Genomic DNA, 57,671 nt, shown 5'->3' on the forward strand with positions numbered 1-57,671 from the left:
ATATTGGTCTATCTTCCGGTATACAGTCCGGAATTGAATCTGATCGAAATCCTTTGGAAACAGGCCAAGTATTACAGACGCCGCTTTATTACTTGGAGTAAAGAAACACTGGAAGCAGAAATCGCTGCCTTGTTAGATGGCTATGGCAACTTATTTGAAATAAGTTTTTCTTAGTTACTTACCAGGTGGTAGTGGTTACTCATTACTGAGTAGGCACAAATATCAATGCAATAGATACTGCTGAGTTGTTTGATTTTCGCTTCAATCCACTCGCGACGGTGTTCAAAAGACGTTTCTGTTGCTTCATCGTAACTACAGAGAAAGGTGCGCCCGCACACAACGTGAAACACAGTGGTAGTAGTGCGTTGATTGTAGACATATTTGTTGTTTTCTGGCGGTGGTCATGAGTCAATCCTTGTTGGTGGAATAATGACCATAGTTCATATGCCAGACTTTAAAAGGGGCTGTGGATCAGATTGGGATTGGTGTTGCGATGCAGTGAAATTAACAGAATTGATGGTTTCTTAAGTATGCCTGTCCTATAAGAGCGTGCGTCGTACACAACGTGAAACACAATGGTAATAGGGCGTTGATTCCAGACATATCTGTTGTTTTCTCGCTGTGGTCATGACTAACTCCTGGCTTATTGAATAATAACCATAACTTATATGTTGGGCCTGAAAAGGGGCAGGGAATCAGATTGGGATAAGCATTGCGGTACGGTGAAATTAACAGAATTGATGGTTTCTTAAGTGTGCCTGTCCTATATACCCTGCAGTAAAAAAATCATGTTGTACATGCGAGGCATTATTGCGCTGGCACTCTAAGTCTCTAGGCTTTGTTTCTCCCTTGGAATTCATACCAGTTGCTGAAAGTATAGGATTGATCAATGACTTAGGTATATTTGTTCTTGAAGAGTCACTTAAAACATATTTAGAATTAGCACAGAACAACATAAAGTTGGATTACGTTGCAGTTAATATTTCACCAATACAGCTTTTAGATGGGTTGTTTGTATTTAAACTCAAAGCATTACTTTCAAAGTACCAATTTAACTCTAAAAACTTAAAGTTAGAACTTACTGAAAGTGCATTTAATCATGAGTTTAGTAGTGTTGTTGAATCTATTAAAGAAATAAAGACTCTTGGGGTGAAAATTGCCATTGATGATTTTGGAACGGGAGAGTCATCGTTGTTGCGATTAAAACAGTTTAAGACTGATTGCTTAAAGATAGACAAGAGTTTTGTATCTGAGATGCTCAGTGATCATCAATCAATGAATATAGTGAGCACTATTATTGGCTTAGCTAATAATATGGATATGTTTACGGTGGCGGAAGGAGTTGAGAATCAAGAACAAGCTATTTCGTTAATCAAGAATGGTGCAGATTTCTTACAAGGCTATTACTACTCTAAACCTATTCCTAAGCAAGAATTGATTGAATTCTTTATTTCAAAAAATACGACGCGTAATGACATCTCTTTGCAGAAAGTAATTGATAGTTCGAGAGTTACTGGATGGTAACTAGGAGGAGAAATAGGACAGGCATATTTAACAGATGCTGTTACTTTTCTAGCCTATAATAGTCTTAATATGATGTTCTTTAGTGGCTGTTTCGCTGTTAGAGGCAGAGGGTATCCTTCTTGAAGCAGAATGAAGGGGGAATCTTTGATTTTCTAAAGCGAATTACGAGGTGAGCCTGTAACCCTGTGCCCGAGAACGGTTGAAAGTTACCGTTGCAATTTGAATGGATCGCGATGAGCCAATGAGCAACGCACGTTGTCGTTCAAACTGTGTACAGGCTTTTATCCAATCTTGCTGTTCGATACTTAAACGTTGAAGAATTGGCGGTGTGTTGGATTCAATATATCCCGTTTTACCTTCACGAAGCTGTCGACCCGTCCAGTCAACAAGTTCTATGTAATCCATCAATCGCATTGGGATCCCTTTGATGATGGTGTTGCTGGGGTTGCCAATGAAAGGGTGAAGAGAAGGGGCGGTTAGCTTCTCATCTTTCAGATCCTGTAACCTTGCTTTTATCGACGTATATTCGGAGCTTTCCGGCGTTTTAGCAATGCCAGCACGGATAGGATTTAAATCAACATAGGCCATTGCAGCAGCCAGCGCTTGTTCATCCAGTAATGCCTGGCACCTAAAGCGGCTTTCCCAGAAATGTCCTGTACATTTATCTTCTTTATTTGCCCTAGTGGCAATATCTAAATTGAGTTCTCGCATAAACCAACTGAGGTTGGCGAGACGAGAACGCCAGTCGTCGATGATGGCTTTGCAGGCGTTGAATTCGGTGTCGCTTTTAGTATCACCAGTCAGCAACCGCTGGATCAGAACCGGTTTGTTATGAAGGGTACACCAGYGTTCAATGACTTCCTGATCTGTTAACGCTTGTGCTTTCTCTTTATCAATATGCACTACCAGGTGGTAGTGGTTACTCATTACTGAGTAGGCACAAATATCAATGCAATAGATACTGCTGAGTTGTTTGATCTTCGCTTCAATCCACTCGCGACGGTGTTCAAAAGACGTTTCTGTTGCTTCATCGTAGCCACAGAGAAAGGTGCGCCGCACACAGCGTGAAACACAGTGGTAATAGGGCGTTGATTCAAGGCAAATCTGTTGTTTTCTGGCGGTGGTCATGAGTTGCTCCTAGCTGGTTGAATAATGACCATAGCGTATGTGTTGGGATTGAAAAGGAGCAGAGGATCAGATTGGGATTGGTGTTGCTATGGAGTGAAACTAACAGGATTGATGGTTTCTTAAGTATGCCTGTCCTATCAGTCGTTAGATGGTTTCTTAAGTATGCCTGTCCTATCAGTCGATCAGTCGCTCCTATCAGTCGTTGCTTTTTTTGCAGAGAACATCTTCGGTAGTGAAACCCATTCTGGTGAAGATGTCGCTATTTTCTCCCAAGGTCCGAAAGCTCACCTGTTCCAGGGAGCCGTTGAGAAAACTATATTTTCCATGTAATGAATGAAGCCTTGGACTCACTCAATAACGTTAAGAACCATTCTATTGGAGGGCCCCGAAACGGGCACCCTTATTGTTCACCTTCACTAGGACCAATTTACGGCATTAATCTTTGCAAGCTGTCAAAGCAGATATCGGATTGATAATCAACGCCTTTAAGGCCAAAACCATTTAGCTGCATGAAGTCTGATTTATAGCCCTGATAATCACCGAGCTGGGTAAAATTATCATGGGTTATTTGGGTCATGAGGGTATCGACCTCCTGCTGCACATCATCACTTAGCTCCCAGTCATCAATGCGGATCAGGCGCTGAGGATCAACCGGCACAGTATGCTCTGCGCCGTATAACCGCTCAGCAAACAGTCGCTGCATCTGTTCGATACAGCCTTCATGCAAGCCTTTTTCTTTCATCACTTTAAACAGTGCCAGGATGTAAGGTGAGAATGCAGGAATAAAGACGCTGGCTTTGGTGACCAGAGCTTTACATACCGAGACATGGGCACTGCCGCCAATGGTTGCCAGTTTGTCATTCAGTGTATGGCTGGTGGTATGTAAGTGCATTTTGGCTCGTCCCAGTGTTCCCTGATGGTAGATAGGGTAGGTACTTTTTGCACCGATATAGGAATAAGCCACGGTCTTACACCCTTCGGCAAGCACACCAGCCTCAGATAAAATGTCAATCCAGCTGGCCCAGTCTTCACCGCCCATGACTTTCTCTGTCGCTTTAATTTCTTCTTCGAGAGCCGATTCGATGGTCATTTGTTCCATCGTATCTGTTTCAAGATTGATCGTTGGCCCTGTAACGGATTCGCCGATGGCTTTAATGGAAGATCGCCACATTTCACCTGTTTCAGGGTCTGGACGTACGCCCGTTGCCAGGCTGTAGACCACTAAATCAAGCTGGCCACCGAATTCGGTTTGGATGTAATCAATCACTTGTTGTCGGGTTTGTGGCGAAAACGCATCAGCAACAAAATTTTTACCAATCAGGCCCGCTTTTTCTGCTTCTTGACGGAAGAAGATATTGTTATACCAGCCGGCACTGCCCACGCCTTTTTCGCTGGGGCCTCGCTCGAATGAGACACCAATGGTATCTGCGCTTGCACCGCCAAAGGCAAGTGCGATACGCGAGGCTAAACCAAAACCGGATGATGCGCCTAAGATCAGGACTTTCTTCGGCCCGTTAGCTATGGGGGCGGCCGATTTTACGTAGTTAATTTGATTGCGAACAACTTGCTGGCAGCCTAATGGATGGGCAGAGCGTGCAACGACCCCTTTAATAACAGGTGTAATAATCAATGAAATATCCTTAAATGCTACCAGCGGTAATGATCAGGCTTATTGGAATTGATTAGAATTAAATCAATTTTCGTGATGATTTGTTTTGATGCCAGATAAAGAAAGCCCAACTATACCCAAACCACCTCAAGATACAGAGTTCAGTGCATCTTGAGGTGGCTTGGCTATATACCAGCACTACCTCAAACCAGGTCACGTTTGATGCGCAGGTTCCAGTTTTGTGAATAGACTCTTTTATCGCCTTCATAGGCATCCAGCTCTGCGTCCAGATAGAAATAGGACTCATCGCAGTGCAGCAGGGTACGAGTAGTGGTTTCCACCGACCAGTTTCCGCGCTTGAATCCCCATTGCCAGCGCGTTTTACCTTGTGGAGATTGAAAGTCATCGCCTTGGTAGGAGTACCACTCTTCGGTTTTGCGATTGACAACCAGATTGATATCGTCAAGCCGGTAGCTGCCATTGTCATTGATAACTTCCAGGGTGGAGATGTCCTTGTCCAGCTCTCGGATCACCCGCCAGTTGTGATGACCTTCTTTGATTTGCTTTTTTGTGCCGGAGGCTGCGGCTTGTACTGGTGGGAAAGAAATGGCCTCTTGCCGCGGGGCACGTACGGGTAATAGCAAGCGGCTGTTACCGGTATAGATCTTCAATTGGGCCGATTCCTGCGAAGGCCAGGCCAGCGGGAAATAGGAGGAAGAGATGGCGACACGGATCCGGTGCCCTTTGGGGAAGGTCTGTGCTACATCATTTAACTGTACTTGCACTCGATAGCACTTGTCCGGCTTGAGCGGTGTCGGTTTTTCATGGCTGTCGCGATGGGTCAGGTTCAGCAGGCCGTAGGTTACCCGGGTGCTCTTGTTATCCGGGTGCACGTCGGATAATCGTACAGCCACCATCGCCACGGGTTTATTGGACGAAATCTCCAGTTCGATCACCGGGGCCCCGAGTATCTCAAAGGCTTCTTCGAACGGATCAGTGGTGAATAATAAGGCCCCCCCTTCTTCCTCGCGCTGATCATGGGGCAGATCCGGCGTCGCGCTATATGAGCACCACTTGCCTGCAAACAGGCCGTTGCTCAATGGCGACTGCAGCGATAAGGCGCACTCTTCCACCTCGGCGTTCTCGTCAACCAGACGATATCTAGCCAGTTTGAAGGTCTGGGTGCTGATATTGGCCGAGGGCCAGCCGGGTTCAGAGATCCAGCGGCCATAGCGCTGATGGTAAAAGGTTGACGGCGGCATACTGTCGAGCATCCATGCCCGCAGCATGGGTTCATCCATAATGTTGGTCTCTATCCCCTTTAGCCACTTGTCCCACCAGCGCAGACATTCCTGCAGAAAACCAATGGCCGGGCCGGGCACACCAATGTGCGGGTATTTGTGGCTCCAGGGGCCAATCAAGCCCATGCGTGGACCTTGTAAATTACTCAGTAGTCGGAAAACCGCGTTGCTGTAGCCATCGGCCCAGCCGCTCACAGCCATGACTGGTGTTTGCACGCGGGAAAAGTCTTCGCATATCGAGCCGTGTTGCCAGTATTTATCACGACGCTGATGCTTGAGCCAGGTATCCAGCCACAGGCCGCTGCCCTTCAGGCGCTCAAACCACATCTCGCGCCATTTATCCCCGACGATCTCCGGATCCGGCGGCAGGGAATTGTAGGCGAACATGGTCGAGGCCCAGGAAAGATTATCCCCCAGCAAACAGCCTCCCATATAGTGCACATCGTCTGCATAGCGGTCATCGGTGGAGCAGACGCTGACAACGGCTTTGAGCTGTGGCGGCTGCATAGCGGCGATCTGCAGCCCGTTGAAGCCGCCCCAGGAGATACCGATCATACCGACGTTACCGTCGCACCAGGGCTGTTGTGCCAGCCACTCGATAATGGTCACCCCGTCGTCAAGCTCCTGTTGCAGGTATTCGTCGGTCAGCACCCCTTCCGAGTCGCCGCTGCCACGGATATCGACACGGATACAGGCGTAGCCGTGCCCGGCGAAATAGGGGTGAAAGGTTTCATCACGCAGACGCACACCATCGCGTTTACGGTAGGGGATATATTCGAAGATCGCCGGTACCGGACTGGCTTCGGCATTCTCGGGCATCCAGATCCGTGCGGCCAGACGGGTGCCGTCGCTCATTGGGATCCAGGTGTGTTCGAGGTGTCGGATCCGGTGCGGAAAGGTTTCGACGATCTCCATAGTTCCCCCTCTGGTATATTTCGTGTTTGTTATTTCGCCGCTGAGATAAGTGGCGCAAGCTCCAGCGGCAAGATCTGCTGAACGGTACGGTATTTCTCAAGCAGCTCCTTCTGAGTGTCGCCACCGAGAAAGATGTCGGCGATCTCATAACTGTAGCTGTCCTGGGATTTTAGCTCAGACAACCGCATTCCCTGATGAATATGCAGCAGGATCTCTGCATCAGGGATCTGGCGTCTGACGCCCTGCAACTCTTGGTCTGTCGGCACTCGTTTAACCATAGCATCTTCATATACTCGCCACATGAACTTTGCCCCGTAGTGGTATGGTCCCTGACGGTGCGGGAATTCGGGCTGTTTCCCCAAAGCCAGATCAAGCATTACCTGATGATGGGACGCACCATCGACGTGGAGGAATAAGGGGCAATGCGATTTCGATATGCGGGCATTGATCTCCAGTAGCCAGATATTGTCATTTTCCGTGTCCCAGTAAAATTCAATATCGAACGGGCCGTTATCGAAACCGATATGGCTAAGGAATCGTTGAGTGACTGCGATCATCTTGTTCTGGATCTGCTCTGGGATCAATGAAGGGTACTGATAACGTGAAAAGCTGGAGTGATGCTCCCCTTCGCGGATCGAATCGACAGCACCGTAGACACAGACGTCACCGTTATAGACATAGCCTTCCAGCGTGCACTGCTGGCCTTCGGAGATGATCTCCTCGGCGATGCAGTGATACCCGTCGATTGCAGCGACATCATCGGGCAGATCCGCAAACTGCAACAGATAGTTGAACGGTTTGGCAAACCGGAAGATATTTTTGCGTATTACCTGGATGGCATGCGCGAGTTCGTCATCATTACGCACCATGAAACCGAGACTTGATGAAGCCGCTTTTACGGGTTTGAGCCAGTATGGATAATCAAGGGTGATCTGCCGGCGCGGATCATCCTCGAAAGGATCTACATCACAGAAATCGGGTATGTATTGCGGGATCACCCGGTGTTGTTCCAGCCTGCTCCAGTATTTGTGCTCACATTTAAGCACCGCTTCGAAGCTCGGAGAGGGCAGGCCGAAAGGCTGACGCAACAAGGGAAGCATGGTGCTGACAGGAAAGTCCCAGTAGCCGACAATGGCATCAATGGTGCCGGGAAAGTTATTTAACTGCTTAAGGGCGCCTTCGTACAGCGCCTTGACCGGTAACACGGGCTCTGCTTTCATATCGCGGTGGTGATACAGCTCATGAAAGCGATATGCCTGTGCCCCCTCCATCGACCGCATCAGTGCAAGGTTGAATTCATCGGCTCCAAAGACAAAAATATTTTTCATTGCACGACTCCCTGTGTTCTTTCATTCACATCTTCATTCGATTGACACTAACATCGAAGACCCGGTCTTATGACTGCCCCTGTGGTTATTATCCCGATTGGTATAACCAGTCAGCTTGTCTGAAAGTTTAGTCTGTGACTGGCGTTTGTTCTTATAAAAAAAATCCCCAACCAATATTGGTCGGGGATTTTTAAAGGTTTGTTAGTTTTATCGCTGATAAGAGTTAAAGTCAGCCCTGCCAGCGCTTGAATATCAGTGAGGTGTTGATCCCACCAAAGGCAAAGTTATTGCTCATAATATACTGACAATCTAACTCGCGGCCTTGCCCGGTAATGTAGTCGAGGTCGCCGCAGCGTTCATCAATGTGGTCCAGATTCAGGGTAGGGGTAAACCAGCCGCTGTTCATCATCTCCAAACTTAACCACGCCTCAATGGCACCACAGGCACCTAAGGTATGACCGAAGTAGCTCTTTAGCGAGCTGATCGGCGCTTTGTTGCCGAAGATGTTGGCCGTGGCATTACTTTCAGCAATATCGCCTTTCTCCGTTGCGGTACCGTGGGCTGAAATATAGTCGATGGCATCAGCCGACAGGCCGGCATCTTTCAGTGCCATTTCCATGCATATCTGCATTGTTTCCATTTGAGGCTGGGTGACGTGGGTAGCATCACAGTTGCTGGCAAAGCCGACAAGCTCTGCATAAATTTTCGCCCCGCGGGCAACGGCATGTTCGTACTCTTCCAGTACTAATGTACCTGCACCTTCACCGATCACCAGGCCATCACGTTCAGTATCGAAAGGACGGGGAGTTGACTTCGGCGCGTCGTTTTTCAAGCTGGTCGCAAACAGCGTATCAAAGACCGCTGATTCTGTCGGGCATAGCTCTTCTGCCCCGCCGGCAACCATTACGGTCTGGTAGCCATGTTTAATGGCTTCATAAGCATAACCAATTGCCTGGCTGCCAGATGTACAGGCACTGCTGGTCGGGATCACCCGGCCACGCAAACCGAAGAACAGACCGACATTCACCGCAGTGGTGTGCGGCATCATCTGTACATAAGTGGTCGCGGTAATCGCTTTGGTGGTCTTTTCATTTAGCATCACACCAAAGGCACCGATTGCCGCGGTACTGCCCGTTGATGAACCGTAAGCAATACCGGTCTGGCCGTTGGTCAGCACGTCGTTATCGATCAAGCCGCTTTGGAGCAGGGCATTTTCAGTTGCAATAGTGGAAAGCTTGGAAACCCGGCCCATTGAGCGGATCTTTTTACGGGTGTAATGCTTGGGCAAAGTGAAGTCTGCGATGGGGGCCGCCAGCTTGGTATTTAAACCGTCATACTGCTCATAGTCAGTCATGTACACTGTGGCATTTTCACATGCACGGAGTTTAGGCTCAACGCTTGTCCAGTCATTACCGAAGGCGGTAACACCAGACATACCTGTAACAACAACGCGACGGGTCATACAAGACCTCCGTTTACAGAAATAACTTGGCGGGTGACATAAGCGGCAATATCAGACATCAGATAACTGACCAGCCCTGCCACTTCTTCGGGCTCCCCCATACGGCGAAGCGGCACCAGTGGTAACGCTTGTTCTTTTACGTGCTCCTCGACCATGCCGGTATCAATCAGCCCCGGTGCGACACAGTTAACGGTGATTTTGCGTTTTGCCAGTTCAAGAGCCAGTGATTTGCTTGCGCCGATAACACCGGCTTTGGCAGCACTATAGTTGGTTTGACCGCGGTTACCCATAATGCCTGACGCTGATGCGATGGTGATAATACGGCCACCTTTGCGTTTTTGTACCATCGGCATGACACACGGGTGAAGTACGTTATAGAAGCTGTCGAGGTTAGTGCTGATCACGCCATCCCACTCTTCTTCTGTCATGGCAGGGAAGGCGGTATCTCGGGTTATCCCCGCATTGTTGATCACGCCATAATAGGCGCCATGTTCGGCAATATCGGCTTCCAGCCGTTCTCGGCTCTGGGTGCGATCACAGATATCAAATTGAATTAGACGACCGGAACCCCCGGCTTGTTCAATATCGGCCAATGTGGTTTCTGCGCCTGATTTATCACTCATATAATGGACGGCAATAATAAAGCCATCTTTAGCAAGCTGAGTTGCAATAGCACGTCCGATGCCTTTGCTCGCACCTGTAACTAATACGTGTCGGTTCATGAGTGGTTCCTATTGTTTTGAAAACTGCCTAACAATTGATCTAATTTTTCTTGGGGTGGTACGAAGGCATTCAGCTGACTGGACGCCAGTTCTTTGCCCTGGCATTCAATACGGCAGCTAAATACCGCCATGCCATTGCTTTCCATTATGCGCTCGGCATAAATGTCGAGTACATCGCCTTCCTTAAACGCGCTGCAGTTAGTTTGGTAGCGGCGGCAGCCAAGTAAAAAACCTATGGGTGAGGCTTCACCTTGTCGCCAGGCATGATAGCCAGACCAGCCGGCAACAGACTGCGCCATAAATTCAATGCCGACATAACCCGGAATGGTTCGGCTATCTGGATTGAAGAAAATACAGCGATCACTGATGGTGACCTGGCAGTGAACATGCTCTTCACCGACGTCGATAAGCTCGTCAACTAACACCATAGGCGTATCGTGTGGAAGCAGTTGATGAAGGTGAGGAATACTAGTCATGGACATACCCAAAGATCAGGCTGATGTTATTGCCACCAAAGGCAAAAGAATTACTTAAAACCGCCTGTTTCGTCAGTTTTGTTTTGGGTTGAACCAGATTTACCGTCGCTAAGTTATCGGCGATCTGACCATCATTGATCTGCGCGGGCAGGTTGATATTGTAGCGCAGAATATGCCAGCAAATGGCGGCTTCTACCGCACTGGCAGCCCCCAGGGTGTGGCCTGTGAAAGGTTTGGTTGAACTGACGGGTGTTTGCGGGCCGAATACCCGGTGAATGGCTTTGGCCTCCATTTCATCATTAAGCGGCGTTGCGGTGCCATGGGCATTAACATAACCGATATCTTGCGGCGTTAACCCGGCATCAGCTAATGCTTTTCGCATTGCTTCTTCTGCCCCGTTTCCTTCCGGATGTGGGGCTGAAATATGGTGGGCATCGGAACTGTCACCAGCACCTAATAATGCAATTGGCGTGTCACTATTACCGATTTGTTGTGGTTTATCAGCATTAAGTGGTTGTAGCTCAGCTGAAAGAGACAGCAGCATGAAGGCTGCCGCTTCGCCAATGTTGATGCCATCGCGGTTTTTACTAAAAGGATTGCACAAGGTGCTGGAAAGCGCCTCTAAACCATGAAATCCGTTTAATGTCAGACGACATAAAGAATCAGCACCGCCGACGATCACGGCATCTACAATACCGGCTTGAAGTAGCCGTTTGGCTGACAAAAACACCCGGCCGCTGGAAGAGCAAGCGGTAGAAAGGGTATAAACCGGCCCTGTGAGGTCAAAGTAGTCGGCAATAAACTCGCTCGGATTACCAACTTCCTGTTGGTAATAATGAAAATCTTCAGGAAAGTTACCATTTTCATTTTTGGCAGTGAGTGCTCGCTCGCCATCAGCAATACCTGAGGTACTGGTACCGACAATAACGGCAATACGTTCATGGCCATATTGGGCAATGGCTTGCTCGATAGGCTCGGCAATTTGCAGCAATGCCGATAATGCCAGGCGGTTATTATACGTATCCTGCTGTTTGCAGCGTGAAGGAATGGCGGGCAGTTCACTGACCACTTTTCCCACAACCGTATCTGTTCCGTCATTGAGCCACCCCGATATAGGGATCATGTCAGGTGACCGCCCCTGTTGCAGACGAGCATGTATTTCCTCGGCATAAAGGCCTAACGCGGAGTTAAAACCACACCCGTGGATATATACCGGACTAGGTTCATGTTTCGAGAGTCTGTTGGTTTTTGATATTTTTATAGTCATCGCGAATTATCGAACTTATTTTAATGGGCCGTAATTTAACGTTTTAATAGTAATGGTGTATCCCAACTGATAATGGGTAAACACGATGTCACCAGCGAGATGCGGTGTTGCTTTATATTCAACATCAGCGACAACATTACCTTTATCATCAATAAGCTGGCGATGCTGTGACATTTCTATCAATTGCCAGCCGATGCTTTGCAATGGACTGTGCCAGGCGTCTACCGGCCACAGGGTGAGCATCAGATTGAACAGTACTTGCTCCGGTTGCGGCAGCGTTTCGCCAAGCCCCGGCAGTACGCTGGCTTCAATGGTCTGATTTTCATAAGTCAGGCTGAGAATACGTGAGCCCCAGGATGAAAAACCGGCAAGCGCAATTTTTTGCTGATCGACTTGCAGCTGTACGGGGAGCTGGTGGCTCTGTTCGGCCCACTGCGCAGTAATGAGCTGGCTGGCTGCCAGTGTTTGTCCAAGGGCTGCGGGGGCTGGCAAGGTAACATAAGTATCAGGGGCAATATTGACCTGATTTGCTTGGGGCTCAGGCTTGCTGGCACAACCACTGACAACCGTCAGCAAAACGCCCAGAGCGCAGGCTTTTGTTAACTGTACTGGCATTGTTAATCGAGTTGATATTAATAACCGTATATTCTGGGCTGCGAGTCTCATCCATCGACCTCATCTGTGTGGCTAGCGAGCTGTGGCATGGAAAGCGGCGCAAGTAACCAGGCAACCATGATACCTGTTAGCACGGTGATCCCAAAACTGTGGATCGCCTGAGTTGCGCTCAATGCCAGTAAGCCGAAAGAGAGCAGGGTGGTTGCTGCTGACAAGCTGATGGCCAATAGCGTACTTTTTGCCTGGGTTTGCTCGGCAAAAAATACGGTGTAGTCGATACCGATACCTAAGATCAGGATCAAAGCGAGTAGATTGAACAGGTTGAGCGGCATCCCTGTTATAGCGGTAACCGCGATGCCGACACAGCCTGCGATAACGGGGGGAACAATCAGCAATATCCCTTGTTTTAGCCCATAGCGCCATACCAGCAAGGCCAGAATAGCCCCGGTGGCTGCCACTAATAATTCAGTCACCCGTATCCGGTATTCACCAAACAATGAAGAGACTTCATCGGCTTTATCGAGATAACTGAGCGCCGGATGCTGAGCCGCAAATTGCTGTAGCGCTTGCGGGTTGCTAACGCCGCTTAACAGGATAATGGCCGCTTGCTGATTGCTGAGTTTTCCCAGCCACATAAAGCGTAGTGGCGCTGATACCGGTGATGCCAGAAACTCATTAATCGTCAGCGGGCTGAAGTCATGATCTAGTTTCACATTAGTGTTGAGGTTGAGTTGCTGAGTCAGTGCAGCCCCTTGTTGTTGGTAGAGCTGGCGGATCAACCGGAAATTATCTCGCTGTGTCTGTTCTGAAGGTAAGTACTGACTAATGCTCTGATAGCCGTCTAAAACAGCCTGTTCGAGAGAAGTGTTGCTTGCGGTCATCGTATCGAGCTGATCTGTTACCTGGTTTAGCTGTTCTAATAACGCCTGTTCGTCGGTTGCTTTAACTAACAGCATTTGCTGACTATGACTAACGCCGGTGATGGTCTTAATGGTTTCTTCCTGCTGTTTAAGATCGGCAGGAAGAGCCTGTAGCTGGCGAATATCATCGTTATAGCTGGTATGGTAAATACCGACTAATGAGGCGAGTAGCAAGACCGATGGCAGAGCAATACGGACCGCGGGCTTTTGCCACATCGCCAGCCATGTTGTCATTAATGACGTCATTGGCAAGGTGCAAGGCTGACTCGGTTTACGAGCCAGAATCGGGTACCAGCATACCACCGTGGCGTAAGCGGCGGTTAAGCCGAACGCCGAGAATAATGACAGCTGCTGCAAGCCGGGAAACGGCGCAATCAACATACCTAAATAGCCAATCAAACTGGTGATCAGGCCCAGAGTAATGGCAACAAAAATATGCTGCAGGCCTCGCCGCGCATTCCAGTTATTGCCTTCGGCTAACCGGTCGGTCAGGAAGTGGAAAGCATAATCAATGGATACCCCGATCAGGCTGGCACCAAAGACTAAGCTGAACAGATGAACCTTGCCGAAAATCGCTACGGTAAGCACAAAAGCTGCTAACAGCCCGCAGGTAATTGAGAGCAGGGCCAGTACCAGCGGCAGCGGGCTGCGATAGACCACCAATAGCAATACGATAATGCCGAGTAGTGAACCAAAACCAATGGTGCTGATTTCACTCTTGGCGCTTTCTGTACCGTGTGCGGCATAGAAAATCACCCCGGTATGGAGTACATCGACAGCAAACTGCTGGCGAATTTGATCTTCGAGTGCCGCTAATTCGGGAAGTTGCTGTTGTAATGCCAGATTATAGGCCGAGTCGGTCAGATCGGCGGTGATTAAGACATACTCTTTATCTTGATAGCTTGATGTTAAGAACCCGTTAGTCAGCTTAAAACTGCCAGACTGGGCGGTAAGTTGGGCTAAAAAATCACGGAACAGCAGAAAGGGATCGCTTTTCAGCTCGGTGCCTGTGATACCGGAAAAAGGATTGTAAAGTGCTTGGATCACGCGTTGCACTTGTTGTTCTGGGGCACCTTGTAAGCGTGTTTTTTGCTCTGGTGTTAATAACTGAAAGCGCTTCGGAAAGTAAAGCTGCCCCCAGGCTTGTTGCAGGTTTTGACTCAGTTTGCCAGTGACGTCACTGAACATGCCGAGGGTTGATAATTGGGTTGAGAATTGCTCTGCCGCAGTAACGACTTGCGTTTGGTCTTTACTGCCGATAAGAAAGATGACTTTGTTGCTCATGCTATCGGCAACCTGATCGAAAGCTTGTTGTGCTATCGGATCTTGTCGGTTCTCAGGTAGCAGCGCCAGTATATTGGTTTCAATCGGACTTTGGTGGCTGGCTGTTAGCTGGTATCCCAAGACGCCAGCCAGTAGCAGCACAATCAACAGCCAAACGGCGGCAAGTTTAGAATTGGAAGGCACGTTGTTCTTCTGAGGTTAGTTTAGCGGGTACAGTACGTTGGTTAGAAAACGTAATGTCGGTGATATCACCACGAATTTCAGTCAGTGTCAGGTGATTGATATAGTCTTGCCCATTAATGGTGATAGTTTTAAAAACGGCATTCAGTGGGGCAGATTTGGGAGTAAGCACTAACTGCCACTGACTTTCTTTGGTAGTGGTTTTGGTATTGTCGGTAAACACCATGTCGAACTGATCAGTCAGCTGACTGGTATCGCCTTTGAACAGCGAAAGAAACACGTGGCTGAAATAGAATACCATCGGATTTTCACTGGCAGAGACAACCTGTGCAGGTTGATCTGCGAACTGCTGGCTCAATTTATCTTTGGTCAGGATCAGCGAGACCGGAAAAGGCGTTGTCTGTTGCCACAGCAACCCCTGCTTTTCAGTCAGTAGAAACTGGCCTTGTGAAGTCAGCGGCTGGTTGAACATTTCCATCTTGCGGGTTTGTTCAAAGTCACCGCGCACAATGGGCTGGTTAGAGAGCTGTTGCTGCAGCTCAGGCAATGAAATTGCCTGAGCTGAAACACTTGCCATGACGGTGAGACTGAAGCAGATACTGGTACCGAGAGATCGCCCCCATTGTTTGAGCATCGGCTTAGTCTTTATCAGCATGCCAGGCCTCTATTTTATCTGTGAACACTGTCGGTGACACAAAGCACATCTCACCACTGTCGATACCGACAGCGACTTGCATGGTGTGTGCTTTGGTCATGCGCTGCCCGGTTTGTGCATCATAAACCACGTAGTCAACTCGCAGCCGGTTTTCCCACTCTGTCAGAGTAGCAGAAACACGGATTTGGTGATTATACGGGATTGGCTTGACGTACTTTACCCGGGTATCAATGATCGGCCACATATAGCCGGAGTCCATCATCTCCCGGTAACTGTAATCAATCTTTTCCATCAATATTCGACGGGCTTCTTCAAAGAAGCGGAAGTAATTGCCGTGATACACCACGCCCATAGGGTCAGCGTCCTGAAAGGACGTGACCATAGTGACCTCAGCGCTTAAGTGAGTCACATTTTCTGTCATTTATACAGTTCCCAGTGCTGCTGCTGAATTTTTGTAATGAAGCGACGCAAATCACTTTCCAGCGGGCGATCTTCAATAACAGGATCGAAGTCTTGCAATACTGCTTCTGTTATTGCCTTCAGTGCCGGACTGAAGTGGTTTTCATCCAGTTCATTATGGCGTTTACGGATCTCTAACGCCTGCGATGCCGCCAGTAGCGAAGCTGCGGTTACTTGTTCTGTCAGCTGCAATACGCGCAGACAATCGCGAGAAGCGATGGTACCCATGCTGACTTTGTCCTGGTTGTGGCATTCGGTCGAACGGGAGAAGACGCTGGCTGGCATGGTGTGTTTCAGCGCTTCTGCCGTCCACGCCGAGACACCAATCTGAACCGCTTTAAAACCGTGATTAATAGGCTTGCGTTCACCTTCTGCACCGGTGAGATTGAACGGCAGGCCGTTATTAAATTTATAGTCCATTAGCTGAGCCATCTGGCGATCCAGCAGATCGGCGATGTTCGCTACGGCTGTTTTCAGGGTATCCATCGCCATTGCGATGTGGCCGCCGTAGAAATGACCACCGTGCAGTACGCGCTCGTTGTCACCGTCGATAATTGGATTATCGTTAGCGCTGTTGAGTTCATTTTCGATCATCTGACGTAGCCATGGCAGAGTGTCCTGCAGCACACCGATAACGTGCGGGGCGCAGCGCAATGAGTAACGATCTTGCAGGCGGTCACTGTTCCGTGGCGGACGATCAGCCAGTAGATCAGAGCGTAACCAGCTGGCAATTTGTTGCTGGCCCGGATGGGGTTTCACTGCGAAAAGGGCTTCATCGAAATGAAAGTCGTTGCCGTGCATGCCGACAGAGACCATTGCCGTGATTTTGGTTGCTAACTGCGCCAGATATTCTGCCCGTTTATAAGCAATACAGGCTAACGCCGTCATGACGGAAGTACCGTTCATTAATGCAAGGCCTTCTTTGGGCTTCAGCTTGATGGGCTTGATACCCAGCTCGGCGAAGACGTCGGCAGTCGGGCGGATTTCACCTTTATAGATGACTTCACGTTCACCAATTAGTGCAGCAGCAAGATAAGAGAGAGGTGTCAAATCACCACTGGCCCCGACAGAGCCTTCCTGCGGAATGCGTGGTGAGATATCAAGGTTGATCAGGGTAACAATCTGATTAAGCAGACCATGGCTGACGCCGGAAACCCCCTGCGACAGAGAGCACAAACGTGTAGCCAGTACGGCACGGGCTTGCTGGTGGTCAAGGTTTTCACCCAGCCCGCAGCCGTGGAAACGGGTCAGGTGCAGTGGCAGTTCATCAACCAGATTCGGCGGAATGGCAACAGTACAAGAATCACCGTAACCTGTTGTTACACCGTAAATGACGCCCTCTTCTTTGAGCAGACGCTCAAGAAAGGCGACGCCACGATCAATTTTTGCTGTGAATTCAGCCGCACTGTTCATTTCAGCCCGGCTGCCATTGGCAATGGAAAGTACATCTTCAATGGTCAGGCGCTCTGCGCCGAATTTGATTTTTTGTTGGGTCTTATTTGTCATTATGTTTTTCACTTAACTGCCAGAAATTAAAGAAGTTATACCACTGTAGCGGTGCCTTCAGCGTATAGTGTTCGAGACGGCGGGCATACTGGCTAACGACAGTTTTTAGAGCCTCTTCACGTTGCCCTCTTGGTAACTTGACGTGTTCGCAAAAAGGTTCGAAATAGACATCAAAATGCGGCATTTTCTGATTGTCATCGCGCAGACCAAATAACAGGTAAACAGGTGATTTCAACACTGCAGCCAGTATGAATGGCCCTTGTGGAAATGGCGCTGGCTGGCCAAGAAAATCGGCCCATACGACGCGTTGTTCTTTAGTGGCAGAGGTGCGATCGCCAACAATGACAATCCATTCTCCTTGTTCTAACTTTTGTTCAAGCAAAATGGCGGTATCCGGACCCAGCTTGCTGACTTGGATCAGATTGAGATCGGATTCAGGATTGATCGCTTTCATGACCGCGTTAAAACGTCCCGCATGTTCGGTGAACACCAGTGCGTTAATTTTCAAATTTTTATGACGTCGACTCAGTGCCCGGCACAGTTCCAGGTTGCCCAAGTGAGAACCAATGACTACGACGCCGCGATCTTGCTGAACAAGAGCTTCAAAGTGTTCAATGCCATGCAGGGTCAGGTTTTTTTCGGAAAAATCCCCCCGCCACGCGGCTAATTTGTCCAGCATGGTATGACCAAACGAGAGCAGGTGCTGGTAGCTGTTGAGCTTTCCTGGCAATGTGCTCCCTTGTTGCCTGGCGTGGGTGGTTAATTTATCCAGGTATAATTCGGATGCCCCACGTGCGGATTTTCCGGTCAGGTAGTAGTAGGCGATGACTGGTTTTAGCAATAAGTTAAACGCGGCTCGTCCTAGTAGTGAATAGACAGCCAGCAGGGTTTTAATGCCGAGAATGGTGCCCCGCTCTGCATGAGAAGACCAATGTTTCTGCTGGTTTGGCTTACGTTTTAACAGTTTAGGGATACGCGGTAACATGCCGAAGAACAAGCGGGTGTGCATGGCACTGATTTTCACGTTGTCCCATAATGCATCGAAGTGGGAAATGCCCCCTTCGGGATAAATGACTTTTGTGTCAATAAAGCGAATGTCGCAGTCATCCCAGTACATACGAACCATGATTTCAGTATCAAAATCCATCCGTTTACCGATCTTATTGCGCTCCAATACCTTTATCGTGCGACCTATAGGGTAAGCACGGAAGCCACACATGCTGTCTTTGATGGTAAAAGAGAGCGTTTCAATCCAGACCCAGATGTGGGTAGCATAGCGGCCATATAAACGGGACTTAGGGACGGACTCGTCATATACGGGCTGACCCGAAATTAACGCAGTCGGGTGTGTTTCTGCCTCAGCAATCAGTTTAGGTAGTGCGTCTAAATTGTGCTGGCCATCCGCATCAATCTGAATGGCATGGCTGAAGCTTTGCTTAAAGGCCTGGTAAATACCCGTGATGACAGCCCCGCCTTTGCCCTGGTTTTCTGGCAGGGTGATGACACTGACATGCTCGCGCTGCTCTTGTTCGGCAAGAATCGCTTTGGTTTGTGCATCACTGCCATCATCAATAATAATCACCGGCAAGTTGTAACTTGCCAGTGAATCTAATACTGCTGGTACGGTTTTGCCGTGGTTATAACAGGGGATCAGAAAGCAGGGATGGAACGTCGTCATCACTCTGTATCCAATTTGATTCGTCCTGATGAGTGGGGGCCCTTTTCAGACGAGTAAGTGAACTGCAGTTTCTGTTTTTCTTCAGACCAGTTTAAGCTCAGCTCCACAATACTGTCAGGTAAAATCGGGTTCTGAAATTTAATCACTTCCATCCCGGCAAAATTGGGGTGGGCATTTAATAGGGTCTGGCCGTAAAACAACGCCCAGTCAATTTGAGTGACACCCGGCAGTAATGGATGTGACGGAAAATGCCCCTGAAAATCTAAAATATCAGCATCGACCTTCAATGTCAGTACAGCACGGTCATCCGCGATGTGCTGAGCGATAATAGTGGGTTTTCGTTTTGTCATTATAGTACCGGCTTTCTCTTAAATTTCTTTGGATTCTTCTTTGAACAGCAGCTCCAAGTCCCTGCTCAGCCGTTTGCCCTGGGTGTTAAGCGGGATTTCATCAACCGCTCGATAGCGACGGGGGATACCTACAGGCTCCAGCCATAGCCTTAATTCCTGCCGCAACTTCAACCAGAACTTGCCTTTGCCCATGTCTGATACGGTTGCTTTGCCCGACTCGGTCAGGGTTATGACGGCTGCCAGAATTAAGCGATTGGTTTCTTCCAGAGGAAAAACGGCCGCTTCTTCAATCCATTCCAGCTGGCATAAGCGACGTTCGACTTCGGTTAACGAGATCCGCTTTTCTTCAATTTTAACCACTCTGTCAGCTCGACCTTTTAGCATGAACTGATCCCCCGCTAGCAGCTCGCATTGATCGCTGGTTTGATACCAGCTTTGCGGGTCAATAAACGGTGATCGCAGACGCAAACATCCCTCAGCATTTAATGCCATGTCGATAGCGGGAAATAATTGCCATGGGGTTGTTGGTTCCTGTTGCTGACGATAGCCTATACCGCCGGTTTCAGTACTGCCAAAGACTTCAAACGGCAGTTGCTCAAATAACTGCAAACTCTGCTGGGCAGCACTTGGTGATAATGGGCCTCCGGATGAGAAAATGGCGCGATAGCTTGTGGTTTTTTGAACACCAGTCATCCGTTTTAACAGTGCCGGACTACTGATTAAGGTGGTGTTCTGACTGGCATGTATCATGACTTGCTCTGGATAGATCAGGTCAAAGCGTTCAAATAGTCGACCCGCACAGAGCGGCCATAATACCCGGAACAGCAAGCCGTAAATATGTTGGTGCGAAACGGTACTGGCAATGGTTGAGTCTGACAGTAACTCCCCCCAGATTGTATCCAGCTGGGCGATTTCAGCATCCAGCAAATCGAGGGTTTTCTCAATCGCTTTCGGGGTGCCGCTAGAGCCTGAGGTAAACAGGGTTAAACGAATGTCACCAAGAGGTAATGGCGAAAAAAGGGTGGAATTCGTTATCTCTGTCGTTTCTGATATCGGTAGCTTAAACGCAACTTTATCAAAGTTATGCTGAAATACGCCATCATGCAAAATCGCATCGAAATGGGTTGATAGTTCAGCTAACGCGGCAGGTTGATGATTACCGGGTAAAATAATATGACGCTTGGCGTGCGCTGCCGCCACAAAGGCAACGGCAAAATAGTAGCTGTCTTCAAAGCAAATAGCCCAACGCAGGTGCTTGCTGAGTCTCAGTTGCTCAGTCAGTTGGCTGACATCATGATAAAACTGTGACCATGTGACGATATCAGCCTGTGCAATTGCCACTGGCTGAGAGTCAGGCCAGGGAGTGGCCATCAGGTTTGCTAAAGTTTTGGAGGTCATGACTTTTTTTGCACCCATTGGCGAATAAACCATTCCGAGATAAACAGACAGCCTGCCAGAATATAACTGATCAAGCCGTTATACAGTGTCCATACTGCTAATGGCATGAAGCAGGTGATTAACGCAACTGTACCATTGAGTATAAAAAATCCGCACCAGACTTTGGTGACAGTACGGGTGTAACGTACGCCACTTTCAGGCAAGTCAGGTTCCTGTAACCGTGCCAGACGTTCAATCAGGGTTTCTTTCTGCCATAGACTGGAGGCGAACAAACCGAGCATCAGTGTATTGACGATCACCGGATAAAAGGTGAACCAGCCTTCTTGTCGAAACAGGCTGCCAAGTAACGTCAAAACAATCCCGGCCCCACCACTGAGCCAGGCGATGTATTTGAATTCGCGCAGACGAGTTTGGTTTCCTGCGATGATCCGCAGTAAAAACAATACCGCCAGCAATCCGGCTACAGTCCCCAGCCCCCATTGGCTAAGCCCGTAATAAACTGCTGGCGGGTAAGCGAGTAATGCAATCGCTGACAGCGCAGTCAGCAGACGCATTATTCAGCCTTCAGAAGATTAACAACCGCATCGACAATATCGTCGACGGTACGGACAGATTTAAATTCTTCCGGCTTGATTTTTTTACCGGTCTGATTTTGCAGATAAACGACAAGATCAACGGCGTCAATGCTGTCTAAATCAAGTTCTTGATAAAGCTGTGCTTCAGGTTTGATATCGTCGGCATCAACTTCAAATAACTCCACTAATGCATCACGTACGAGTTCAAAAATTTGGTTACGATTTACTTCTGTCATAATGGTTACGCTTTGTTTGCCGTTAGGCTTTGTTTTCTGAGATGTATTTTGCCAGGTTTGCTACGGAAGCAAAGTGTTGACGCGTGTTCGTATCATCTGCATCGATCACAACGTGATAGGTTTTCTTAATCGCTAACCCTAATTCTAATGCATCGATGGAGTCCAGGCCTAAACCGTCACCGAATAGTGGTGCATTGGTTTCGATATCGTCAACCGTGATATCTTCAAGATTCAGTGCTTCAATGATTAAGGTTTTTAATTCAGTCTGTAATTGGTCCACAGTGACCTACCTGTATTTAATGAGTATTTATACCTTCATCAGAAGGCGGAAAAATAACATCCGCAAGGTGGCGATTTAATTGCCTGGCCGCTGATGTTGATGAACTGGTCTCTCGGAGAATAGAAGCAATGTCTATTTTCCCCTTCACTTCTATGCGAAAAAAGGGTTTGCTATCCGGTACTTGATACCATTTCTTCTCTTTGGTTAAAAAACTGGGCTTAACCGTAATATGCACCACGCGTAAATCTGTTTTCGTTCTGACCGCTATTTGTGCAGCACCTCGCTGAAGTTTAGAGGCTTTGCCCGGTGTTGAACGCGTACCTTCCGGAAAAACTAATAATACATTGCCACTTTTAAGCCTTACGCTGCAGTCTTCCAATAAGCTCTCAGGGTCGCGATTCGGAATATAACCTGCTGCTTTTACAATTCCTTTGATAAATGGATTGTGCCATATAGCGGCTTTAACTAAACAATCGCATTGCGGCAAACGCGACGCAATTAACACGTAATCAATCAAACTCGGATGATTGGCGACAATTAAGCAGTTGCGATCTTGTTGCAGCACTTCCTCGCCGATAAATTCGTAGTCAATCGCTCCCCAAAATCGCATCGTCTGGCAAAAAAAAGCGAAAGAGTGACGAATGATTGATTGCACTTTCAATTCTCGCTGAGCCTGATTTTTTACCGATATTGTCATCAGAGGAAAGATGATAAACGTCAGGCAGAGTGCCCCAAGGCCGAAAACCGAAAAACATAAACCGGTTGCAAATACGCGCCAGGTTTTATTAATGCGCTGAGAAAGAGATAAAGATTGGGCCGCCACGAATTAACGCTTCCAATGCCAATGAATTCGCCGCGCAGCTATTGTCCATGTGTTGTGATTGCTCAGTAAATTAGCAATGACATCAAGAGACTGCGGGAGCTGTTCTTCCGGAGACGGTGCTTTTGATAACAGTTGTTTTGACAACGGTTCTTGTGGTGATCCAGCGACAGTCTGCCTTGAGCCTGGTTCCCATGAGAGCTGGTAATTATCGCCACCGGTTAACACCATACCCAGTGCATATCCCTGGTAGTGACCGACATCAAATTGTTGATACGGGATCGGTAGTGGCTCATCAAAATCGACAACCAATACGTTATGATTCGGATATTCGGCTAAATAGGCTGCAGCTTCAATCAGTGCGGAATGCAAGGTGTTTTCACCAGCACCTATCGAGGCGACCGGAATTGCCTTTCGGGTAGCAATGGTAAACAAACCTGCCGCCGTATTGTGGACGGATTGAGAAAACGCGGTAGGGGATGCATCTTCCCCATTGAGGATATCCTGCAGCAGTTTGACCGTACGGGTCAGCTCGCCATGCCGGCTTGAAAAAACAATGTAATCAATATCCTGATCAGGAGTTTGCTGAGTCAGGGAGATTGCCGTTTGCATTGCAAGCTTGCTCAGTGAACTCATACGACGGCGCATCATTGCCGGGATCAGGTTGCTGGGAACCGGCACTCGTGTTTCTGGCCAGATCTGATGATTGTCTGCCCAGGTCGCCCATGCTGCCTGATCGATTAAACCAGGAGAAAGCGCCTGCCAGTTAATGATGTTAAAATGTACACTGTTCATTGGCGGTATTGTATACTTCCTGTCTTCTCGGTTCCATCATTAAAAGTAAAGTATTGCCATCAAATGGTTACGAGAAGACTATATGATTGTTTATTGTTCAGGCAACGACTATTTCGATGCCTAATCATTGAATAAGGACTAATAAATACCTGGCTGTCGCTGCTGTGCTTGTTACGCTAGCGGGTTGTGGTCGAGTGCAACCGATCCTTAATGTAGAGAATACCCCAGTTGCTTTTAATCTTCAAAGTTCTGAAGTAAAACAAGCAATTATAGAGGCAGGCATTGGCCGTGGATGGGTCATGAAGGAAACAACACCGGGTAAAATTCGAGGTGAATATCAGGCGAGATCACATCAAGCAATCATTGATGTTACCTATAATGCGAAAACATACTCGATCGAATACGCTGATTCGGACAACCTTAAGTATGAGGATGGAAAAATTCACCGTAATTACAACCGTTGGATAAATAATCTTGATGTAGATATTAAGAAGAAGCTGGCGATGCTGGCTCAATAAAATCCATTTTTTTACAATAATATTGGTTAGGCTTATTTGTGACTTTATATCAACGCGACCCATTTAATGCACTTGATGCAAAAACGGAAGCTCAAAAACTGGCGTTTGCGCCTATTGTGTTTCATACCGCAAGAACACTGCGTGATTTAGGTATTCTGGCAGCCATCGATGAGGCGGGCCAAGATGGCCTTAATGCGGAGCAAATCGCCGCGCAAACCGAGGTTTCCGAATACGGTGTTAAAGTGCTGTTGGATATGGCCCTGAGCGCACACATTGTCACCTGGAATAAGCCTAACTATGTTTTAGCAAAGCTGGGGCACTACTTGCAACATGATGGTATGACCCAGGCGAATATGGATTTTACCGCGGATGTTTGTTACGCCGCGATGATGCACTTGACCGAAGCGATTAAAGAAGGCACGCCAGCAGGTCTTAAAGAGCTGGGCGATTGGACAACGATTTATGAAGGTTTATCGCAGTTACCGGAAAAAGCCAAAGAGAGCTGGTTCAATTTTGACCATTTCTATTCAGATCGTTCCTTTCCCGTTTTGCTAGAACGAGTCTTTGCCAATAAACCAAAACGTCTTTTTGATATTGGCGGCAATACCGGTAAATGGGCACTGCAGTGTTGTAATCACGACCCTGACGTTGAAGTAACCATCATTGATTTGCCGCAGCAAATTGAAATGGCCCTGAAAAATGCCAAACAACAGGGTTTTGCCGATCGTATCAAAGGCCACCCGGCCAATATGCTGGATGCTTCTCAGTCTTTGCCGAACGGCGCAGATGTGTGGTGGATGAGCCAGTTCCTTGATTGCTTCTCGCCAATGGAAATCCTCAGTATTTTACGTCGTGTTCGTCAGGCAATGTCACCCGATGCTACTGTGTATATTCTGGAACTGTTTTGGGATGCCCAGCGTTATGATGCTGCTGCCTACAGCCTGAATGCGACTTCACTGTATTTTACCTGTTTAGCCAACGGCAACAGCCGTTTCTATCGTAGCGATGATTTCCTTGAAATTGTCGCTGAAGCGGGTTTTGACGTCGCAACTCGCACCGATGATATTGGTTTGGGTCATACGTTACTCGAACTGAAACCCTCTCATTAGTTCTCAGTTTGAGTGCTGTGAAAGCGAGCCACGACGGATGCCGGAGTGGCTTGCTCCAGCCAGCGGACGATTCTCAGCTGAGTTTCAGGAAATGATCGGGTTATTGCGCGAGCATGCCCACAAGATTCCATCCGCCAGAACTCTTTATCACCATTCAGTTGTCGGTAAATGGCTTCACCATATTCGATAGGTACAATGCGATCAGCGACACAATGAATGACCAATGATTTCGTTTCAGGCAAGTGAGTGACAACGGCTTTCGCCGCATAGTCATCACGCATTAGCAGGTGAGCCATCCACGCGTATAGCTTGCTAAACATTCCCTTTTCGAGCACATATTTGGTGACATCGATATAGCTGGTAAATGATGAATCAATGATCATGCCATCGATATATATGGGGTTATCAGCCCAGGCTCGCATAAAAATATTTCCTCCCGTCGAGGTGGCAATGACAAAACTAGGGAGCATCGTATTGTCTCGAAGTTGTTCGATATAGCTGAGTACCGAAATGGCATCCAGGTAGGCGGCTTTATCACTCACATCACCGGTTGAATGGCCAAAGCCTGAATAGTCAAAAACCAGTACGTCATAGCCGTGAGCAGCGAGCCAATCGACTTTTTCTCTGGTTTGCTCCATATGGCCACTATTTCCGTGGAAATGGACAATGATGCCGTTACTGTTATTTCTTGTGGCGGCCGGGATCCACAGATAAGCAATATCGTTGCCTGATAGAGAGTGAAGCCAGCGAACATCCGGGTTCAGTGAACTTGCCTGCGAGGGCGCATAAAAAGCAGTGTTGGCACAGCCTTGAGTCAGTATGAGAATAAAAAGAAGTGAGATAGCTTTGCACATTGTCTTCCCTCCGAAATCTAAAGATATACGGTAAGGGAGTGACGTCGTTCTTATTAGCCATACAAAAAGCGATTACAAGATATTTTTGATGGCTAGTCACCTGAAAAACAAAGTGAAGTTGAAGCGATATATTTGTAGGGTAGTTTGTTCTGTGGGGAGTACGCGTAGGTTGTTCGATCTGGCTCTTTTGTTTACCTTGGGTGGTAAAGCGATTGTGCAATTCACCAGATTGAGTAACTATTAGCGCTTCCACTAAAAAGGTGTGGCAGTACGAAAGATTAAGGTAATAGGCATGTCGAAAAAGTTCTATGTCGTATGGGTGGGTCGGGAAACCGGAGTATTCACGAGCTGGCCGTATACCAAAAAGCAGGTTGATAAGTATCCTCAGGCAAAATACAAATCGTTTCCGACCCAGCAGGAAGCAGAAGCGGCTTATGCTGCAGGTTGGAGCGCTGCGGGTAAAAGCATGGTGAAAAAGCAGGCCAGTGCAGCGGGCAAGACACCGACAACATTGAAAAGCGCCGGTGTGAAATCGCCAGAGCAGGATAATGCATCAACCCAACATTTTGACGTGAAAATATACTGTGATGGTGGCTGCGATCCAAACCCGGGAAAAGCGGGTTCGGGTGTGGCTGTGTATCGTGACGGAAATTTAGCCGAGCTGTGGTACGGACTCTATAACCCTCAGGGAACCAACAACTCAGCAGAGCTGAATGCTTTATATCAATCATTGCTGATAGCAAAAAAGGCGATTGATAATGGCAAAGCGGTTCAAATTCTCTGTGATTCACAATACTCAATTAACTGTATAACGAACTGGGCATTTAGTTGGCAGAAAAAGGGGTGGAAGAGGAAAACGGAAGGGGATATAAAAAACCTGGAAATTATTCAGCAGGCTCATGAACTATATAAAAAAATAAGCAGTGATGTTGTAGTCTCGCATGTGAAGGCCCACATAGGCATTGAAGGTAACGAGCTGGCAGATCGCATGTCAATCTTTGGCATCGACCAGCAAGAAGCCCGTTTCAGCCAGTACTCAGATCCGCCGGATATCCAGAAAATACTCGCGCTTAGAACGGGTTAATTGTTTTAAGGGCTTAAACCAGCCACTTAATCAATAATTCCAAAGAAGGGTTCTGCATTGTTTTCGGGCGTACCAAGTAATAACTGTTACCTGATGCCACGGTTAAAGGATGCGGAGCCACCAATCGACCTGATTCCAAATCGGGTTTAGCCAAGGTCACATCACCAATTGCAATACCAAAACCTTGAATCGCGGCACTGACCGACAAATCTAACGTTGCAAAGTGCTGATTTTGTTCGGCGGTCAATTTAGGGCTTTGTGCTTGCTTTAACCATAACGCCCAGTCACTTTTTTGTGGTGTCGCATGTAACCAAGTGAATTCTTTCATGTTCTCTGTGGTTAATAAGAGATTATCTGCGGGTAATAAAGAAGCCGAGCATACAGGGGTCAAATATTCCTCAAACAGTAGATTTGCCAGCAACGACTTCTCTTGCGGAGTTCGCCCGTAACAGATGGCAGCATCAAAGGGTTCCGTTGAAAAATTCACACTGTGTTTAATCGCAGACGTCAGTTCGACATCGATAGCAGGGTAGGCTTGCTGAAAGGTCATTAGCTTTGGTAATAACCATGGCGTAATACAGCTTGGTGCTTTTAACTTGATCTGTTGCTTGTTGTTCGACACTTGCTCGACGGCGCGGTGAATCTGATTCATCGCTTGTTCGACAAGGGGAAGAAACTCGCTACCTTTATTGGTCAGGATTAACCCTCGAGCATGACGGTGAAACAACCGCACTTTCAGCTGTTCTTCCAGAGAAATGATCTGACGGCTTACTGCCCCTTGCGTCACATTCAATACTTGAGCGGCAGAAGTAAAGTTAAGGTGCTCTGCCGTAATAAGGAATGCCTGGAGTTCTTTCGTTGACGGTAATCGATTTATCATACTTATTTCCGGTAGTTATTGCTGCCTGAGGTATGCGTTTTTCTCATGGCTAGTATGTCGACATTTCGATTCTGATTTCAAGTCAGGTCTGTTTAAATCTAAAGATTAGAACATTGGATGAACTATTTATATTGCGATGTTGCATGAAAATCCGAAATCTAAAGATATTGAAGGCTGTTTATTCGTGTGAGGAGTTGAAGGAATGAAATCATTGGCGTCAAAGTTGGTACCAAAGACAGTAGAAAAACTCATACCATATCAATCTGCACGACGCATTGGTGGCAATGGTCATCTGTGGTTGAATGCTAATGAACTTGAGAGCAGTTGCCAATACGGAGATGAGTCTGAAGGGTGTAACGATACTTATAACCGTTACCCGGATTTTTTACCCCATGATATTGCTAAAGAGTACCAATCCTATTGTGAGCAAGCATCAGGTGCATTAAGTTGTGAAACTGTGGCAGTACGTGGCGCTGATGAAGCGATTGATTTATTAATCCGTACTTTTTGCCAACCTGGAAATGACCAGGTAATGGTCTGTCCGCCTACTTATGGCATGTATGAATTCTGTGCCGATGCTTTTTCTGTTAATACATTAAAAGTGCCGTTATTAGCTAACTTCCAACTCGATATTGCCGCGATCAAACCGCAACTTGCAAATACAAGTCTGTTATTTTTATGCTCACCCAATAATCCAACGGGTAATACAATCCATCATCACGATATTGTTGAATTGCTTGAAGCGACCAAAGAGTCAACGTTGGTGGTCGTCGACGAGGCATATATTGAGTTCGCACCCGAAACGAGCGTGCTGCACTTGATGGCGAAGTATCCACATCTGATCGTGATCCGCACTTTGTCAAAAGCATTCGGGTTAGCCTCGATTCGTTGTGGCTTTTTAATGGCAGATGAAAGTGTAATGGCTTATGTGGCTCGACTAATTGCGCCGTATCCGATTGCTGATCCAACGGCTGAAATCGCGCTAAAAGCTCTCGCGTCAGAAGGCCTGAGAAAAATGCGCAGTCAAACCGATGAGCTAGTTACGATCCGTGAATGGTTTATCAGCGAATTAAAATCGTTACCAATTGTTGATGTGGTTTTTTCATCGGCAACCAATTTCGTGCTGATTCGATTTAATCCATCAACCAGTGTTTACGATTACTTGCTGACTAAGGGTATTGTTACCCGAAATCAAGCGCATGAATCGATGCTCGAACACTGTGTAAGAATTTCTATCGGTTCAAAGAGCAGTATGCTTGAAACTTTAAATGCGTTAAAACTATATCAATAGGAAGAGGGATCTTATGATGAAAAAACTAATGAGTGTCGGAATTATTTTGGCGTCAGCGTTATTTACCACAGCGCAAGCCGCTGATGAAAAAGTAGTGCGTCTAGCGTCAGATTTTACTTATCCACCGTTTAACTATAAAGACGCATCAGGCACACCAAAGGGATTTGATATTGAGATTGCTGACGCACTATGTGCGGAAGCGAAGCTAAAGTGCGAATGGATTTCACAGAATTGGGATGGCTTAATTCCAGCACTGTTATCACGTAAAGCCGATGTCATTATGGCATCAATGCGTATTACGGAAGAACGTAAAAAACGTGTATTGTTTACCGATAAATATTACCAAACGCCTGCGCGATTTGTTACGGGCAAAGGATCAGGTATTACCATTGATAACACCGGGCTAGAAGGCAAAACTATTGGTGTTCAGCTTGGCACAATTCACGATCGTTATGTCACTGACATATATGGCGATGTGGCGAAAATTCGTCGTTATACCGGTCAAGATGAAGTGTATCTTGATCTCGAAAGTGGTCGTCTTGACGCTGTTTTTGGTAATTCCGATCAGCTTGTCTTAGCATTCTTAGAAAAAGAACGCGGTAAAGACTTTGAATTAGCTGGCGAACCAGTAACAGACAAAGCCTACATTGGTGAAGGTACGGCATTAGCATTGCGCTTACAAGATAAGAAATTGGCTGATAAATTTAACCAAGCGATCAAAACCATTCGTGAGAACGGTACTTACGATAAAATTGCTGCAGGTTACTTTAGTTTCGACATTTATGGTGAATAACTTTTTTTAAAGGTTAAAACGCTCTACATCATAATAACGAAAAGCAGTCGTATATAAGTTTATCGTAAAAAGTGTGTACATTTCTGCGTGAGCGAATGAACGTCCTGTTTTACGGGCTTTATCTAAAAACACACACTGTGTACAACAGTGTGTGTTTTTTTATTCAATAAAGGGAATTTCTGTTTCGCGTAACGCGGATAGGGACATTTTCGTGTTAGACCTTCTGCTCTACCTGCAAGGTTTCGGATAAATTTTAGTATTGATAACTCTGCTCGATTTAGATGGTTGGACTTGGCAATGTAAAGCTGTCCATCGCGGTACTTAAATGCGGATTTAGTGAACTCTGCGGATTGCTTAGAGCGTTTCTTTTTAAAGGTTGGGGATTTAGCTCGACCATCAAAGAAGTTCTTAAAAGCAGTTTGCTGGTGGCGTAACGATTGTTGAAGTGGCACACAAGAAGCATCATTCAGCCAATTAAGCTCAGGTTCTTTCTTGAGTTCAGTTAATCGGATTGCTCATTGTAGTAAGCATCGGTACGCCAGCGCAGGATAGAGTTATATATAAATCGCACACAGCCGAACGTCTGCTCAAGTAAAGTTACTTGTTTAGTTGTTGGGTAAATGCGGTATTTATAAGCTCTCTCTTTCATGGCCCACAAGAACACACCAATTTTTGTGAGTGTAAAGAATATTTAATCAACCAAGAGGATGGCGTTTCCTCCCCCACATCCGCGCTTCGCGACTACTGATGGGATATCAATGCCGAAGGTTTTAGATTACTAGGCAACACGTTTCACTTTGAGGTGATTGGAATTGATTGAAGTTTTGAAGTTTTGAAGTTGGTTGGGTATTGAAAGAAAAACCACCAGCAACGCCTTGTTACTGGTGGTTTATTGAGTGTCGGGCTTGCCCGTTGATTAAATCATTGCGCCAACACTTAGTGTGGCCATGATTAGAAGAGTCAGGATACCAATTAGCGGCGCGACCCATTTAATCCAGCGGACGTATGGGACGCGGGCGATAGCCAGGCCCCCCATAAGTACTGCTGAAGTTGGTGTCATCATGTTCACGAGACCAGAAGCTGACTGGTAAGCAGTCACTACCAGGTCACGGCCTACACCGGCAAAGTCAGCCAGAGGAGCCATGATTGGCATAGTCATTACAGCAAGGCCAGAAGATGAAGGAACCACGAACGATAGCAGGATTTCCAGCCAGTACATTACGTTGATGAACACGATTGAAGACAGGCCGGTTACTGCGTGCTCGGCATAGTTCAGGATGGTATCTGTGATCATGCCCCGATCCATGATCACTACGATACCACGTGCAATACCGATAATCAGCACAACACCCAGCATGTCACGGGCACCGTCGATGAAGCTTGATGTTAACTCTTCTTCGCTCATTCTGGCGACTAGACCGGTGATGATAGTTGAAGCAAGAAACAGTGCTGAGAGTTCAGCCATCCACCAGCCAGCAACGGCTACGCCATATATCATGATACCGAAAGAAGCGGCGAACAGAGCCATGATGATTTTACGAGTGGTGGTGAACTCCAACAATTCGTCAGACAGATTGCCAAGGAAGTGTGCTTTGTTCTCTTTATACTTGTCATAAACGACAGACTTGGTTTTGTCTTCACGAACCATTTTGGCATAGCGCATCACATAGCCCACACAGATCACCCAACCGATAACCAATATAGCGACACGCGGTTCGAGACCGTCAGTGAAAGAGATGCCTGCGGCGTTGGATGCAATTACTGTTGCGAATGGGTTGATGGTAGAGCCAAGACTACCGATACCTGCACCTAGCTGTACGGTCGCAGCCGCAACTAAAGGGTCAAAGCGGGCTAGCATCATGACAGGAACCAGCAGAGTATAGAAAGGTATTGTCTCTTCGGCCATGCCGTAAATCGTACCACCTGCAGCAAACATTGCCATCAGGATTGGGATCATCAATTCTTCCCGGCCTTTCAGGCGAGTCGTAATACGCGCTATACTGGCATCAATAGCGCCAGTTTTTGTTACCAGGCCAATGAAACCACCGATCACCAGGATGAACAGGGCTACGTCGATACCCGCTGCTTCATAGGTGTTGTGGTCGTAGAAACCGTCAATCGGTGCCAGCAGGACATCGACTACGCCTTGCGGGTTGTTGTCTATTGATTGGTAGGTACCGTTTACAGGTACTTCTCTACCTAGCTCTTCACTCATGACGCGATCATACTGGCCGGCCGGTACAATCCAGGTCAGCAATGCCACCAGGGCAATCAGTGCAAAAAGAATGGAGTAGGCTGAAGGGAATTTAAAGTTGGCGAAGAAGCCACCTTTCTCTTTTTTTGTTACGGTTTGGGTCGTCATTATTGTCTCCTTGTCTTTCTACTGTCGCCAGTAGAAAGGGGTCACTCTGTATACCAAACGCTGATATAAAATGTTTATCAAGCAAAATAGAAATCTCAAATTATTCGAAATTTTCTTTTATTAGCACTTCACTGTCCAAAAGCATTGTCTTCCCTTTGGCAATCACGCCATTAAGCGTAAAGTCATCATTGAAGATACAGATATCGGCATCATGGCCAAGCCCAACCCGTCCTTTGTTTATTCCTAGTGTATCGGCAACGTTGGCCGTCATCATGGCAATGGCCTTCTCTGGTTCAATCCCCACGTTAATCAATTTCGGCAAAAATATAAGGTTGCTATCACAACTTGCGGCAACAATGCCGGTAAGCTCTCCCAGTTCGTTAAACTCTGGCAGACTTCCATTACCATCTGAGCTGGTGGTGATTCGGTCGGCGGCAACACCTGACTCAAGTGCGAGTTTTATCATTTGCTCTTGAGGGGTGTCATTGCCAGGGGCGGAAGTGATATCGATTTTCCCGCCTTTCAATGCAAAGCTAATAGCATCATCAAATAGGCTCGGATTACGCTCTAAATGCGTAGGAGAGAAATGCTTAATAGGCACTCCCATATCGAGCAGTTCTTTAATCTGGGCAAATGGCTGTGGTAGGTCTCCCATGTGAATATGAAGCACGCCACGTTTCCCTGACAGCATACCTGCAACTCGAACATCAGAGATGATCCGCGCTAACTCCTGAGTAGTTGGGAAAGAACATCGATGATCGGCTAGCGCGATTTTTACGCCTAGAACTGATGGAATAAAGGCAATATCATCACGAATCGATCCGGTGATAGTTTTGGTAGGGACTTCATAAGATCCGGTGTACATGAAGGCGCTAATGCCTTTTTCAGTAAGCGCGGCGGCTTTGGCATACAGATCGCGAGGTGACCGGGAAATTCCATCTGTACCAAGGACGCCGATAACTGTTGTGGTACCAGCCTGTAACAATTTCTTTAGAGTAACCTGCGGCACTCGGCTTGCAAACCCAGATTCTCCACCACCACCTATAAGATGGACATGTTGATCAATCAATCCTGGTGTTACGATTTTCCCACGGCAGTCGATAGTAGTTACATTACTCAGGCCAGTGACATTCAAATCAGGTTCTATTGCTATTATTTTTCCTTGTCCTAATAAGATGTCGGTTTTGCCTATTTTATTTGGGTTATAGAGATTGGTATTTTTAAGTAGGGTAAACATGATTTCCTCTTTGTTTTGTTATCAGAAAACTGCCTTATATTTCAGCAATCGCAGAGATACAAGACGGCTACTATCGGAAAACCACCAGCAACAAGGCGTTCTTGGTGGCTTAATATCACGCTAGGAAATTAAGAGATGACGCTGCAACATGGCGGCCAATATGTGGGGGGAGGTGTTGCCACCGTATAAATTTTTACAGATTCGATTTTCATAATGATACCTATCGTGAATAGGTTGACAGTGTTACCCAAATAAAAAAATCGAACAATTTAAATAAACTTCAAGATTGTTGAGAAAAATTAAACATTCAATCCACAAAAAAGCCATGCACCTTGATTTATTGATTGTAATCAAAAAATATTATTGATAATGGTCACGCTAACTAATCCTATTCATTTGGATTGGTGAGCTACGAATCAAAAAAAACACCTAAAATGTGACTAATTACATCCTTAATCAGTGCCTCTTTCTTGTTTCCTTTTTTAAAAATAAATCCCCATTCGCCTAAATGAATTGTGCAATCAAACGGCTTACACAGCTCGCCACTAGCAAGCTCACGGTAAACAAAAGGGGAGTTCATTAAGACAACACCTTTATCATGAGCTGCAAGCTCTATGGCAGTCATTTTGTCGCCTGTCGTTAAGTAAGGTTTGAACCTACGGTCAGGAGCGAATTCATTGAACCAGCGTTTCCAATCGTCCTCATCGCGGGTGGTCGATATGATTGGCAGTTTGGTAATTTCTTCTGGTGAACTGCAATCTTCAATACCAAATCGCTTAAGTAAATCAGGTGTACAGAAAGGGGTGATTTCATGAGGGAATACCTTAATCCAGCAGAATTCGCTCTCTATGTTCTGGGGTTCTCGCTCTAAGATGAAAGCTAAATCAGCATGCTTGCTATTGAAATGATCGTAACCAGGCATGGTTATCTTAAGCTTGATGTTTTCGTGATTCTCTGTGTAGTCAACAAGCTTCATGTTAAGCCATTTTATTGATGGCATTACATAGGTCTGAATGGTTAGTTCGTTGCTGTCAAAGCCACTTCGTACTACTGATAATCTTTGATCTAAGGTGCTTAAAATATCCTTTACTTCAATGTAGAAGGTTGCGCCATCGCTGGTTAGTGAGATCCCACGGCCTGACTTTTCTAATAGCTTTTTGCCGAGCTCTGATTCTAGTTTTTTTACCTGCAGTGATATAGCAGAAGTGCTTACGCATAGTTCCCGAGCGGCCACTGAGACACTTGATAGTCTAGCTACGCTCTCAAATGCCTCTAAGGTCTTTAATGACGGTATGTTTGGGTAGTTTGATTTCATTATTTTTATACATGTAGACGTAACAGCGACAAAAATCGTGCTTAGCGGAAAATGGTCTGCCGCAAGAAAAGTTCGGAGCGAAAAGGTATTTTTTACGCGATAATCGCCTTATCACTTGATGAGATAAGAAGAATTTTCTCTGCGCCATCGAACGCTGTTTTTAGTGTTTCAGGTCTTGAGTAATCAGCTTCACGCACTTGCACACCCAAGGCAGATAAATCGCTTGCCTTTTCAGGAGTACGAACCGCAGCAATAATTTCTGAAGCATCTATTTTGCTGATTAAATGTTTGATCACTAGACGGCCAAGTTGGCCAGTTGCACCTGTTACAACAATCATATTTATAACTCCATGTATTTATTATTGTTTTGCGACAACTATATCGTTTCGCATTTGATTGATAATTACCCTTTAAGTAAACTCAGAGTTAACTATGGCTAAACTGTATGTAGAAATGATCTCGATAGATGACATGATGGTGTTTACCAAGGTGGTCGAAACTCAATCTTTTACCAAAGCAGCGGAACAGTTAGGTATTGGCAAAGCGCGAGTTTCCCAGATAGTGACCAAGCTTGAGCAAGGATTAAATACACGCCTGCTGCACCGAGCTACACGCTCGTTATCACTTACTGACACTGGAGTACGCTACTGCAAAAAGTGTCAAATGATTCACGACCTGGCGATACAGGCCAACACTAAAGTTCAGTAACGAGCCAAGTGGTCTAATAATCGTTACACAGAAAGTTGAGACCTTTTTCACCCTCTGACGTGGCGATAAAGCGATTGCGGGGGCACTCACCAAAACATGCAAATTTGTATTCGCAACTTTGGCATTGAGTGTTTAGATCTTTCAACTTGGCGAACCCAAACTTTTGTTGTAGCTTTTAATATAAGCTTCTAACGTTTCTACGTTCATCTCAGGAGAACAACCCTTTCTGTACTCTAAAAGGTCTTCCTTGCTTAGGTAGTATCAGTAGTCGCAGCCTAAGTTACATTTAGATCCGGTAGGCTTAGCCATAACGTGAGTACGTTTAGCTACTTTACCATTGTGTTGTTCACCTGTTTGAATAATCATAATAAACCTTCTAAATATTCTCTGCTCTTAGCATCAATATTTAATTATGAAACTTATTTCTCCTTTCAGAGTGAAGTTAGTGTAATCAAAAAGTGGCTATTGGGAGTGCAAAAAGAGCGAACAACGCCAAATTGCCACTTCTAGAAACATGATCGCTCCGTTGGCCGCTTCGCAACGACATTTCCCTTACACTCACGATGGACAATTAAGACTTAAAGAGCAGCGTTCGTTAAGTTCTAAGCTTGTAGTGCCTACTCTTTTATTGAGTATGACATTTACAGCATCAGCAGATGGATTGATTGGTGCGGGACACTACACTCCAGGAGTCGGAAAGATTCGGAATATGACGATGTCTGAAGAGGCAGCGATTTGTTTTTGAGCAATACAACGATCATTATGGACATTATCGGAGGCGCAACTGTAGATTAAAGGCTCTTAAAGCTTACTTAAAAGCGATTTAATGAGATGACATGGATGCTCTCTCAGTCGATAATATGAGTTTTATTGATTGCTGATGAACCATACTTGTTGTGATTCTATTGTGCTAATTTATGCATAGTAGTTAATCTCTCAAGTTAAAGTATAGAGGACACCCTATGAAAGATGAAATAACCTTCTGCCGTACAGGTTTTCTTTGGCTATTTCTGAAAGGGATGGAGAGAGTGTATCCAGGAAGTATAGAAAGTCTTTCCTTACCAAATACTCTGTTATGCAATAAGATGAGGCTAATGCCAGTATCCGAAATACTGAGATGTTTTTCAGAACTCAGAGAAAGAACTGGCGATGATATGTTTGTAATTAAGGGAGGGAAGGAAATTATATTATCCGATTATCCTTCATTAAGTTATCCAATCGATACGTCTCAGGACTTATTTACTGCAATAATGCGCCTAAATTCCTTGGTAGCAGTATTTCAGTCAGGAACTGAGTCAATTACAACCCGAAGTGCAAATATTCTTAAATGGTGCTATAATGTACCCTCTATTACTGGTGATGAGCGTCTATATGACAGTATCGTAGCTGTTTGGGTTTTTATCCATATTCTTAAGTCTTTCCATAGTACAACTTATACCCCAGTTAGAATTCTATTGCCTGGTAGCAAGTTAGGGAAAAGTGGGGAAGTGGACGCACTATTTGGATGCGCTGTTGACTGGAATCAAAAGGAAGCACAAGTTTGGTTTCCCTATGAAGATGTTGTAAAAAGAAATCCAAAACCTAATAATCAGCCTTATGATTTTAAAATGGATAAATTAGAAATTATGACTTATATTGATTTGCCTAAATCAAATGATTTTTTGAGGTGCATTTATGAGTTGATAAATTATGCTAAAGAATTCGAGTTTCCTAACCTTAATTTTATCGCAAGCATTATAGAAATATCTCCCCAACAATTGCAACGCAAGCTTCAAAAAAAACAGATAAGCTTTACGGCTCTGGTAAATCACCAGTTACTGTGTAACCAAGCTCCTAATCTACTTCCTCTACATGGTATTGAAGTCGTTGCTAATAAACTTGGTTATAAGAATGCTCAAAGTTTTACAAAAGCATTTAAGAGAGTTCATGGCTTAACCCCGAGGCAGTACCTAGAAGATGTATGATTTTCGGGAAGATGGTCATCCGAGAAACGATGCGGTATCGGTGCTGAAAGCTAATAACCTGTTGATAATTGATATGGGCCGATAAGGGCTAAAGCGCCATGAAGTTTTTCCAAAGCATCTTTTTCTGAGATACCAGATGGTACTGGAACATTAATCTGCTTCAGTACCGAAATGATAGTGGCATATAAGTCATGGGCTGATTCAATATTAGTCGCCTGATTAAGCCTAATTGCTTGCTTATATTCGTTGATGCCAATACTGGGAATTATATTAATCCTTTTTAAATTTGAACGCAGGTTGCTTGCACCCACAATTTGGTGATTAATTAGAGCATGGGAAATATTGCCGAACATCTCGCTATCAAACAGTTAAGTTGGCAATATCTAATACGATAAATCCTCTTTTATATGTAAAGCCCGTCAAAACCCAAGTGTGAATATCGAGTTTTCTCATATCATTCGACTTTTCTCTTTTTATACTTTTCGTTCTGCTGATCATTCATTTCATTAAACCAAGTGAGCACAAAAATAAATAGCCCCTAAATGAGAGGCTCATTATTTTATTTAAAACATACCATTTTCATGTGCCATTTCTTCTGGAACTTCCTGAATAATATCCCAGTGCTCGACTATTTTATCGTCTTTAATACGGAACAAATCGTAGAACGCTTGTGGTTTACCATTCCATCGCCCTTCGCTTTGCGTTAAGACAAAGTTACCTTCACCTAAAATACGGTGAACTTTATGGTAGTCGAACATATTGTTTTGAGATGCTAAGTAGGCAAGTGCCTCATTAAGGCCATCTAAACCATCTTTCACCATAGTGTTATGCTGATCATATTGCTCTGTACTAATATACTCACTGATTTTTTCAGGTGCCTTACCAAAAAATACATCTTCCATAAAGTTGGCAATTAGTTGCTTATTCTCTTCAGTTTTGTCTGTATCTGTGACAAGAGTCGGCCCATCAAACTGTGAACGACCACTGGCCGTTTCCTTTATAACTGGAGAGATAGCATCCCAATGCTCGGCAACTTGACCATCTTGCATACGCCAAACATCAAATGTTACGACTTCTTTGGCACCGAATGCTTCTGCGTTATCGTAAGTGTTGTGCATAACAATAAAATCACCATCCTCCAATAGGCGATGAGTTTTATAAGTTAATCCAGCTTCTTTTAACACAGGTAGGAAACCAAGTGCAGGCGCTAGTCCTGTTGGTACATGAGGATTATGCTGAATATAATCTTCACGGAAATATTTTTTCATTTCTTCGGCGTCAAAATCTTTAAAAAATGCATCTTGAGCCTTCATTACAGTCTGTTTCATTGGACTATTAACCATTTGATTATTTGAATCGGCTGCTGTACTTGTACATGCACTAAGCAATGATACGGTCGTCAGCAGTGCTGCGGTAATGTAAGAAGTTGATATTTTCATTTTATTAATTCCTGAAGGTTATGCTCACTATCAACGATGCATCTTTGTTAGCACTTATAGTTAAAATATAAGTTCATTTATATTTATCAGATTACATAACAATAACTTACCTTTAGTTAAGGTACCTATTATCTTAATTTTGGAATCTTAAATATAAACATTAGTCATGCTCCACAAAAATAAGTTCGGAGCGAAAAGGTATTTTTTACGCGAGAATCGCCTTAATCATCTCGCTTAGATTTGTCGTAGGACGACCAATCAAAGCACTTAATTCATCCTGATCATCAAATAATCCCCCCTTCGAAGCACCAACATCAGAATTTGCAAGCAATGCCGCGAATGGCTCAGGTAGTCCTGCGCCAACAAGTGCTTCTTTAAATTCATTTTCAGGCAGGTTCACATAAGGTATTTCTTTACTTGATTCCTGGCTAATTAGAGCTGAAAGGTCAGCGAGTGTGTATGACTCATCACCAGCTAGCTCGTAAACTTTTCCAGCTTGAGGTTCTTCTGATGTAATGACCACAGCAGCAGCTTCTGCATAATCTTCTCTCGCTGCTGAACTTATTTGGCCCTCACCCGCACTACCAATAAACGCCCCGTGCTCAATGGAAGGCGCTACACTTGCAAGATAGTTCTCCGTATACCAACCATTGCGAAGCAGCACGAAGGGTACCCCGCTCTCTTTCAAATATTTCTCTGTTTCAATGTGCTCTCCAGCTAATCCTAAAGGAGACGTGTCTGCATGCAGTAAGCTTGTATAGGCAATGAGAGATACACCTTCGCTTTTCGCAGCTTCGATGACATTCATGTGTTGTTCGGCTCTTTGGCCCAACTCACTTGATGAGATAAGAAGAATTTTCTCTGCGCCATCGAACGCTGTTTTTAGTGTTTCAGGTCTTGAGTAATCAGCTTCACGCACTTGCACACCCAAGGCAGATAAATCGCTTGCCTTTTCAGGAGTACGAACCGCAGCAATAATTTCTGAAGCGTCTACTTTGCTGATTAAATGTTTGATAACTAGACGGCCAAGTTGGCCAGTTGCACCTGTTACAACAATCATATTTCTAACTCCATTAGTTTCTTAATTGTGTTGCGTTAACTATATCGTTTGGTGTTTGATAGATAATTACCTTTTAAGTAAACTCATAGTTAACTATGACTAAACTATATACAGAAAATGATCTCGATAGATGACATGATGGTGTTTACCAAGGTGGTCGAAACTCAATCTTTTACCAAAGCAGCGGAACAGCTAGGGATAGGCAAAGCGCGAGTTTCCCAGATAGTCACCAAGCTTGAACAAGGATTAAATACACGCCTGCTTCACCGAACTACACGCTCTTTATCACTTACTGACACTGGAGTACGCTACTATAAAAAGTGTCACATGATTCAAGAGCTGGCGACTCAGGCCAACACTGAAGCACAGAAGCTCAGTAGCGTGCCAAGCGGCCTAATACGAATTTCAACGCCGATTGGCAATGCTGCATACATTAACCTCTTCAGTAAGTTTCTCAGCCAATACCCACAAATTCAGCTCGATGTTATGGAAAGTGACAGCTACAGCAACTTGATAGAATCTCGCTGTGATATTGCTATTCGCGCTTCCTCCGCGCTCGAAGATTCCAGCCTGTATGCAACTAAAATTGGTGAATTTGACGATGTTATTTGTGCTTCACCAGAGTACCTACAGCGTTTTGATGAGCTACAGTCAGCGCAAGATCTGCTTAAACTCGACTGGGTGAGTCACGATATAGTGCATGGTGATAAACTGCTGGTGTTAAAGTCGCCACAAGGAGAGGTGGTAAAACTGAGCAAAAAACCCAAAGTGCAGGTTCGCACCACTAACTCACTGAAAGGATTCCTGATCAATCATATTGGATTTGGTGTTTTGCCAGACTTTGCGGTTAAAGATGAGTTAGCTAGTGGTGAGTTGGTCAGAATCCTCCCAAAAGTTCATGATGTTACCATTCCTTTGTATGCCGTGTATCAAAACAAGGCTTTGATGCCGCTAAGAACGCGTACCTTGATAGATTTTCTCAAGCAAGAAGGGGGCGCTTTTAGGTAAAATCACATTACCAAAAAGTAAGGCTAACTAGTATTAATAGGCTATGAATGAGTACTTGATCTAACAAAGTTTGGGGCAATAGTAAGCTGGGTAGATGCAACCATCAGACACAACATACATACTATTCACTGTATTCCTACAGCGATATTGAATCATTTAAATCATGCAGAAACGGGTTTATATCAAAAATACACAGTGTTAAAGCACTGTATAAAAACTTCGGTAGCTGCTTTTTTGTATTTCGACGTTGAATAACGAACGCTTTTAATTTTTTTAAAGAATCGAGTTATATTCCATAGCTGAATACCTGGTGATTTTTTATTTAATCATAAAATTGTTTTGTGATAGACATACGTTTATCAACTGTAATGTTATGTAATAATTGTGATAAATAACCAATTAATAAAAATCTCAACTTGACGTATTACAAGAGTATGATACCACGTGAATATATTATCTAGCTTTAAGGGCCGTATTATCGCGGTCGTCGTTTTATTACTAACCGCTTCCTTAGCAATCTCGACCACTCTTTCCTATCGCCAACTTTCAACCTCAATTCTGAGCAATATTGATGAATACTCAATGCTTAAAATTGATAGCTCGTCCGATAAGATCACCGACTGGTTTCACACCATTAAAGAAGGTGTCATCGCTACTGCGCCAGACTTCGCGACAGATCGCGGCGATCTGCAGCTCTCCCTGATGGTTAAGCAAATCGCGAACGCTTCAAAAGCGTCAGATATTGTTGTGGGTTTTGAGGATGGCCGCTCTTATGGCGCTAAAAGTGGGATGCGAAGCGTATTTATGTACGATCCGCGTACTCGTGGTTGGTATAAGTCTGCCAAGCAGAAGCGCAGTACAGTAATAACCGGTATCTATAAAGGGGCATCATCGGGCAACCTGATGGTCAGCATCGCAGAACCCTTCTTCGGTGGAGACAAGTTCCGTGGTGTGTTACTCGCCGATATCGAGTTGAGCCTGCTTACTGATGTGGTCAATCAGTCTCCTTTCCCCGGGGCAATGACCGGCTTATATGACAACCAGGGTATAACCATTGCTTCAACCGGCGAAGTCGATGTTCCCGGTAAAACCAAACTGTCTGACTTCCCCGAACTCGCTGAACTTGAGCGTAAAGTTCTTGCCACCGATAGCGGAATTTTCAACTACAGCTTAGGTGGTGTTGAAAAGATAGCTTACTTCCAGGCCATTGAGCTTGATAAAGAGACCCGTTGGCACCTGCTTGTTGGTATTGATAAGTCTGTGGCCTACGCAGAAGTTGATGAAGCGTTGAATACCTCTTTATTCACCGCAGGGTTATTGATCCTCTTTGCTTCCGCGATTATTTTGGTTGTATTTAATCGGCTGTATCGTCCAATTCTTGCGTTGAAAAGCACGATAGTCGATTTATCGCAAGGCAATGGCGATCTTACCCGACGCCTTGATGTGTATACCAAGGACGATCTGGGCCAAATCGCAGAGGCGGTAAATACCTTCATCGGCAACTTGCAAGCTATGATGCTGGAAGTATCCCAATCAACAGAGCATATTTCAGAAGGTATCGAACAGCTTAAGACACAGACCGAGCTTAACGATACTGTATTAGCCTCTCACTCTTTAGAAACAGATCAGGTAGTAACCGCAGTCAATGAAATGAGCTCAACGGCAGACAGTGTCTCGCAAAGTGCTTCTCAATCTGCGGCATTTACGCAAAATACCAGTGACGAAGCAGAGCAATCTAAACGTGTGGTTGACGGTGCAGTAAGCAGTGTGGCGGCCTTGGTTGATGAAGTTGACGCCATGGCACTTAATATCCAAACCATGAGTGAAGATACCCAAAAAATTGGTTCTGTCCTCGGCGTCATTGGTGAGATTGCCGATCAAACCAACTTATTGGCTTTGAACGCTGCTATCGAAGCGGCCCGTGCGGGAGAGCAGGGGCGCGGGTTTGCGGTCGTAGCTGATGAGGTACGTGCTTTGGCTGCAAGAACCCAGCAGAGTACATCTGAAATCAACGAAATGCTGACTAAGTTACACAAGGGGACAAGCTCGGTCGTTACCGCGATGGATGATACTAAGCGTCGCTGTCAACAAACCGCTGACACGACCTCCAACGTTAACGATAGCCTGGATTCAATGGCGACATCAGTGGTCAAAATTAATGATCTCGGGATCCAGATTGCCGCGGCTGCAGAGCAGCAAAGTACGGTTACGGAAGAGATAAACCGCAACATGATGACAATCCAGGACATGGTTGGTCAGCTTACCGATAATGGTGCCCAAACCATGGACAGTACGCGTAACCTTGCAAGCAGCAATGAACAACTGGCGGCGATCGTCAGTCAATTTAAGCTTAAGTAACTTAACGTATAACGATCTAATAATGGGTAAAACTAAAGCCGCCATATCGTTGGCGGCCTAAGGTGATGGAGTGAGGTGTTCACTCCATCATGTCTTCAGTGCTCGTTCTCGCAATCAATGCATCGCCATGCTGGCTGTACTTCTCCCTACGAATATTCAGTACTTATTGCCCTTCAGCTAAATCACGTTTTTCACAATGCCTTGCATCAAGAGTGAAATGCCAGAGATTTCATCATCACTATCATCGGAAGTGCGGGTGCAATTTTGGTTGGTTTACTGGGGAGAATAGTATGTATTTGATTGATATAGAAAATAAATGCAATTTAGTACATTCAATAAATTGATGTTGTTGTGATCTTAGTTCACGTAATAGCTGCTACGGAGTTGCAATTTTATATATACTCCTAGGGAATAGGTTGCTGCTGATAAATAAGTAGAGCATGAGAATAACAAGAATTAAGCCCGTTAAACTGAGTACCAGAACCGCGCTGTTATTTGGTGCGGGTCTAACGGCAATTGCGGCTTTTTGCCTGTTTTTTACTCGTTATTTCTTTTTGTATAACATCAATGAAATTGAAAACACCCAAATTCGGCATGATAACGAGCAAGCTAGAGCCATTATCGAATTGCTGGTTGATGAGCAGGAAAATCGTTCTTATGATTGGGCTTATTGGGATGAGACCTACGAGCTAGTGACTAAGGGCGATCAGGGTTACCGCCAGAGAAATTTATATTATGACGGCCTGAAAGCTTTGGATATTGATCTGATCGTTTACCTTAACCGTGAGGGTCAGGTTGTTGAAACTGCTCTTGCTGAAAACAGTATGAATACTGACCGTGTCTCGAACCAGCTACCAGCAGAGTTAAAAAAAGCCCTTCTTTCTGATAGCGGACTAAAACCTTATTTAGACCAAGCTGCTACATTGCATGATTCACTGCAAAGTAGCCAGTCTGGGTTAGTTTCTGTTGGCGATACTATATGGGTTATCAGTATTACACCTGTGTTAACCAGCGAGGCAGAAGGGCCTACTGGCGGCTGGATGGTGTGGGGGCGGCATCTATCTACCATCTTTCCAAGTCGTTATGAAACGATCCTCTCTGCTCAAAATAGTATTCAGGTTAACCATTTCGTAGACACAAAAGTCGGAGCCGGCGAGAGTTTATTCGTGGCTTCAGTTACGGTAGAAAAATCAGGTAAGAACCTTTCTGCCAGTACCGTATTAGCTGATATAAATGGTAACCCATTGGGTGTTTTGACCACCACAGAACCTCGGCGTATCTATCAGGAAGGGAACCGCTTAATAAGTTGGTTGGCAGTTATTTTATTTGCTGCCGCTGTTGTTGTGGGTGGGGCAACGTTTTATCTGTTCCGGCACAAGGTGGGCAGACGTTTTACTGCTTTGGAAGCGGGCCTTAAGAACCTGGCTCAGGGAGAATATAGCAGTAAGATGAGTATGGGGGGAAATGATGAGTTTTCCATGGTCGGTGAAGTGATCAATCAGATCCTGTCTGCTTCGTCTCACACCCGTAACACGCTCAATAATGTGGCGCAGAAGTTCGATGCATTATATCAAAGCAGCAATTTGGGTTTGCTTATGGTGCTGGATGGCAAGATCGTTGATGCAAACAAAACCATGGCTCACATTCTTGCCTATGAATCTGAGCAGCATTTGGTCGGTAAAACGCTACAGTCACTTTGTCCGAGTCATGATAGTGATATCTGTGATGTTGAGCATATGTATCAGGCCATTCGTTACGGTGAACGTCATTTTGATATTGAAATGTCAGCCGCTGATGGCCGCAGAATTGCCTGTGAACTGGAAGTGACCCTGATACAGCAACAGGGTGAAGATGCGCTTATGTTGTCGGTTAAGGACATTAGCAAGCAAAAACTACAGGAAGGCATTATACGACAGCTTGAGCGACGAGATTCTGTCACCGGGTTGTTGAACCGGCAGTCTGTTTTTACTGCTTTACGCCCGGCACTGTCAGCACAGGTTGCAGATGACAATAACAGTAAACTCACAGTGCTGTATGTGAAGCTTGAAAGGTTCAATGTCGTCTCAGGGATTTTTGGTCACCAGATCTCAGATGCAGTACTCAGACATCTGGCTGAGACGTTCATTGGTTTTGCTCCAGACTGTCTTGTTGGCCGGGTGGCTGAAAGTGAGTTTGTCATCGCGATGGAAGCAGTGAGAGATACCGCAGAGCCATGCCTATGCGCAGAGAAAATTGTCCGGCATTTGCATCAGCCCTTGACGATTGATGGTGTAGAAGTTGGTTTATCGGTTGCGGTTGGAGTGCTTTTTGTCTCTGCAGATATAAATAGTATTGATGAACTGATGAGTAGTGCTGAATTTGCGGCTTACCGGGCGATGACGAATCAAAGCCGAGTTCAGGTTTTTGACAAAATAATGGTCCAGCAGGCCAAAAATCATCTTATTGCTCAGCGTGATATTGCTAACGTGATTCGTTTAGGCGAAATATCACCGTATTTTCAGCCCATAGTGAAAGCTGATACGGGTGAAGTATTAGGTTTTGAGGCACTGGCGCGTTGGTCCCATCCTGAACTTGGCGCGGTGTCTCCGTTGACCTTTATACCTATAGCAGAAGAGCGGAATTTGATTATCGCTCTTGGCGAGCATGTACTGAATGAAGCATGTGCTTTTATCTCAGATCTAAATCAGTATCGTGCACAGAGCGGGCTTAACCCACTTTCTGTTCATGTGAATTTTTCCAGTACGCATTTCTCTCATGAGAGCTTGATCCCTTTTCTTAAAATGATATTGGCTAAGTATGCAATCCCCCCGCAATGTTTAGTTATTGAAATCACTGAAAGTATGTTGATTGGCTCTATGAGTGAAGTCATCAATCGTATGAAACTGGTCAAAAAACTGGGCGTGAAACTGGCCTTAGATGATTTTGGAACAGGTTACTCTGCACTGAATACTTTATGTGAGTTCCCATTAGATGTTGTGAAATTGGACCAGAGTTTTGTTCGTCGGCTAGGTTCTGATCATCGAGGTGAGATCCTGGTTCGTAATATTGCAAGAATGTCCAGAGAACTTGGTTTGACCCTGGTCGCGGAGGGCGTTGAAACCCGGGAGCAGAAGGACACAGTGGTATCGTTACGGGTTGATGAGATCCAGGGATATTACTTTTACAAACCAATGCCGGCTAACGACGCATTGGCTCGTTTTTCTTACAGGGATAGAATGTTATGCCATTAGCAGTATTCATTCGTTAATAGAATTCACTCGCTTAATTAATTATTTATTCAAAGCCAGCATTTAGACGCTGGTTTTTTTTCATCTGCAGAAAATCGAGATATTGATCTGGAGAGGGTTCCTAATCACTAGTACCGTTTCATAGTGTTTTAGAAATGTTTATCTCTATGTGGAAATAGGATGATGGGAAATTCGTAACGTTCAAGATTAAGCTAAGAGTTTCGTCATCCCAGAAACCGCCAAACACGGAACTTGCAGGCTTTCTCAAAAGTTATCAGGGATCCATCATGCACGGAAGGTTCAGTGGATTGTGGATCCCCGATAATCGCTACTGTAAATCCAATCGATAATGAAAAGATCAACATTAAGCGCTTCAATGGATGACAAAGAGCAAGGATGACGGCGGTTTGGCTTCATCGATAAAAGTAAGGCAAATTCGCTGGCGAAATCTACCACCGATTTGTTGCGCAAACTCGGTATGGGGCAGAAGCAACCCAAATCCCAACACCAATTGCGAAGTGATTGGCACAGACTTCCAGTTCACTGAAATGCGCTTTATTCTCTCGAATTCAGTAGCTCTGGCTGTCTGTGCCCTTTTGTTTAGGTTTACGCTTTTTATTTTTTCCTCATGGCAATTATTATGCGATAGAGAATTCTTCGTGTTTTATGCGGTTCATGTATGAATTCACCGCGAATGCAAGGGTACAAAGCCCCAGCCCCCATAGCCAAATTGGCAGAATACCTACTGATATTGCATATCCAACACAAGTAGCAGTAAACACACCAATGAAGCCGGGGATCACGAAACTGTGGTTTAGAACATATTTACCTATCTTTGTTGTACCTGAGCGGTCGAAAGTAATCGCAGCAAGATCTGACGGGTAGAATGGGAAGAAATAATAGGCATAACAAGCAGGAAGCACACCGATTAGTACTTCAGCTGGAATCCCCAACGCAAAACCAAGTGGTAACATGATAGTAAGAACTGCGGCTTGGCTTTTCAAAAATATCGAAGATACAAACATTGCAATAGCAAAGGTCCAAGGGTGTGTCTTAACCACATCTTCAACAAGGCTTATGATGTAAGGTTTATTGAAAGATATTATTGTGTCACTCATCCATGCGATACCAAAGATGATAATGACCGCGCTCATACCGGCAATAAAAACATTTGTCTTGACAATCTTTTTCGGATCAACGTTGGTCGTTAACAGAATAATTGCGCCGACTGACAACATCATGAACTGGAGAGCTGTTGATGTTTTAACGCCGTCTGGAAGTAAACCAATATCTTTACCGAACATTGCCACGCAGATCACCAATAAAATTCCGAGTAAGAAGACACTTAAGCCCATCTTCGCTTCTTTATTATTAGCCGGAGCATTCTGAGTGTTGGAAGTATCGGATTTATCAATTAGTTGTGCTTTAAACTGAGGGTCTTCACATCTTTGCAAAAACTCTTGGTCATCCTGCAATTCTTTACCGCGTTTAATACTCCAAGTCGCTGCAATCAATACACCTGTAAGTGTTGCTGGGATGGTTACCATGAGCACTTGGCCCAACGAAATATCCAGATTGTTTGTGGCTGCTGTTGCCATTACCACTGCCGCTGCTGCCGCAATTGGGCTTGCTGTAATACCCATTTGAGACGCAACAGTCGATATTGCCATCGGCCTCTCGGGACGTATTCCTCGCTTGATACTCACATCGTAAATTACTGGCAACAAAGGATATACAGAGTGGCCTGTTCCGACCATAACCGTTAGAAAGTAGGTACAAAGTGGCCCGAGAAAAACAATTTTCGAAGGGTGTTTTCTTAAGAGTTTTTCTGCGTAATTAACTAATAGCTTCAATCCTCCGGTCGCTTCTAGCGTCGCCGAAGCAGCAACCACAGCAAGAATGATCAGCATAACACCGATAGGAGGTTTACCCGGAGCAATACCAAATACAAACGATAGAATAGATACCCCTAATCCACCGAGAAGACCAAAAGCGATGCCTCCGTATCGGATACCAATAAAAATAACGGCGAGCAACAACATCATGTGAACAAAGAACATATTTTTTCCTTAAATATAAAGTAATTTGTCTTTTAAATAAGAGAACTGGAATACCACTTTAGGCTTTTTGAACTGGTAGCTATCTTGATGATTAGATCATGAAGCCAACAGCCAATGCAGTCGTGTAACGCGCGATTTTACCTGCCACACCAGTGTGGAATTTCAGGTAAAGAGGAACGCACATGCCACCACCAAGAATGGCTGGAATGTTTTTCAATGCTGCTTTCTTAAGCACATTGGTAAATATATCCCACCTGTTTTCTAGGGTTATTATGATTTTTTGTAGTCTACCAACACTTGCCGACCGGAATATTGAGTACCCTGCTAATGTAACTATTTTAGGCTTTTGTAACTTTTGTAAATGGTGATTTAGTGAGGAGGTTTATACCCAAGTAACCTCAAGATGCTCGTTTCAGCGAGAATTTCCAGGCGCTAAGGTCAGGCGCTGATTTGCAGATATAGCGCTCTACATCAAAAATCAGCAACGCAACATTAGTGCCTGGAAAACTCGCCCTTCGGGAGTGATCCAGCCAGCCCACTTCTGCGTCAAATGCACTCGAAAGGACCAGTCATTCCTTCGCACATTTTCCTTGAATCGAACTGGCTGGTACCACTCTGAATCCTGCATCTTGAGGTAACTTGGGTATAGTGGGTCTGACGGAAAAACTGTCGATTCATTATTTCTGACCCAAGCACACATTAATACCAGCAGATAACCAGTTATACTGCCCCCTTCACTAACATTGCTATTCCAAGACCTATCATGAAACTTAAGAGTTATCTGATCTTAACCATCGTTGCAGCTACCTCTTCTCTTGTTATCGTCGTAACCACCGCCATCTTTTTTTTACTGCAAAATTCGTATCAGGAAGGCATTCAAGCGCGAGGGTTAGAACTTGCTCGCGTGGTCGCACATGATCCCATGGTCATTAACGCGGTTGATGCCAAAAATAAGCAGCAGAAATCCGACCTACAAGACTATGTGGAAGATATTAGAGCGCGTACCGATGCTTCCTATATCGTGGTCGTCGATAAAGATACCATTCGTTTGAGCCACCCCAAACCAGATAAAGTCGGCAAGCATTTTATCGGTGGCGACATTAAACCCGCGATAGAACAAGGTGATGAATTCAGCAGTGTGGCATCTGGCTCACTCGGCAAAGCTATCCGTAATTTTTCTCCTGTTTTTTTAGATGGCAAAGTTATTGGTGCAGTCTGTATTGGGTATTTATCTGAAAAAACATCCGATATTTTTTTTAAACAATATGGTCATATTGGCATGCTTATCGGCGTGGTCTATTTGCTTGGTATTGGCATTACAGGCGCGTTTATGTTCAAGATGAAACGTACCTTCTTGGACTATGAGCCAGAGTTTATCGTGAACAAATTCCGCGAGCATGAGATGGTACTCGATAGTATTCGTGACGCTATTATTGCGGTTGATAACAACATGAACATCACCACCATTAATAACAGCGCAATTAAGATGCTTTCTATGGGGGTACTGGATCGCTATGACTATGTGAATCACTCTTTATCGCGTTATTCCACGCCGTTAAGTCATTTGGTTCTCGCTAATCAAGGGGTGTTCCATCAAGAGGAATTCAATATTGGCAAATTAAGCTACAAAGCCAATGTTTATCCAATCAACACCCCGAAAGGATCGCAGGGTCATGTCGTCGTATTCTTCACGAACCTTGATCCAAATGAGCTTGAACGCGAAGTCACTTCCTTGAATAGTTACGCGGAATTACTCCGCAGTAAAACGCATGAGTATTCCAATAAGCTCAATGTACTTTCGGGCATGCTACAAATCGGTAAATACGATGAAGCAGTTGACTTTATTCAACAAGAAACCGATCGCTACCAATCTATAATTCACAATATTGTACTGTCGGTGACAGATAGTGCCGTTGCTGGTTTGTTGCTTGCGAAATTTAATAAAGCTTCAGATATTGGTGTGAAATTCACTATCGATATGGATACAAATTTGTCGAGTTACGAGAAGAATATCTCGGAAAAATTCGTCACAATGGTAGGTAACTTGATCGATAATGCCCTACTCGCATCGTGGCAAAACAGAGAGAATGCAGAGCCTGAAGTACATGTGTATCTAAGCGATCGCAGTAATCACATTATTTTAGAAACTCAAGACAGCGGCGCAGGTGTGCCCGAAGACATTTCCGGTCACATTTTAGAGTTCGGTGTAAGCTCTAAGCTCGACGATGAACAGAGCGGCATTGGCTTGTACTTGGTCAAGCAACTGGTCGATTACTTCCATGGAAGTATTGATTGGGAACGCACAGAGCAACACACTACGCTATTCAGTATTTACTTAGATAAAAATGAAATCGCTAATTATGACTAAAACCACTGTAATGCTTATTGAAGATGATAGTCGAGCCAGCTACACCCTCGAATCAACCATCAATCAACACCCTAATTTCACTGTGGTTGCAGCTAGCGAAAGCTGTTCAGATGCCTTGTTGCAATACGGGGCGTTCAAACCAACATTAATCTTTGTCGATATCACGCTGCCCGATGGCAATGGTATTGATGTTATTCGTCAACTGCGCGAACAAAACGCGGATTGTGATTTCATTATGACAACCGCCGAACGAGAAACCGCAACGGTCGAAAAAGCCGTTCAGCTTGGTGTGACCGATTATTTAGTAAAGCCGATTCGCATGTCTCGCGTTAACCAAGCCCTTGACGACTATAAGCAGTACAAACAAAAACTAGCTCGTGCTGCAACCGTTGATCAAGGTGATATCGACCAGATATTCCGTAAAGCACCTGTAAAGCAATTACGCCAGACACCTAAAGGTATTGATGCAACAACTCTTGCTTCATTGCAGGCGATTCTGCATGTAGATAAACCACACGACTTTTCTGCAGATGATATTGGTGAGCGCATGAATGTCAGCCGCATTACGGCAAGGCGTTATCTGGAGTTTTTAGAATCGGAAGGCATGATCCGCTTAGTTCTAAACTACAAAACTGGCGGTCGCCCTCGTCGTTTGTATCAGATGGTCGAGTAACAGAGAAACCTTAGCGGGGAATCTTTGTTCCTATCCACGATGACGAGGGGCTTAACCATTTATTCAAAGCCAGCGTTGAGACGCTGGCTTTTTTTTCGCCTGAAGAAAATCGTAATCCGGAGGGAAGCGAGGATGATCCTTGTATAAGCAGTGTGTGGACTACACTAATACGATTGATTTCAATGACAACAGACGCTTGAAAGGACAACAAGATGAACATCAGGCTAAATAAGATATTGGCAATGTTACTGTTTGTTTCTGGCTCTGCTCTGGCACTGCAGGGTGAGTCCGTGAGTTATCAGGTGAATGGGCAGAAATATGAGGGGTACTATATTTCACCGACTAAAGATGCCCCGTTGATATTGATGGTTCATGACTGGGATGGATTAACCGACTACGAAGTGAAGCGTGCCGAGATGCTGGTTAAAGAAGGGTACGCCGTATTTGCCGTTGATCTGTTTGGTGCCGGGATCAGGCCGACAAAAGTTGAAGATAGGCGTCAGCATACCGGCGAACTCTATAAAGACAGGCAAAAAATGCGAGATTTGCTTAATGGCGGATTAAAAGCCGCAGAGGCAAAGGGGGCGCAAATCGATGATGTTGTTGCAATGGGCTATTGCTTTGGTGGCGCCGCCGTTTTAGAGCTGGCCCGTTCCGGTGCAGATATGAAAGGTTTTGTCACTTTTCATGGCGGGCTGAAAACCCCGCAAGATCAGAATTACTCCAAAACAAAAGGGAGTGTGCTGGTAATGCATGGTGCGGCAGATCAGGCTATTTCAATGGAAGACTTTACCGCTCTGTCGAAAGCGTTGGAAGCGAGTCAGGTGAGTAACGAAATGATTGTTTACAGTGGCGCGCCTCACGCCTTTACGGTGTTTGGCTCCCCCAACTATCGTGAAGAAGCAGATCATAAATCATGGCATCGTTTTCTGGCGTATTTGAATGAACTGAAGTAGTTGATAATGGTACTAAGATCTTGAACCTGGAATCCCGAAGTTGGATACTGAATCTTGCTGTTACCAAATGATGAGGAAGTACATTTGATCGTTGCAGAAACAGAGAGATTGGTCATTCGCTGGCTAAATGAAGCCGATGCTGAATTTATCCATCAGCTCTTTAACACTGACGGATTTTTACAGTTCGTGGGTGATAAAAATATTCGCTCCATCGAAGATGGCAGAAACTATCTGCAAAATGGCCCTATTGGTATGTATCAGCATATTGGGATTGGCCTTTATATGGTTGAACTGAAATCGGAAAATCAGCCATTAGGTATCTGTGGTTTGATAAAAAGAGACTCATTAGACGATATTGATATTGGTTATGGCTTTCTCCCTGATTGCGCAGGGCTAGGCTATGCGTATGAATCTGCTGTAGCGGTTGTTGAATATGCTAAATCGGAGCTGAACCTTAAACGGCTGGTGGCAATCACAACCTCGGATAATACACGTTCCATTAAGTTATTAGAGCGGCTGGGTCTGAGCTTTGAGAGTAATGTCGAGGAGCCGGCAGATGCACCGGCTTTAGGTTTGTATGCCACCGACTTATAAATGCTGACCGCAATGTTTAAGCGTTCACCAAGCCGCATGGGTTAAAGCTAAAAGCGAAAGGTATGGAATGATTGAAGAAGTAACAGATAGCGATATTCCTGAGATAATTGTGCTAATCGATAATTCAATAAAGACATGTATCGATGTACCTCATGCTATTGCCGATGATCTAGTCAATCATTGCGCGGACAATGTTTTGTGGTGGAAAGACAATAAGCAAAGTGCTGCACATTTTTTGTATCGTCTTGATGACAGAATAGTCGGTGTCGTGTTAGTAAAAGATCATTGGAATCTGGCCAACTTGTTTGTAGATCCGGATTATCATGCCAGAGGGATAGGTAAAGATTTGGTTTTAAAAGCGTTGTCTGCCTGTAAGAGTCGCTCTGCGAAAGGTCGGGTAAAACTGACTTCTTCAAACCATGCCGCGGGGTTCTATCACAGCGTGGGCTTTGAGCAAGTCGGTGAATCCAAACCTCTACCTGGTGGGTGTATTCCATTTGAGTATCGTTTTTAAGGGAGTTTAAAGTATGTTATGTGTCACAACACCCGATGTTCCAGCCCGGGAGATTAAAGAAACGCTTGGCGTGGTTACGGGCAATGTCGTGCAATCGAAGCATGTCGGACGAGATATTATGGCCGGCTTTAAAACCATCTTTGGTGGTGAGATCAGAGGTTATACCGAGATGCTGACAGAGGCCCGGGAAGAAGCGCTGAACCGAGTAATTGCTGAAGCCGAATCTTTAGGTGCTGATGCGATTGTTAACCTGCGTTTTACCACCAGTGCCATAATGCAGGGAGCATCAGAAATTCTTGCCTATGGTACCGCGGTAAAACTACGCTAACGACGAGTTAAAATCATATAGGTACGAATCAAAGCCCCTTGTTAATCGGGGGCTTTTGTTTTGAATATCTTCTGCTTGTTTTTACCCATTAACGGCTTAGGGTGACCGCTCTAAGCCGGATTTGCCCCTTTTCGCGTTAAAGCAAAAGCTCATTCAAATCCTATTAATCTCGTTTTGCTATAGATGAGCTTATGCGAATTCCGCTTTACTCCAAATTAAACTCACCTACTCATTGATCACAATTTAGTCTCAGTTTTCAATGGAATACTAGCTCATAACATATTGATTTTTATGATCAGCTTTGAACAACTAGAAGCCCACAGGAGTCCTCATGGATTATATCGAGTTAGATAGGAAGTTTACGGAATTGACTTCAGAAGGAATTGATAGGGTTTTTTCGCAAACTGGAGTCGTGAGGTATGATCTCCGTCACCACTCACGATTTCTTGCACAATGACTATCAATTTTTCAGGCCGTCACTTTCCGTCCGACATCATCCTTCAAGTTGTTCGCTATTACGTTTCTTATAAACTCAGCTACCGTGAAGTAGAAGAAATATTTGCAGAGCGTGGCATCCATGTTGATCACTCTACCTTGAATCGGTGGGTCATCAAATATACTCCTTTATTAGAGCATCGTGCTCGACAAATAAAAAAGCCAGTGGCGTCTTCGTGGCGGATGGACGAGACATACATTAACGTCAAAGGTCAATGGAAGTATTACTACCTAGCCGTTGATAAGTATGGCAATGTCATTGATTTTTTACTCTGTGATAACCGTGACGAGAAAGCAGCTCGCGCCTTCTTTAACAAGGCGATAGATCATAACGGTTTACCTGAAAAGGTCGTGATCGATAAAAGTGGTGCGAACACGTTAGCGCTACACAATATCAACGTCAATCTCTGGTTGATGGGGAAGATGCTCTACCTTATTGAAGTGCTACAAATTAAGTATTTGAACAATATTGTCGAGCAAAGCCACCGGAAAGTGAAAGGTAAGATGCATCAGTGTCTGGGATGGAAATTAGATGAAGGAGCCCAAACTACACTCGCTGGCGTGGAGCTGTGGTCGATGATTAAAAATGGACAGCTCGACAACCCTGATGGTTTATCTGTTTGGGATGAATTCTATGCACTTGCGGCCTAATGGCATCTGGAAATCAGTACGTTTGTACTTCAATATAACTTTGCGACAAAACCAATAAAACAGGTTCTTTTGATTCATGTAGCTCAGCAAGAATTTTTGTTACATTGCGCTTGATTAATGTAATGGTAAACCTAATTTCGCTTTTACAATCATTTCGCACTCATCAATATGATTGATGTCTCTAGGCGCAACCATCACAGTATCATTACCTGATATTGTACCTAAAATTTCTTCATGGGGTTGAACATCAATAATTCGGGCAATAAGCTGAGCACTTCCAGGATGAGTTCTTACAACGATAAATAATTGGTTATGGGTAATAAATTCAATTTGTGATGCAATGGTAGAATCAACCTGAACAGTTTCGTTTTCAACAGCCAGGCAGTAAACTTTTTTACCGTATGCATTAGGGACTTTAACAACGCCAAGCCGTAATAATAGCCGAGATATTGTCGATTGACTAATACGTCCAAAACCAAGAGCCATAAGTTGACGTCGAATCTCATCTTGAGTAGTAAAACTTTGCTGCTGTAGTAAACGCTTACATTCAGCGATTAAACTGCTGTCATATTCTGCTTCATCTGCCTCAATATTTCTCTTAATACGCCAAGTCATAAGCACCCCATCCTTACTGATGAAATTATAAGTATGATTGTCTAAATAGGCTAAGATAAAACAAACCGCAAAGAGAGATGCGAGTTATGAACAGGTTTTATGTAGGTTCAGAAGTTGGAGTATTACACAGTGTTCTCTTACACCGTCCAGAAAGAGCCCTCACTCACCTAACACCATCTAACTGTCAAGAGCTGTTATTTGATGATGTTCTGTCTGTAGAACGTGCGGGAGAAGAACATGATGTCTTTGCCAATACCCTTCGCAATGAAGGGGTAGAAGTGCTGCTATTGCACGAAATGTTATCAGAAACCCTGGCCCTGCCTGAAGCACGTGAGTGGTTATTACACACCCAGATTTCCCCATACCGTTTAGGGCCAATATTTGCTGATGACGTTCGCAGCTACTTATCAGAATTGCCTTTTGACGAGTTGGCTTCAATCCTGATTGGTGGACTGAACTATTCTAAACTGCCTATTCAATCAACTTCTATCATGCAGGGTATGCATAGCAGTAGCGATTTTATTATCGAACCGCTGCCGAATCATCTGTTTACCCGTGATACCTCATGCTGGATTTACGGAGGCGTATCATTCAACCCGATGGCAAAACCTGCACGCCAACGGGAAACCAACCATCTGCGCGCTATTTATCGCTGGCATCCGCGATTTGCCGGACAGGATTTTATCAAATACTACGGCGACGAAGAAAAAAGCTACGATAACGCTACGATTGAAGGTGGTGACGTACTTGTGATTGGCAAAGGCAACGTACTGATCGGTATGTCCGAACGTACCACACCGCAGGGGGTGACAAACTTAGCGGCTAATCTACTCCAGCATGGACAAGTTGAGCAGGTGATTGCCTTGGAACTTCCTAAACACCGCTCATGTATGCATCTTGATACCGTCATGACTCATATGGATGTAGATACCTTCTCGGTGTATCCGGAAGTGGTACGCAAAGATATCAAGTGCTGGAGTCTGACCGCAGGCAAGCCAGGTGAAGTCAAAGTTGTAGAGAAAGGTTATTTCATTCACGCCATTGAAGAAGCTTTAGGCGTGGATCAGTTAAACATCATCACAACTGGCGGTGATAGCTATGAAGCCGAGCGCGAACAGTGGAATGATGCCAATAACGTATTAGCCGTCCGTCCTGGTGTGGTTATTGGCTATGAGCGTAATGTATACACCAATGAAAAATACGAAAAGGCCGGTATTACCGTATTACCTATTCCTGGTAATGAGCTGGGACGTGGCCGCGGAGGCGCTCGTTGCATGAGCTGCCCACTGTATCGCGATGGCATTTAATCTGTGTTATTGAGCACATTGTCGGTTTCCATCGCCGTAATAAGGCCACAACCATTTTTTGAGTCTGGACAATCGCTTTTATAGGGTTTCATGACACCTTGCGGTGTTAAGGAAAAGAGAATGGATAAGAATAACGCGAACCAAGATGATAAAGGCAAGTTCTTCACTAGGTTTAAATTCCCCTCAGCCTATACCATCCTTTTTTTCTTGATTGCAGTGATGGCATTACTGACGTGGATCGTACCCGCGGGCCAGTATGATCGGGTGATGAGCGAAGAACTCGGACGGGAAATCCCAATAACCGGTACTTACAAACAGGTTGAAAGCAACCCACAAGGCATCGTTGATGTGATGATGGCTCCTATTGATGGGTTGTACGATCACGAAAGTTATGAAGCCGCAGCCATTGATGTATCCCTA

General features: G+C 45.2%; 56 protein-coding genes and 2 pseudogenes (1 of these 58 running past the window's edge). 22 read left to right on the forward strand and 36 right to left on the reverse strand.

The window, feature by feature from the left end; genetic code table 11:
* The first annotated feature begins 3 nt into the window (after window positions 1-3).
* Window positions 4-174 carry a transposase gene (locus L4D76_RS14330; RefSeq protein ID WP_428441655.1) on the forward strand — a complete coding sequence of 57 codons (171 nt, stop codon included), beginning with the start codon at window positions 4-6 and terminating at the stop codon, window positions 172-174.
* Between the two features lie 5 nt (window positions 175-179).
* Here L4D76_RS14330 and L4D76_RS14335 read toward each other — a convergent pair.
* Window positions 180-405, reverse strand: a pseudogene (locus L4D76_RS14335) (transposase); the annotation flags it as partial.
* 360 nt (window positions 406-765) lie between these two features.
* Between L4D76_RS14335 and L4D76_RS14340 the strand changes: the two are divergent.
* Window positions 766-1,524, forward strand: a complete 759-nt coding sequence (locus L4D76_RS14340) for an EAL domain-containing protein (protein ID WP_428441656.1) — start codon at window positions 766-768, stop codon at window positions 1,522-1,524.
* A 162-nt stretch (window positions 1,525-1,686) separates the two neighbouring features.
* Here the strand turns inward: L4D76_RS14340 and L4D76_RS14345 are convergent, their stop codons facing one another.
* The gene (locus tag L4D76_RS14345; protein ID WP_428441574.1) at window positions 1,687-2,652 is read right to left on the reverse strand and encodes a transposase; all 966 of its coding nucleotides are present in this window, start codon (window positions 2,650-2,652) and stop codon (window positions 1,687-1,689) included.
* A gap of 162 nt (window positions 2,653-2,814) precedes the next feature.
* Here L4D76_RS14345 and L4D76_RS14350 point away from each other — a divergent pair, with 162 nt between their 5' ends.
* Entirely contained in the window at window positions 2,815-2,982 is a 168-nt protein-coding gene (locus L4D76_RS14350) for an alkaline phosphatase (RefSeq protein ID WP_428441575.1), read from the forward strand.
* A 97-nt stretch (window positions 2,983-3,079) separates the two neighbouring features.
* Here the strand turns inward: L4D76_RS14350 and fabV are convergent, their stop codons facing one another.
* The 20 genes from fabV to L4D76_RS14450 form a co-directional block, all read right to left on the reverse strand.
* Entirely contained in the window at window positions 3,080-4,282 is a 1,203-nt protein-coding gene (gene fabV, locus L4D76_RS14355; protein WP_428441576.1) for an enoyl-ACP reductase FabV, read from the reverse strand.
* Window positions 4,283-4,464: 182 nt separating this feature from the next.
* Window positions 4,465-6,477 carry a CocE/NonD family hydrolase gene (locus tag L4D76_RS14360; protein ID WP_428441577.1) on the reverse strand — a complete coding sequence of 671 codons (2,013 nt, stop codon included), beginning with the start codon at window positions 6,475-6,477 and terminating at the stop codon, window positions 4,465-4,467.
* Window positions 6,478-6,506: 29 nt separating this feature from the next.
* Window positions 6,507-7,748 (reverse strand): ATP-grasp domain-containing protein, encoded by a 1,242-nt coding sequence (locus L4D76_RS14365; protein ID WP_428441578.1) that lies wholly within the window; start codon window positions 7,746-7,748, stop codon window positions 6,507-6,509.
* Between the two features lie 286 nt (window positions 7,749-8,034).
* Window positions 8,035-9,267: a beta-ketoacyl-ACP synthase gene (locus L4D76_RS14370; RefSeq protein WP_428441579.1), complete on the reverse strand. Its 1,233-nt coding sequence runs from the start codon at window positions 9,265-9,267 to the stop codon at window positions 8,035-8,037.
* Entirely contained in the window at window positions 9,264-9,989 is a 726-nt protein-coding gene (locus L4D76_RS14375; RefSeq protein ID WP_428441580.1) for a 3-ketoacyl-ACP reductase FabG2, read from the reverse strand. Before L4D76_RS14375 ends, L4D76_RS14370 begins: the two co-directional genes overlap by 4 nt.
* Window positions 9,986-10,465 carry a hotdog family protein gene (locus tag L4D76_RS14380; protein WP_428441581.1) on the reverse strand — a complete coding sequence of 160 codons (480 nt, stop codon included), beginning with the start codon at window positions 10,463-10,465 and terminating at the stop codon, window positions 9,986-9,988. Before L4D76_RS14380 ends, L4D76_RS14375 begins: the two co-directional genes overlap by 4 nt.
* A complete protein-coding gene (locus tag L4D76_RS14385) occupies window positions 10,458-11,732 on the reverse strand; it encodes a beta-ketoacyl-[acyl-carrier-protein] synthase family protein (RefSeq protein WP_428441582.1) in 1,275 nt (424 codons plus the stop codon). Before L4D76_RS14385 ends, L4D76_RS14380 begins: the two co-directional genes overlap by 8 nt.
* A 15-nt stretch (window positions 11,733-11,747) precedes the next feature.
* Window positions 11,748-12,347: a DUF3261 domain-containing protein gene (locus tag L4D76_RS14390; RefSeq protein WP_428441583.1), complete on the reverse strand. Its 600-nt coding sequence runs from the start codon at window positions 12,345-12,347 to the stop codon at window positions 11,748-11,750.
* Window positions 12,348-12,394: 47 nt separating this feature from the next.
* Window positions 12,395-14,734 (reverse strand): MMPL family transporter, encoded by a 2,340-nt coding sequence (locus tag L4D76_RS14395; RefSeq protein WP_428441584.1) that lies wholly within the window; start codon window positions 14,732-14,734, stop codon window positions 12,395-12,397.
* Window positions 14,718-15,386 carry a LolA family protein gene (locus L4D76_RS14400; RefSeq protein ID WP_428441585.1) on the reverse strand — a complete coding sequence of 223 codons (669 nt, stop codon included), beginning with the start codon at window positions 15,384-15,386 and terminating at the stop codon, window positions 14,718-14,720. Before L4D76_RS14400 ends, L4D76_RS14395 begins: the two co-directional genes overlap by 17 nt.
* Complete coding sequence (locus L4D76_RS14405; protein WP_428441586.1) at window positions 15,370-15,807, reverse strand: acyl-CoA thioesterase; 438 nt, start codon at window positions 15,805-15,807, stop codon at window positions 15,370-15,372. The genes L4D76_RS14400 and L4D76_RS14405 overlap by 17 nt, the downstream gene beginning before the upstream one ends.
* The gene (locus L4D76_RS14410) at window positions 15,804-17,351 is read right to left on the reverse strand and encodes an HAL/PAL/TAL family ammonia-lyase (protein ID WP_428441587.1); all 1,548 of its coding nucleotides are present in this window, start codon (window positions 17,349-17,351) and stop codon (window positions 15,804-15,806) included. Before L4D76_RS14410 ends, L4D76_RS14405 begins: the two co-directional genes overlap by 4 nt.
* Window positions 17,341-19,029, reverse strand: a complete 1,689-nt coding sequence (locus L4D76_RS14415) for a glycosyltransferase family 2 protein (protein ID WP_428441588.1) — start codon at window positions 19,027-19,029, stop codon at window positions 17,341-17,343. Before L4D76_RS14415 ends, L4D76_RS14410 begins: the two co-directional genes overlap by 11 nt.
* Window positions 19,029-19,379: an ApeI family dehydratase gene (locus tag L4D76_RS14420; RefSeq protein ID WP_428441589.1), complete on the reverse strand. Its 351-nt coding sequence runs from the start codon at window positions 19,377-19,379 to the stop codon at window positions 19,029-19,031. The genes L4D76_RS14415 and L4D76_RS14420 overlap by 1 nt, the downstream gene beginning before the upstream one ends.
* An 18-nt stretch (window positions 19,380-19,397) precedes the next feature.
* A complete protein-coding gene (locus L4D76_RS14425) occupies window positions 19,398-20,777 on the reverse strand; it encodes an AMP-binding protein (protein WP_428441590.1) in 1,380 nt (459 codons plus the stop codon).
* Window positions 20,774-21,334, reverse strand: coding sequence for a COG4648 family protein (locus L4D76_RS14430; protein WP_428441657.1), 561 nt, complete (start codon window positions 21,332-21,334; stop codon window positions 20,774-20,776). Before L4D76_RS14430 ends, L4D76_RS14425 begins: the two co-directional genes overlap by 4 nt.
* Window positions 21,331-21,588: an acyl carrier protein gene (locus L4D76_RS14435; protein ID WP_107282242.1), complete on the reverse strand. Its 258-nt coding sequence runs from the start codon at window positions 21,586-21,588 to the stop codon at window positions 21,331-21,333. Before L4D76_RS14435 ends, L4D76_RS14430 begins: the two co-directional genes overlap by 4 nt.
* A gap of 22 nt (window positions 21,589-21,610) precedes the next feature.
* Window positions 21,611-21,868 (reverse strand): phosphopantetheine-binding protein, encoded by a 258-nt coding sequence (locus L4D76_RS14440; protein ID WP_428441591.1) that lies wholly within the window; start codon window positions 21,866-21,868, stop codon window positions 21,611-21,613.
* Between the two features lie 16 nt (window positions 21,869-21,884).
* The gene (locus L4D76_RS14445; RefSeq protein ID WP_428441592.1) at window positions 21,885-22,691 is read right to left on the reverse strand and encodes a lysophospholipid acyltransferase family protein; all 807 of its coding nucleotides are present in this window, start codon (window positions 22,689-22,691) and stop codon (window positions 21,885-21,887) included.
* 3 nt (window positions 22,692-22,694) lie between these two features.
* On the reverse strand, window positions 22,695-23,483 hold the full coding sequence (locus L4D76_RS14450) for a beta-ketoacyl synthase chain length factor (protein ID WP_428441593.1): 789 nt from the start codon (window positions 23,481-23,483) through the stop codon (window positions 22,695-22,697).
* Between the two features lie 131 nt (window positions 23,484-23,614).
* On the opposite strand from L4D76_RS14450, the gene L4D76_RS14455 reads away from it, so the two are divergent.
* Window positions 23,615-24,001 (forward strand): hypothetical protein, encoded by a 387-nt coding sequence (locus L4D76_RS14455; RefSeq protein ID WP_428441658.1) that lies wholly within the window; start codon window positions 23,615-23,617, stop codon window positions 23,999-24,001.
* A gap of 38 nt (window positions 24,002-24,039) precedes the next feature.
* Window positions 24,040-25,110, forward strand: a complete 1,071-nt coding sequence (locus tag L4D76_RS14460) for a methyltransferase (RefSeq protein ID WP_428441594.1) — start codon at window positions 24,040-24,042, stop codon at window positions 25,108-25,110.
* Here the strand turns inward: L4D76_RS14460 and L4D76_RS14465 are convergent.
* Entirely contained in the window at window positions 25,107-25,964 is an 858-nt protein-coding gene (locus tag L4D76_RS14465; protein ID WP_428441595.1) for an alpha/beta hydrolase, read from the reverse strand. The two genes, L4D76_RS14460 and L4D76_RS14465, sit on opposite strands and share 4 nt — an antisense overlap.
* Before the next feature lie 292 nt (window positions 25,965-26,256).
* Here L4D76_RS14465 and L4D76_RS14470 point away from each other — a divergent pair, with 292 nt between their 5' ends.
* Window positions 26,257-27,048, forward strand: coding sequence for a ribonuclease H1 domain-containing protein (locus L4D76_RS14470; RefSeq protein ID WP_428441596.1), 792 nt, complete (start codon window positions 26,257-26,259; stop codon window positions 27,046-27,048).
* Between the two features lie 13 nt (window positions 27,049-27,061).
* On the opposite strand, the gene L4D76_RS14475 is transcribed toward L4D76_RS14470, so the two are convergent.
* On the reverse strand, window positions 27,062-27,928 hold the full coding sequence (locus L4D76_RS14475; RefSeq protein WP_428441597.1) for a LysR substrate-binding domain-containing protein: 867 nt from the start codon (window positions 27,926-27,928) through the stop codon (window positions 27,062-27,064).
* 202 nt (window positions 27,929-28,130) lie between these two features.
* Between L4D76_RS14475 and hisC the strand changes: the two genes are divergently transcribed.
* Window positions 28,131-29,219: a histidinol-phosphate transaminase gene (gene hisC / locus L4D76_RS14480; protein WP_428441598.1), complete on the forward strand. Its 1,089-nt coding sequence runs from the start codon at window positions 28,131-28,133 to the stop codon at window positions 29,217-29,219.
* 16 nt (window positions 29,220-29,235) lie between these two features.
* Window positions 29,236-30,012 carry an ABC transporter substrate-binding protein gene (locus L4D76_RS14485; protein ID WP_428441659.1) on the forward strand — a complete coding sequence of 259 codons (777 nt, stop codon included), beginning with the start codon at window positions 29,236-29,238 and terminating at the stop codon, window positions 30,010-30,012.
* A gap of 502 nt (window positions 30,013-30,514) precedes the next feature.
* Here the strand turns inward: L4D76_RS14485 and L4D76_RS14490 are convergent.
* The 5 genes from L4D76_RS14490 to L4D76_RS14510 form a co-directional block, all read right to left on the reverse strand.
* Complete coding sequence (locus tag L4D76_RS14490) at window positions 30,515-30,661, reverse strand: helix-turn-helix domain-containing protein (protein WP_428441599.1); 147 nt, start codon at window positions 30,659-30,661, stop codon at window positions 30,515-30,517.
* A gap of 267 nt (window positions 30,662-30,928) precedes the next feature.
* Complete coding sequence (locus L4D76_RS14495; protein ID WP_428441600.1) at window positions 30,929-32,374, reverse strand: YfcC family protein; 1,446 nt, start codon at window positions 32,372-32,374, stop codon at window positions 30,929-30,931.
* Window positions 32,375-32,474: 100 nt separating this feature from the next.
* The gene (gene iadA / locus L4D76_RS14500) at window positions 32,475-33,611 is read right to left on the reverse strand and encodes a beta-aspartyl-peptidase (RefSeq protein ID WP_428441601.1); all 1,137 of its coding nucleotides are present in this window, start codon (window positions 33,609-33,611) and stop codon (window positions 32,475-32,477) included.
* A 409-nt stretch (window positions 33,612-34,020) separates the two neighbouring features.
* Window positions 34,021-34,926: a LysR family transcriptional regulator gene (locus tag L4D76_RS14505; RefSeq protein ID WP_428441602.1), complete on the reverse strand. Its 906-nt coding sequence runs from the start codon at window positions 34,924-34,926 to the stop codon at window positions 34,021-34,023.
* A gap of 92 nt (window positions 34,927-35,018) precedes the next feature.
* Window positions 35,019-35,264: an NAD(P)H-binding protein gene (locus L4D76_RS14510; protein WP_428441603.1), complete on the reverse strand. Its 246-nt coding sequence runs from the start codon at window positions 35,262-35,264 to the stop codon at window positions 35,019-35,021.
* 94 nt (window positions 35,265-35,358) lie between these two features.
* Here L4D76_RS14510 and L4D76_RS14515 point away from each other — a divergent pair, with 94 nt between their 5' ends.
* Window positions 35,359-35,634: a LysR family transcriptional regulator gene (locus tag L4D76_RS14515; RefSeq protein WP_428441604.1), complete on the forward strand. Its 276-nt coding sequence runs from the start codon at window positions 35,359-35,361 to the stop codon at window positions 35,632-35,634.
* Between the two features lie 25 nt (window positions 35,635-35,659).
* On the opposite strand, the pseudogene L4D76_RS14520 reads toward L4D76_RS14515, so the two are convergent.
* A pseudogene (locus tag L4D76_RS14520) lies at window positions 35,660-35,803 on the reverse strand (SPASM domain-containing protein); the annotation flags it as partial.
* A 793-nt stretch (window positions 35,804-36,596) separates the two neighbouring features.
* On the opposite strand from L4D76_RS14520, the gene L4D76_RS14525 reads away from it, so the two are divergent.
* Entirely contained in the window at window positions 36,597-37,598 is a 1,002-nt protein-coding gene (locus L4D76_RS14525) for an AraC family transcriptional regulator (protein WP_428441605.1), read from the forward strand.
* A gap of 50 nt (window positions 37,599-37,648) precedes the next feature.
* On the opposite strand, the gene L4D76_RS14530 is transcribed toward L4D76_RS14525, so the two are convergent.
* The 3 genes from L4D76_RS14530 to L4D76_RS14540 form a co-directional block, all read right to left on the reverse strand.
* Entirely contained in the window at window positions 37,649-37,951 is a 303-nt protein-coding gene (locus tag L4D76_RS14530; RefSeq protein ID WP_428441606.1) for a hypothetical protein, read from the reverse strand.
* A 210-nt stretch (window positions 37,952-38,161) separates the two neighbouring features.
* Window positions 38,162-39,037 carry a nuclear transport factor 2 family protein gene (locus L4D76_RS14535; RefSeq protein ID WP_428441607.1) on the reverse strand — a complete coding sequence of 292 codons (876 nt, stop codon included), beginning with the start codon at window positions 39,035-39,037 and terminating at the stop codon, window positions 38,162-38,164.
* Between the two features lie 205 nt (window positions 39,038-39,242).
* A complete protein-coding gene (locus tag L4D76_RS14540) occupies window positions 39,243-40,097 on the reverse strand; it encodes an SDR family oxidoreductase (protein ID WP_428441608.1) in 855 nt (284 codons plus the stop codon).
* A gap of 117 nt (window positions 40,098-40,214) precedes the next feature.
* Between L4D76_RS14540 and L4D76_RS14545 the strand changes: the two genes are divergently transcribed.
* The 3 genes from L4D76_RS14545 to L4D76_RS14555 all read left to right on the forward strand — a co-directional run bounded on the left by L4D76_RS14545 (window position 40,215) and on the right by L4D76_RS14555 (window position 46,693).
* Entirely contained in the window at window positions 40,215-41,105 is an 891-nt protein-coding gene (locus L4D76_RS14545) for a LysR family transcriptional regulator (protein WP_428441609.1), read from the forward strand.
* 444 nt (window positions 41,106-41,549) lie between these two features.
* Window positions 41,550-43,463, forward strand: a complete 1,914-nt coding sequence (locus L4D76_RS14550) for a methyl-accepting chemotaxis protein (RefSeq protein WP_428441610.1) — start codon at window positions 41,550-41,552, stop codon at window positions 43,461-43,463.
* Between the two features lie 440 nt (window positions 43,464-43,903).
* Entirely contained in the window at window positions 43,904-46,693 is a 2,790-nt protein-coding gene (locus L4D76_RS14555; RefSeq protein ID WP_428441611.1) for a bifunctional diguanylate cyclase/phosphodiesterase, read from the forward strand.
* Window positions 46,694-47,328: 635 nt separating this feature from the next.
* Here L4D76_RS14555 and L4D76_RS14560 read toward each other — a convergent pair.
* Together L4D76_RS14560 and L4D76_RS14565 are read right to left on the reverse strand one after the other, a co-directional pair.
* Complete coding sequence (locus L4D76_RS14560; RefSeq protein WP_428441612.1) at window positions 47,329-48,750, reverse strand: anaerobic C4-dicarboxylate transporter; 1,422 nt, start codon at window positions 48,748-48,750, stop codon at window positions 47,329-47,331.
* A 91-nt stretch (window positions 48,751-48,841) separates the two neighbouring features.
* Window positions 48,842-48,967, reverse strand: coding sequence for a hypothetical protein (locus L4D76_RS14565; RefSeq protein ID WP_428441613.1), 126 nt, complete (start codon window positions 48,965-48,967; stop codon window positions 48,842-48,844).
* 546 nt (window positions 48,968-49,513) lie between these two features.
* Here L4D76_RS14565 and L4D76_RS14570 point away from each other — a divergent pair.
* The 7 genes from L4D76_RS14570 (at window position 49,514) to L4D76_RS14600 (ending at window position 55,329) form a co-directional block, all read left to right on the forward strand.
* The gene (locus tag L4D76_RS14570; protein ID WP_428441614.1) at window positions 49,514-51,118 is read left to right on the forward strand and encodes an ATP-binding protein; all 1,605 of its coding nucleotides are present in this window, start codon (window positions 49,514-49,516) and stop codon (window positions 51,116-51,118) included.
* On the forward strand, window positions 51,111-51,791 hold the full coding sequence (locus tag L4D76_RS14575; RefSeq protein WP_428441615.1) for a response regulator: 681 nt from the start codon (window positions 51,111-51,113) through the stop codon (window positions 51,789-51,791). Before L4D76_RS14570 ends, L4D76_RS14575 begins: the two co-directional genes overlap by 8 nt.
* Window positions 51,792-52,003: 212 nt before the next feature.
* Window positions 52,004-52,747, forward strand: coding sequence for a dienelactone hydrolase family protein (locus tag L4D76_RS14580; protein ID WP_428441616.1), 744 nt, complete (start codon window positions 52,004-52,006; stop codon window positions 52,745-52,747).
* 84 nt (window positions 52,748-52,831) lie between these two features.
* Window positions 52,832-53,341, forward strand: a complete 510-nt coding sequence (locus L4D76_RS14585; protein ID WP_428441617.1) for a GNAT family N-acetyltransferase — start codon at window positions 52,832-52,834, stop codon at window positions 53,339-53,341.
* A gap of 67 nt (window positions 53,342-53,408) precedes the next feature.
* Window positions 53,409-53,855: a GNAT family N-acetyltransferase gene (locus tag L4D76_RS14590; RefSeq protein ID WP_428441618.1), complete on the forward strand. Its 447-nt coding sequence runs from the start codon at window positions 53,409-53,411 to the stop codon at window positions 53,853-53,855.
* A gap of 13 nt (window positions 53,856-53,868) precedes the next feature.
* On the forward strand, window positions 53,869-54,183 hold the full coding sequence (locus tag L4D76_RS14595; RefSeq protein ID WP_428441619.1) for a heavy metal-binding domain-containing protein: 315 nt from the start codon (window positions 53,869-53,871) through the stop codon (window positions 54,181-54,183).
* Between the two features lie 453 nt (window positions 54,184-54,636).
* The gene (locus L4D76_RS14600; protein ID WP_428441620.1) at window positions 54,637-55,329 is read left to right on the forward strand and encodes an IS6 family transposase; all 693 of its coding nucleotides are present in this window, start codon (window positions 54,637-54,639) and stop codon (window positions 55,327-55,329) included.
* A 114-nt stretch (window positions 55,330-55,443) separates the two neighbouring features.
* On the opposite strand, the gene L4D76_RS14605 is transcribed toward L4D76_RS14600, so the two are convergent.
* On the reverse strand, window positions 55,444-55,944 hold the full coding sequence (locus tag L4D76_RS14605; protein ID WP_428441621.1) for an arginine repressor: 501 nt from the start codon (window positions 55,942-55,944) through the stop codon (window positions 55,444-55,446).
* Window positions 55,945-56,030: 86 nt separating this feature from the next.
* On the opposite strand from L4D76_RS14605, the gene arcA reads away from it, so the two are divergent.
* Both arcA and L4D76_RS14615 read left to right on the forward strand, forming a co-directional pair.
* Window positions 56,031-57,251: an arginine deiminase gene (arcA, locus tag L4D76_RS14610; RefSeq protein WP_428441622.1), complete on the forward strand. Its 1,221-nt coding sequence runs from the start codon at window positions 56,031-56,033 to the stop codon at window positions 57,249-57,251.
* 120 nt (window positions 57,252-57,371) lie between these two features.
* Window positions 57,372-57,671, forward strand: the 5' portion of a protein-coding gene (locus L4D76_RS14615; protein WP_428441623.1) for a YfcC family protein. The gene runs 1,149 nt beyond the window's last position; the window shows 300 of its 1,449 coding nt (coding positions 1-300); the start codon lies at window positions 57,372-57,374; its stop codon lies off the right edge, out of view.

It is taken from the genome of Photobacterium sagamiensis (genome assembly GCF_050337085.1).
GTDB lineage: Bacteria > Pseudomonadota > Gammaproteobacteria > Enterobacterales > Vibrionaceae > Photobacterium > Photobacterium sagamiensis.

Coding starts and splice junctions, on each gene's coding strand:
- L4D76_RS14350 (WP_428441575.1), top strand. CDS start 2,815: ATGCCTGTCCTATCAGTCGATCAGTCGCTCCTATCAGTCGTTGCTTTT.
- L4D76_RS14360 (WP_428441577.1), bottom strand. CDS start 6,477: ATGGAGATCGTCGAAACCTTTCCGCACCGGATCCGACACCTCGAACAC.
- L4D76_RS14365 (WP_428441578.1), bottom strand. CDS start 7,748: ATGGAGGGGGCACAGGCATATCGCTTTCATGAGCTGTATCACCACCGC.
- L4D76_RS14370 (WP_428441579.1), bottom strand. CDS start 9,267: ATGACCCGTCGCGTTGTTGTTACAGGTATGTCTGGTGTTACCGCCTTC.
- L4D76_RS14375 (WP_428441580.1), bottom strand. CDS start 9,989: ATGAACCGACACGTATTAGTTACAGGTGCGAGCAAAGGCATCGGACGT.
- L4D76_RS14380 (WP_428441581.1), bottom strand. CDS start 10,465: ATGACTAGTATTCCTCACCTTCATCAACTGCTTCCACACGATACGCCT.
- L4D76_RS14385 (WP_428441582.1), bottom strand. CDS start 11,732: ATGACTATAAAAATATCAAAAACCAACAGACTCTCGAAACATGAACCT.
- L4D76_RS14390 (WP_428441583.1), bottom strand. CDS start 12,347: ATGCCAGTACAGTTAACAAAAGCCTGCGCTCTGGGCGTTTTGCTGACG.
- L4D76_RS14400 (WP_428441585.1), bottom strand. CDS start 15,386: ATGCTGATAAAGACTAAGCCGATGCTCAAACAATGGGGGCGATCTCTC.
- L4D76_RS14405 (WP_428441586.1), bottom strand. CDS start 15,807: ATGACAGAAAATGTGACTCACTTAAGCGCTGAGGTCACTATGGTCACG.
- L4D76_RS14410 (WP_428441587.1), bottom strand. CDS start 17,351: ATGACAAATAAGACCCAACAAAAAATCAAATTCGGCGCAGAGCGCCTG.
- L4D76_RS14415 (WP_428441588.1), bottom strand. CDS start 19,029: ATGACGACGTTCCATCCCTGCTTTCTGATCCCCTGTTATAACCACGGC.
- L4D76_RS14420 (WP_428441589.1), bottom strand. CDS start 19,379: ATGACAAAACGAAAACCCACTATTATCGCTCAGCACATCGCGGATGAC.
- L4D76_RS14425 (WP_428441590.1), bottom strand. CDS start 20,777: ATGACCTCCAAAACTTTAGCAAACCTGATGGCCACTCCCTGGCCTGAC.
- L4D76_RS14435 (WP_107282242.1), bottom strand. CDS start 21,588: ATGACAGAAGTAAATCGTAACCAAATTTTTGAACTCGTACGTGATGCA.
- L4D76_RS14450 (WP_428441593.1), bottom strand. CDS start 23,483: ATGAACAGTGTACATTTTAACATCATTAACTGGCAGGCGCTTTCTCCT.
- L4D76_RS14465 (WP_428441595.1), bottom strand. CDS start 25,964: ATGTGCAAAGCTATCTCACTTCTTTTTATTCTCATACTGACTCAAGGC.
- L4D76_RS14470 (WP_428441596.1), top strand. CDS start 26,257: ATGTCGAAAAAGTTCTATGTCGTATGGGTGGGTCGGGAAACCGGAGTA.
- L4D76_RS14475 (WP_428441597.1), bottom strand. CDS start 27,928: ATGATAAATCGATTACCGTCAACGAAAGAACTCCAGGCATTCCTTATT.
- hisC (WP_428441598.1), top strand. CDS start 28,131: ATGAAATCATTGGCGTCAAAGTTGGTACCAAAGACAGTAGAAAAACTC.
- L4D76_RS14485 (WP_428441659.1), top strand. CDS start 29,236: ATGAAAAAACTAATGAGTGTCGGAATTATTTTGGCGTCAGCGTTATTT.
- L4D76_RS14490 (WP_428441599.1), bottom strand. CDS start 30,661: ATGAAAGAGAGAGCTTATAAATACCGCATTTACCCAACAACTAAACAA.
- L4D76_RS14495 (WP_428441600.1), bottom strand. CDS start 32,374: ATGACGACCCAAACCGTAACAAAAAAAGAGAAAGGTGGCTTCTTCGCC.
- iadA (WP_428441601.1), bottom strand. CDS start 33,611: ATGTTTACCCTACTTAAAAATACCAATCTCTATAACCCAAATAAAATA.
- L4D76_RS14505 (WP_428441602.1), bottom strand. CDS start 34,926: ATGAAATCAAACTACCCAAACATACCGTCATTAAAGACCTTAGAGGCA.
- L4D76_RS14510 (WP_428441603.1), bottom strand. CDS start 35,264: ATGATTGTTGTAACAGGTGCAACTGGCCAACTTGGCCGTCTAGTGATC.
- L4D76_RS14515 (WP_428441604.1), top strand. CDS start 35,359: ATGGCTAAACTGTATGTAGAAATGATCTCGATAGATGACATGATGGTG.
- L4D76_RS14525 (WP_428441605.1), top strand. CDS start 36,597: ATGAAAGATGAAATAACCTTCTGCCGTACAGGTTTTCTTTGGCTATTT.
- L4D76_RS14530 (WP_428441606.1), bottom strand. CDS start 37,951: ATGTTCGGCAATATTTCCCATGCTCTAATTAATCACCAAATTGTGGGT.
- L4D76_RS14535 (WP_428441607.1), bottom strand. CDS start 39,037: ATGAAAATATCAACTTCTTACATTACCGCAGCACTGCTGACGACCGTA.
- L4D76_RS14540 (WP_428441608.1), bottom strand. CDS start 40,097: ATGATTGTTGTAACAGGTGCAACTGGCCAACTTGGCCGTCTAGTTATC.
- L4D76_RS14545 (WP_428441609.1), top strand. CDS start 40,215: ATGATCTCGATAGATGACATGATGGTGTTTACCAAGGTGGTCGAAACT.
- L4D76_RS14555 (WP_428441611.1), top strand. CDS start 43,904: ATGAGAATAACAAGAATTAAGCCCGTTAAACTGAGTACCAGAACCGCG.
- L4D76_RS14560 (WP_428441612.1), bottom strand. CDS start 48,750: ATGTTCTTTGTTCACATGATGTTGTTGCTCGCCGTTATTTTTATTGGT.
- L4D76_RS14570 (WP_428441614.1), top strand. CDS start 49,514: ATGAAACTTAAGAGTTATCTGATCTTAACCATCGTTGCAGCTACCTCT.
- L4D76_RS14575 (WP_428441615.1), top strand. CDS start 51,111: ATGACTAAAACCACTGTAATGCTTATTGAAGATGATAGTCGAGCCAGC.
- L4D76_RS14580 (WP_428441616.1), top strand. CDS start 52,004: ATGAACATCAGGCTAAATAAGATATTGGCAATGTTACTGTTTGTTTCT.
- L4D76_RS14590 (WP_428441618.1), top strand. CDS start 53,409: ATGATTGAAGAAGTAACAGATAGCGATATTCCTGAGATAATTGTGCTA.
- L4D76_RS14595 (WP_428441619.1), top strand. CDS start 53,869: ATGTTATGTGTCACAACACCCGATGTTCCAGCCCGGGAGATTAAAGAA.
- L4D76_RS14600 (WP_428441620.1), top strand. CDS start 54,637: ATGACTATCAATTTTTCAGGCCGTCACTTTCCGTCCGACATCATCCTT.
- L4D76_RS14605 (WP_428441621.1), bottom strand. CDS start 55,944: ATGACTTGGCGTATTAAGAGAAATATTGAGGCAGATGAAGCAGAATAT.
- arcA (WP_428441622.1), top strand. CDS start 56,031: ATGAACAGGTTTTATGTAGGTTCAGAAGTTGGAGTATTACACAGTGTT.